The following is a 50,181-nucleotide window of genomic DNA, read 5'->3' as shown; positions in this document are numbered from 1 at the left end:
GTGGAACCACCCGATCCCATCCCGAACTCGGAAGTGAAACGCAGCTGCGCCGATGGTAGTGTGGCCTAAGCCATGCGAGAGTAGGTCATCGCCAGGGTTTTTACCCCGAAAACCCCGCTGCTCACGCAGCGGGGTTTTCTTTTATTGCAGACACCTGGTTTTTACAGGTATCTGTTTCTCGGAAGAGACCTCTGCCGAGCTGGCGCAACGCGCTGCTCCAACCGTCTCCCTGGTGAAATTAGCGCTGTGGCACCACCCGATCCCATCCCGAACTCGGAAGTGAAACGCAGCTGCGCCGATGGTAGTGTGGCCTAAGCCATGCGAGAGTAGGTCATCGCCAGGGTTTACACCCAAAACCCCGCTGCTCACGCAGCGGGGTTTTTTTTGTCCTTCTCCCGACGGATGGGAGCGCCTCATTTCATGTGCCACAGCAGATGAGCACGGTCATGCGTATGCGGCCAGTGCGGTGGGTGTCGTTGGGTAGTTCTGCGTTTTGGGAATGGTGGCGTCTCCGCTTGCATCTTCCGCGAGCGTGAGGGCCCCGTAGCGGCCGGCAGGCCCCTCGGCAAATGTCCCCCGGTCCACGGTCCACGGTCCCCGGTCCCCGGTCCCCGGTCCCCCGGCCGCCGCCTGACGGCGACGCCCTCCTCCTTGATGTTGCCCAGGCGCCTACCGGCCGCTACGAGGCTTCGCGTGCTGTGTGCGGACTGACCAGATCAATCCCGGCACTCGCTGTCGCGCTGATGCTGGGCGGCGCCAGTTGTCTGGATACGTTGGGTCGCGATGCCCTTGTGGGCAAAATCAACGAGGAGGGCGTCGCCGCAAGGCGGCGGCCGGGGGCGTCACCGGCAAGGGTATCGCGCCCCAAAGCCCGACCAACCCAGCCGCCGACCCAAAAAAAACGGCGCCTAGAAAGGCGCCGTTTTCATGAAGCAAAGATCACGTCACAGCAATCAACCGCTCAGCGTGCAGACTCCGCGGCCGGCGTCTCAGCGCCCTTGCCCTTCATCATCGCATCGCGTGCCGCCTTGAACGGATTGCCCTCGTACCAGTTCGGCCACCGGTCGCCGCCGGCCAGTTCCTTGCCAACCCCGTACAGCAGCTGCAGGTCCTCAACCGTGCCATCCAGCTTCCAGGTTGCGGGATCGAACTCGTCCTTCGGGCCGTGGTAACGGTGGCTGCCATAGTCTTCGGCGGCCTTGCGGCCCGCCTCGACACCGCCGTCGCGCAGATCCTCACCACCGTCCGCATAGAGCGCCGGCACACCCGCCTTGGCGAAGTTGAAGTGATCCGAACGGAAGTAGAAGCCGCTCTGCACCGCGGTCTCGCCGTGCAGGGTACGCCCCTGGTTCGCGGCCAGCGGCTTGAGGATGTCTTCCAGCTCGGAGCTGCCGAAGCCGGTCACGGTCATGTCCTTGGCACGGCCTGCCACCGACATCGCATCGATGTTGATCACACCGGCGATCTTGTCCAGCGGGAAGGTCGGGTGGCTGACGTAGTACTTCGAGCCCAGCAGGCCGGACTCTTCCAGCGTCACTGCCAGGAACACCACCGAACGCTCCGGTGCTGGCTGCTGGTGCACCATCGCATCGGCGACCTCCAGGATGCCGGCCACGCCGGTCGCGTTGTCGACCGCGCCGTTGTAGATGGTGTCGCCCTGCTCACCTTCGTGCTTGCCCAGGTGATCCCAGTGCGCCATGTAGAGCACGGCTTCATCGGCACGCTTGCTGCCCGGCAGGACGCCGACCACGTTGCGCGACTTCTTCTCGGCGATGGTGCTCTTCAGATCGAAGGACACCTTGGCCTTCAGCGGGACCGGCTTGAAGCCGCGCTTGCTGGCGTCCTTGTACGCTTTGTCCAGATCCAGGCCGGCCTCGGCGAACAGCTGGCGGGCGGCGTCGGCGCTCAGCCAGCCTTGTGCCGGGAGGCGCGCTTCCGGGTCATCCTTGGCCGGCAGGTCGTACTGCGGGCCGGCCCACGAGTTCTTGACCACGTCCCAACCGTAGGAGGCACCGGCGGTGTCATGCACGATCAGCGCGGCGGCGGCGCCCTTGCGTGCGGCCTCTTCGAACTTGTACGTCCAGCGCCCGTAATAGGTCATGCGCTTGCCGTCGAACAGCTTCTCGTCGTTGACGTGGAAGCCGGGATCGTTGACGAACATCACGACCGTCTTGCCCTTCCAGTCCTGGCCGGCATAGTCGTTCCACTTCTGCTCCGGCGCATCCACGCCGTAGCCGACGAACACCAGGTCGCTGGCCTCGACCTTGACGTCCGGCTGGCCGCTGCGGGTGCCGATCACCATGTCGGTGCCGAACGTCAGCTCGCGGGTCTTGCCGGCCTGGTCCAGCGTCAGCACGGTCGACTCATCGGCCGTGGTCTCGGTCATCGCCACGTCCTGGAACCAACTGTCGCCGTTGCCTGGCTGCAGGCCGATGCGCTGCATCTGGTCGCGGATGTAATTGACGGTCAGCTCTTCGCCCTTGCTGCCCGGGGAGCGGCCTTCGAACGCATCCGAAGCCAAGGTCTTGACCAGTTCGGCGAAGTCGCCGGCATTGATCTCGGGCGAGAACGCATGGCCCGGTGCGGTCGGTGCCGCGTCGGTGGCAGGCGCCGCGGTGGGCGCGGCGGATTCGCCCTTGCATGCGGTCAACGCAGCGGCAGCGGCAAGGCACAACAGAAGTTTGCGGGGCATCATCGGTTCCTGGAACGGGAAAGGCGGGTGCGCAGCGCACCAGTGGCCACCATATCAATCCTGTGGCGCGGTGTCGGTATCGAAGGGCACTGCCACGGCGCCGCTGACCGGGCCGATGCGGGCAGTGCGGTGCACATACAGGGTGACCTCGCGCTCGAACTGCAGGGATCCATTGACCGACGAGTTCGGCCCGATGATCACGCGCGGCTTGCGGCCGGGGGTCAGCGACAGGTTGAAGTTCGGCTTCTTGACCTCGATTCCGCCTTCGACCTGCGAACCCACGCCCACGGTGATGTCACCGTTGACGGTTTCGATGCCGCGCGCCACGCGCGTTTCGACCAGCCCGATGCTGCCGTTGACCGTTTCCAGCCCGCCGTCGATCTGGGTGCCGCGATCCAGGAAGATGCCGCCGTTGACGGTGTCCACGCCGCCACTGGCAACCACTTCGCGCCCGACCCGCACGCTGCCATTGACCGTGGAAATGCCGCCGGTACGCGCGCGATCGGCCACGCGGATGCCGCCGTTGACGGTTTCGATGCGACCGGTGACCGCGCCTTCGGCGACCTTGATGCCGCCGTTGACCGTCTCCAGATTGCCGTAGCTCTGGCCGGCCTCGGCGGAGATGCTGCCGTTGACCTTGCTGATGTTGTCGCTTGCGAAGGCCGGCGCACAGGGCAGCGTCAGGGCCAGCAGCAGCGGAAGCAGGGAGCGTTTCATGGGAACCTCGATGGTGGAGCGCGGCTGGCAGGCCGCCTGCAGGAATGTCACCATGCATCGTTGCAATCCGCATCTGCCTGAAGTCACTGGAAAGCCCTTGCGCCACAACGCCTTTTCCTCACGCCGGGATAACAATCCGACCGACGGACGCGGTCGCACGCAGTGGCTGACCCCAGCGTTGCGTGCGCTGCTGCTGGCCGTGGCCGTTCTCGGCGCCAGCCCGCTGGCTGCACAATCCTCCAAGGAAGCCGAACGCAAGCTGCAGAAGCTGCGCAGCGAGCTCAAGGGCGTGGCCCAGGAGCGGCGGAATCTGGAAGGGCAGCGCGGGCAGGCGTCGCGCCAGCTGCGCGACGCCGATGAGAAGGTCGCCCGCACAGGGCGCGTGCTGGCCCAGACCGAAACCGCATTGCAGCGCGAGACCCGCGCCATGAACGAACTGCAGGCCAAGCGCGATGCGCTGCAGGCCGGCCTGCAGCAGCAGCGGGCGGAACTGGCCTCGCTGTTGCGCGCGGCGTACCGCATCGGCAACAACGCGCCGTTGAAGCTGCTGCTGTCGCAGGACCGTGTCGCCGATGCGAACCGCAGCCTGGCCTATCACCGGTATCTGCAGCGCGAGCGCGCGCAGCGTATCCAGTCCCTGACGGCTGATCTCACCGAACTGCAGCGCGTGGAGACGGAAATCGTCGAACGGCGCAAGGCACTGGAAGGCACCCGCCAACAGCAGAAACAGCAGGTCGCCACGCTGGCCGACGATCGTCGCGAGCGGGCGGCCACGGTCGCCTCGCTGGACGAACGGTACAAAGACCGCAGCGAACGCGAAAAAGCCTTGGGCCAGGATGCCAAGGCGCTGGAAACCCTGCTGGCCAATCTGCGCGCCGCCGCCGCCCGTGCCGAAGCCGAGCGTCGTGCTGCCGCGCGCCGCGCCGCCGCGGAGAAGGCGGCCGCCGAGAAGGCGGACCGGGCCGCCGCCGCGAATGGTACCCGGCCAGCGCCGCGTGCGACCAAGACGCCCCCTGCGGTTGCCTCCGCGCCTGCGCCCAAGGTGGGCGGTCTGGGCTGGCCGTTGTCGGGCAATCTGCTCGCCCGCTACGGTGGCAAGCTGCCCGATGGACGCACCAGCAGTGGTGTGCTGATCGGTGCACCCGCTGGCAGCACCATCACCGCCGTGGCAGATGGCACGGTGGTGTTTTCCGATTGGATGACCGGCTACGGCATGATCCTGATCGTCGATCACGGCAACGGCTACATGAGCCTCTATGCGCACAACGACACGCTGCTGCGTGATGCCGGCGCCACGGTGAAGAAGGGCGAGGCCGTGGCCAAGGTCGGCAATTCCGGTGGCCAAGGCGTGACCGCGCTGTACTTCGAACTGCGCCGCAATGGACAGCCGGTGGACCCGGGCAGCTGGCTGCAGCGGCGATAAACCGCGCCCAACACGGGCGCGCCGCCAGGCACGGGGTTCAACGGGAATTTATCGTCGCTTCGCGCATAATCGGGCGACGCACCCCCGTGCGTGGTCAACCGTCCCCCGCTCATCCTGGAGTGCTTCATGCGCGTAGCCCGTTCCGCCACCTTGCTGCTGGCCCTGTTGCCCGCGGTGTCCTGGGCGCAGCAGACCGCCGAAGCGCCGGCACGCGGGGCCGATGCGGCCACCACGGAAGAAGCGGTGACCTCACGGGTTCCGTTGGAAGAGATCCGCCGCTACGTCGCGGTCTACAACGCGGTGCGCGCCGCCTACGTGGATCCGGTCGACGACAAGAAGCTGATGCAGTCCGCCATCCGTGGCCTGCTGCTGGACCTGGATCCGCACAGCACCTACTTCGACAAGGAAGACGCCGAAGCCTTCGATGAGCAGGCCAACGGCGCCTACGACGGCATCGGCGTGGAGCTGCAGCAGCAGCCCGACAACAGCAGCCTGAAAGTCATTTCGCCGATCGACGAGACCCCGGCCGCACGCGCGGGCATTCTTGCCGGCGATCTGATCATCGCCATCGACGGCAAGCCGATCAGCGCGATCGAAGCCACCGAACCGCTGCGCGGCGTGGCCGGGACCAAGGTCGTGCTGACCCTGGTGCGCGAAGGCAAGCCCAAGCCGTTCGATGTCACCGTCACCCGCGAGACCATCCGCGTCACCAGCGTGCGCAGCAGGATGCTGGAACCCGGCTATGGCTACATCCGCCTGAGCACCTTCCAGGCCGACACCGGTGCCGATTTCCAGAAGCACGTTGCCCAGCTGCAGCAGCAGGCCGGTGGCAAGCTCAAGGGCCTGGTGCTTGATCTGCGCAGCAACCCGGGTGGCCTGCTCACCGCCGCTGTGCAGGTGGCCGACGATCTGCTCGAGAAGGGCAACATCGTCAGCACCCGCGGCCGCATCTCGATCAGCGATGCCCGTTTCGATGCGACCCCGGGCGATCTGCTCAAGGGTGCGCCGGTCGTGGTGCTGGCCGACGCCGGTTCGGCCAGTGCCTCCGAAGTACTGGCCGGCGCGCTGCGCGACAACGGCCGCGCCCGCGTGGTCGGCAGCCGCACCTTCGGCAAGGGCTCGGTGCAGACCGTGCTGCCGCTGGACAATGGGGACTCGGTGAAACTCACTACCGCGCGGTATTTCACGCCGAGCGGCAAGTCGATCCAGGCCACCGGCATCATCCCCGACGTGCTGCTGCAGCCGGAAAAGCGCGCCGGCGATGACGACCTGCCAGCCAGCCTGACCGACTACAGCGAAGCCACGTTGCCCGGTCACCTGCGCGGTGATGAAGAAGGCACCGAAGGCTACAAGGCCGGTGACGTGCTGCCCGGTGATGGCCCGATCAATGACGCGCTGGCCGAATTGAAGCAGCCGGGTTCGGTGCTGGCCAGGCAGAAGGCGGACGCGGCGAAGAAGCCGGCGGCCAAGCCGGCAGCGGCCGCGGTCAAGCCGGCCGACGCGAAGTCATCAGATGCGAAGCCGTCAGAAACGAAGCCGGCGGAAGCACCTGCGACTGCGCCGGCTCCTCCCGCGCCTGCCAAGCCGGATGCACCGGCGTCGACAGCGCCGGTCAAGCCCTGAACGGTAGTGCCGGCCGCTGGCCGGCTCAGCAGAAATCCAMCCGTACGTGGCGCCGGCCAGCGGCCGGCACTACCACAGCGCGATGGGTGTTCACTTAGAACCCATGCCGCTTGCGCAGCCGTCGCGCGATGGCCGCACGCACATACACGCCGTAGCCCAGGCCGAACACGAAGCCGGCGATATGTGCCCACCAGGCCACCATGCCGAAGGTCGGGCCGATATAGGCGAACACCACCTGCAGGGCCGCCCAGACGCCGATCAGCAGATAGGCGGGGGCGCGGACGAATTCCAGGAACAGGCCCAGCGGGATCACCACGCCCAGCCGCGCGCCCGGGAACAGGGCCAGGTAGGCGCCGATCAAGGCCGACACCGCGCCGCTGGCCCCGATGATGATCTGGTCCGGGCTGCCCATCGTGTAGATGGCGGTCAGATTCGAGATCGCCCCGCCGACCAGGAACAGCAGCATCAGCCGCCACGGCCCCAGCACGCGTTCGGCCGGCAGCCCGAAGATCAGCAGGAACACCAGGTTGCCCAGCAGGTGCGACCAGTCCGCGTGCAGGAACAGCGCAGTGAACAGCCGCAGCACGCTGCCATCCTGCAGCGTCGCCCACCAGTCCAGCGGGTGGGTCAGGCCGGTCGAGAGGGCGCCCCAGTCCATCCACAGGCTGCGGCGGGCATCGTCCGGCCGCGAGATCGACCACAGGAAGGCCACCCACAGCGCGGCGAACAGCAGGGGGGTGGCCCAGCGGTAGGCGGCTTTCTTGCGGGAGGGGGTCGACACGAACATGCGGGCACTAGCCTAGCGCGGAGGCTGAGCTGACGGGGATATGTCGCGTTCAGCATGAATAGCCACAAGGGCGACTTACGTTATTGTTTCATTAACCGCTCTCGGTATACTCGCATACGGCGTCGTATGTCGGGAGGGGAATCCGGCGCGTTGTCCTGACCCATCAAGGGGAGGGGCGGCGCAGGCGCGCGTTGCCAACATCACCGCTTTCCGGAGAGAACCAACAATGCATACCGCTTCCACTCTTGCCCGCGTCACCGCCCTGGCCGTCGGCATCGCCGGTGTCCTGGCCGTGGGCCACGTCAACGCTGCCGCCTTCCAGTTGAAGGAAAACAGCGCCAAGGGACTCGGCCGCGCCTTCGCCGGTTCCGGCAGCGCCGCCGGCGACGCCTCGATCATGGCCGTCAACCCGGCCGGCATGCGCCAGCTCGAAGGCATGCAGATCCAGGGCGACCTGAGCGCCATCAGCTTCTCGGCCAAGTACAAGGGCACCGGCCGCAATGGCGCAGGTCAGCCGCAGACGGGCGGTAACGGCGGCGACGCCGGCATGATCGCCCCGGTTCCGGCCGCGTACTTCCACATGCCGATCGGCGAGCAGGCCCACTTCGGCGTCTCGCTGACCGCCCCGTTCGGCTTCAAGACCGATTACGACAATGGCTGGGTCGGCCGTTACAGTGGTCTGAAGACCGATATGAAGGCCATCGACCTGGGCTTTGCCGCGTCCTACGACGTCAACCCGTACGTGTCCTTCGGCGCGTCCGTGTTCGTCGAGCACCTGACCATCGAGCTGAGCCAGGCTGTCGACTTCGGCGCCCTCTTCGCCGGTCGCGTGCCGGGCTACGCGCCGGGCAGCGCCGATGGCAAGTCGACCGTGAAGGGTGACAACAACGCTGTGGGCTGGACCGTCGGCGGCTTGTTCAGCCCGGACGAGAACACCCACATCGGCATCAGCTACCGCTCCAAGGTCGAGCACAAGATCACCGGCGGCGATGCCAACTTTGATCTGCCCAGCGATGGTGGCCGGACGGCGTCGATCCTGGCAGCGACCCAGCCGGGCGTGTTCGTCAACACCAGCGGCAAGGCCACGCTGACCCTGCCGGCCTCGGCCACCCTGAGCGTCACCCACAACATCAATGACCGCTGGACCGTCATGGGTGATGTGACCCGCACCGCGTGGTCGACCGCGTTCGACACGGTCACCATCGACTTCGCTTCCAACCAGCCGAACTCGGACCTGAACTTTGGTTACCGCGACACGACCTTCGTCTCGCTGGGTACCGATTACAAGCTGAGCGACACCGTGACCCTGCGTGGCGGTGTGGCGCTTGACCAGACCCCGACCACCGACGCGCACCGCGACGTCCGCGTGCCGGATACCAGCCGCAAGTGGCTGTCGCTGGGCGTGGGCTGGACCCCGTCGGCGAACACCGAATACAACTTCGGTTACACCCACCTGTTCACCAGCGAGCCGAACATCCTGGTCAAGCCGACCCAGGGCAACCAGGGCAACTCGCTCAACGGCAAGTACAAGGTCCGTGGCGACGTGCTGGCCGCTTCGTTCAACTACAAGTTCTGATCAACGCAGCGCTGATCGGTTGAACGCAGCAGCAGAAAACCCCGCGAAAGCGGGGTTTTTTGTTGCCTGCAGACAAGGCGAAAGCGGTCAGCGCAACTGCCGCGGCGTGGCGTTGAGGCGCTTGCGCATCAGCCGGCGCAGGGCGGTGGGATCGCGGTAGCCCACGCGCTCGGCCACGGTCTCCACCGAGTAGCGGCTGTTCTCCAGCAGGGTGCGCGCCTGGTTCAACTGCACACTGCGGATCAGGTGCAGCGGCCCCTGCCCGGTTGCCTTGCCCACCTGCCGCGACAGCGTGCGCGTGGACATGCCGGCGTACTTGGCGAGCGCACCGACGCTGACCGTGGCCGGCAGCGTGGCTTCGATGTGGGCGGTGAGTGAGGCGATCAGCGCATTGCCCTGCGCCATCATCGCCGGGACCATGAACGGCGATTGCAGTTGCCGGCGATCCAGCAGCAGCGCCCGTGCCACCGCATCGGGAAGCGCCGGGCCAAAGCGCTGCCGGAGCAGGTACAGCATCAGGTCGGTGTGCCCGAGCGCGGCACCGGCCGTGATCAGCGGCGCGTCGTCGATCACCATGCGGTCTGGATCGACCTGGCACTCCGGAGCTTGCCGCTGCAACGCGCCGGCCAGCCACCAGGTGGTGGTCACGCTGCGCCCGGTCAGCAGCCCGGCATCGTGCAGCAGGAAGACGGAGGCACAGGAGGCCGCGACACGCCCGCCCGCCGCCACGTGCGCGCGCAGCGCCCGCACCACACCCGGGATGTCGGGCTCGCCCAGCCGCTGTGCGATGGCGTCGGGATCCTCCACGCCCAGCCCTGGCACGATCCAGCACGCCTGCGCATCGGCCAGGCGTGGCATCGGCGCGGCACGCAGCTGCAGGTGCGTGCCCAGGCGGACGGGGCCGCGTGCCGGGCTGCAGACCTGCCAGCGCGGCACCGGCAGCCCCAGGCGCGGTGCGAGGGTGGCGGCCGTAGTGAGGATGTCCAAGGTGAGCGCGACGCTGGAGGCGAACGCGCCCGGCAGGACGATGACAGTGAAATCGTGCATTGGCTGATTGTGCACGAAAGATGTCGGATCGGCCGATGTTGCCCGGGGCGGCGTTCGGCTCCAATGGAGTTCCTTTGCGCAACCGGTCGATCCCCATGCCCAACATCACCCTTACCCTTCCCGCCGACGCGTTCGATGCCGCTACCCGGCAGCGCCTGCTACAGGCGGTGCATGACGCCGCCGTCCGCGCCAGCGGCTTGGGCGCCGAGCCAGCCCAGCAGCGCCTGTGCTGGGTGATGCTGCAGGAGATCGCGGCCGGCCACTGGCTGTGTGGTGGTCAGGACATCGGTGCGCACGGCATTCCCTGCCAGGTCGAGGTGCGGATTCCGCAGGGCGTGCTGGATGCGCAGCAACGCGCCGACTACGCACTCCAACTGCACGACGCCATCGCCGGTTGCGTGGCACCAGGCGATCCACGCGTGCTGCTGAGTTCGATCGTGATGACCGATATCGCCGATGGCCACTGGGCGGCCAACGGCCGATTGTGGCACTTGAACGACTTCGTACAGGCGGCCGGTTACGCGCATCTGCAATCGCAGCTCGCATCGGCATGATCACGCGCGCCGCCCGGCCGAAACGATGAACACTGGAATGACATCCAGCACGACGTACAATCCCCGCCCGGACTGCGCCCTGCCGTCCCGTGATTACTGACAAGGATCTGTATATGTCGTCTCTGCTGTTGCGCTCCACGCTCGCCATGGGTCTGGCCGGTCTCTCGCTGCCTGCCATTGCCGCGCCGGAGTTCGCCGCCTGTTTCACTTTGACCCCGGGTCTGTCCTGGTCGAATGCCGATGAAACGCTGACCATCGAAAAAGTGACCTTCGCTGGCCAGAACGCCATCAAGATGCACAGTGCCGGTGGTGGCATCGGGATGGCCACGTTCCATGACATCAGCGGCCGCCAGCTGCTGGGCCAGGAGCGTTACAGCATGTCCAGCGACGGCCCCACGCGGACCGATACCTTCAAGCCGGCGCCGACGTTCCCGCAGAGCGCCAAGCCGGGCGATCGTTTCGAGCTCACTGGCGCGGGCGAGCGCACGAACCATGTCGACGAAACCGTTGAACCGGTCGACTACGACGGTTTCTCCGACTACACCTTCGTCGGTTTCGAAGACATTGAAGCGGACGTCGACAACCAGCCGCGCACGTTCAAGGACACCTGCCACGTCACCGCGACCTTCGAAGACAGCCGCATCGAGGCGTGGTATGCCGCCGGCTTCGGCCGCATCAAGTTCGAGCGTTACATGGGTAGCGAGCTGCTGATGCAGGACCAGATCGAGTCCATCGAAAGCCCGTGACCTACAAAAAACCCCGCGTTCGCGGGGTTTTTTGTTTACCGCAGGACGCCCGGAATCAGTCGCCCAGAGTCAGCAGCGAGGCATTGCCGCCGGCCGCCGTGGTGTTCACGGTGACGGTCTTCTCGGTGGCAAAGCGCAGCAGGTAGTGCGGGCCGCCGGCCTTGGGGCCGGTGCCGGACAGGCCCTGGCCGCCGAACGGCTGCACGCCGACCACCGCACCGATCTGGTTGCGGTTGACGTACACGTTGCCCACGTTGATGCGCGAGGAAATGCGGTCGACGGTTTCATCGATGCGCGAATGCACGCCCAGGGTCAGGCCGTAGCCGGTCGCGTTGATCTGGTCGATCACCGCATCGAGCTGGTCGCCCTTCCAGCGGATCACGTGCAGCACCGGCCCGAAGATCTCCTTGTGCAGCTGGTCCAGGTTCTTCAGCTCGTACGCACGCGGGGCGAAGAAGGTGCCGTGCGCGGCGTCGTCGCTGAGCGTGGCAGCGGCGATCAGGCGCGCGTCCTTCTCCATGCGTACGGCATGATCCTTGAGGATCTGCAGCGCGTCGGCGTCGATCACCGGGCCGACGTCGGTCGACAGCAGGCCAGGGTCACCGACCTTCAGTTCGGCCATCGCGCCGGACAACATGGTCATCACCTTGTCGGCGATGTCGTCCTGCACGAACAGCACGCGTGCGGCCGAGCAGCGCTGGCCAGCGGAGGTGAAGGCCGACCCGATCGCATCCTTGACCAGCTGTTCCGGCAGCGCCGAGGAGTCGGCGATGAAGGCGTTCTGGCCGCCGGTCTCGGCGATCAGCACACCGATCGCAGCGTCGCGGGCGGCCATCGCGCGGTTGATCGCACGGGCGGTGTCGGTGGAGCCGGTGAAGGCCACGCCGGCCACGCGCGGGTCGGCGGTCAATGCGGCACCGACGGTCGCGCCGTCGCCCGGCAGGAACTGCAGCACGCCTTCGGGCACGCCGGCGTCGAGCAGCAGCTTCACCGCGTAGTAGCCGATCAGGTTGGTCTGCTCGGCCGGCTTGGCGATCACGCTGTTGCCGGCGGCGAGCGCGGCGCTGACCTGGCCCAGGAAGATCGCCAGCGGGAAGTTCCACGGGCTGATGCAGACGAACACGCCGCGGCCGTGCAGCTGCAGTTCGTTGGATTCACCGGTCGGGCTCGGCAGCTTTTCGGCGTGGCCGAACTGCTCGCGCGCCTGCTTGGCGTAGTAGCGCAGGAAGTCGACCGCTTCGCGCACTTCGGCGATGCCGTCGGGCAGGCTCTTGCCGGCTTCCTTGACGCACAGCGCCATGAACTCGGGCATGCGCGCTTCCAGCTGGTCGGCGGCGTGTTCCAGGATCGCCGCGCGGCTGGCGGCCGGGGTGCGGTTCCAGGCCGGCTGCGCGGCCACGGCATTGGCCAGCGCCTTCTCGACGGTGGCGCTGTCGGCCGGCTGCCACTGGCCCACCACCTGGCGCGTGTCGGCCGGGTTGGTCACGTTCAACAGTGCGCCGGTCGGGTTGGCACCCGGCACCAGCGGCGCGGCGTGCCACCCGCTCTTACCCGGCGCGGGCACGGCGGCGTTGAGCTGCTCGGCCAGGGCACGCAGATCGTTGTCGTTGGCGAGATTGACGCCCATGGAGTTCTTCCTGTCATGGTTCTGGCTGCGCAGCAGATCGACCGGCAGCGGGATTTTCGGATGCGGAATGGACGCGAACGAGGAGACCACCTCGACCGGATCGCGGATCAGGTCGTCGATGGCCACGTTCTCGTCGGTGATGCGGTTGACGAAGCTGGAATTGGCGCCGTTTTCAAGCAGGCGACGCACCAGGTACGGCAGCAGGTCTTCATGCGAACCGACCGGCGCATACACGCGGCACGGCACGTTCAGACGGTCGGCCGGCACCACTTCGGCATACAGGTCATCGCCCATGCCGTGCAGCTTCTGGTGCTCGTACTGGCCGCCCTTGGCGATCGCCTGCACGGCCGCGATGGTGTGCGCGTTGTGCGTAGCGAACATCGGGTAGATAGCATCGCTGTGCGTGAACAGACGCTTGGCGCAGGCCAGGTAGGAGACGTCGGTATTCTGCTTGCGGGTGAACACCGGGTAGGCCGGCAGACCGTCGATCTGCGCGCGCTTGATCTCCGCATCCCAGTACGCGCCCTTGACCAGGCGCACCTGCAGGCGGCGACCGATGCGACGGGCCAGGTCGGCCAGGTAGTCGATCGTGTAAGGGGTGCGCTTCTGGTAGGACTGCACGACCACACCGAAGCCTTCCCAACCGGCCAGCGAGGCATCGCTGACCACGGTCTCGATGATGTCCAGCGACAGTTCCAGGCGGTCGGTTTCTTCGGCGTCGACGGTGCAGCCGATGCCGTAGGACTTGGCCAGCTGCGCCAGTTCCAGCACGCCCGGCACCAGGTCGGCCATGACGCGTGCGCGCTTGGCATGCTCGTAGCGCGGGTACAGCGCGGAGAGCTTGATCGAGATGCCCGGTGCCGAATTGACGTCGCCATCGGGACGGCCGCCGCGGGCCTTGTGGTCACCGCCGATCGAGTGGATCGCGCGACGGTAGTCTTCCAGGTAACGCTTGGCATCCTTCATGGTCAGCGCGCCTTCGCCGAGCATGTCGAACGAATAGCGGTAGCTGGCGTTGTCGCCCTTGTGCGAGCGCGACAGCGCTTCGTCGATGGTGCGGCCCATGACGAACTGGTGGCCCATGATCTTCATCGCCTGGCGCACGGCCAGGCGGATCACCGGCTCACCCACGCGGCCGATCAGGCGCTTGAACGCGCCCGGCACATCGGCGCGGGTGGCATCGTTGATCTGGACCAGGCGGCCGGTCAGCATCAGGCCCCAGGTGGAAGCGTTGACCAGCACCGAGTCGCTGCCGCCCATGTGCTTTTTCCAGTCGGCCTCGCCGAGCTTGTCTCGGATCAGCTTGTCGGCGGTCTCCTGGTCGGGAATGCGCAGCAGGGCTTCGGCCACGCACATCAGCAGCACGCCTTCCTCGCTGCCCAGATCGTACTGGCGCATGAAGGCTTCGATCGCGCCCTGGTCCTGGGCGCGCACGCGCACGCGCTTGACCAGGTCGGCAGCGGTGGCCTGCACCTTGGCCTGCTCGGCGGCCGGCAGGCGTGCCTGCTCGAGCAGCTCGCGCACATGGGTGGCCTCGTCCTTCAACCAGGCATCGGTGATCGCCTGGCGGAACGCGTCGGGAACGGCCGGCAGCTCGGGGGACAGCAGCGGCGGGCGGGCGGCGCCGGACGATGCCGGGGCAGGGGGAAGGACAGAGGATGCAGTCATGCCGGTCGGCTCGTGGAGAACTTGACCATTTTAATCGTTTTTTTGGCGAGTCAAGTGGTTTTCGTGGTCGCGCCCATGCGGCGCATAGCCTTTCATACAGGGGGATTCGGCGGATTCGACCCGCCTGCCATTTATTGTGCTGTTTTCGTCAAAACCGCCGCCGCAGGCAATGCTGTATTGCAACATTCCTGAAACTGTGAATGGACCCTTGCTACTCGCTGGAGAGCGGGGCTACCATCGAGACGTTTCCCGCGGCAGGAAAAAACGCGGTTGCGACATGATCGAGGTGCTCATCGCTCCGGACGGATCAGGGACGCAACTGCGGCTGCGCCCCCCACGGGCGCTCGATGCCCGGCAGTTCGTCCTGTTGTTTGTGGTGTTGGCGGGGGTGATGTGGCTGGCGGCCGGCCTGGGCTGGTTCACCGGCAATGTATTCGCCCCCGTGTTTGCTCTGCTGTACAGCGTGTTGCTGGCAGTGGCGCTGCGCACGGTGTGGCGCAGTGGAGAACGGCAGGAAGAGATCCGGGTGGTGCCGGCGTGTGTGGAAGTGATTCCCGCACCCGGGCATTCGCCGGTGTTCAGCGCCCACCCGCACTGGGTGAGGCTGATCGCCGACGAACGCAGAGTCCGGCTGGCATCCAGCGGTCGGCAGGTGGACGTGGGGAGTTTCCTCGCACCGGCCGAACGCCAGGTACTGGCTCAGAAACTAGAAGGCTTGCTCGCGGCCAATGACGGCCGCAACCGACGACGCTAAGGGTCTAGGCAATGAAGCAATGCAGAAAGTGGGGCAGGACGTTCGGGAAGTCAGTGTTGAGCGGGGTCGCGCTGCTGGCGCCGGCCATGGCGTGGGCCCAGGCGGCCGACCCCAAACCGTGGCAATTGAACATGGGCAAGGGGGTGACCCAGAGCTCGCGGTTGGCGTGGGAGTCCAACCTGTTCTCGCTGTGGGTCTGTACGGTGATCGGCGTGCTGGTGTTCGGCGCGCTGTTCTACGCGATCTTCAAATTCCGCAAATCCAAGGGCGCGGTGGCCGCCACCTTCAGCCACAACACCAAGGCCGAGGTCATCTGGACAGTGATCCCGGTGATCATCCTGGTGGTGATGGCCTGGCCGGCCACGGCCAATCTGATCAAGTTCTACGACACCCGCGATTCGGAAATGACCGTCAAGGTCACCGGGTATCAGTGGATGTGGAAGTACGACTATCTCGGCGAGAACGTCAGCTTCACCAGCCGCCTGGACCGTGAGTCCGACCGCGTGCGCCAGAGTGGCGTGGTGCCGACCCGCGACAGCCATCCGCATTACCTGCTGGATGTCGACAACCGTCTGGTGCTGCCGGTCGATACCAAGGTGCGCTTCGTGATCACCTCCGACGACGTCATCCACGCATGGTGGGTGCCGGCGCTGGGCTGGAAGCAGGATGCGATTCCCGGCTTCATCAACGAGGCCTGGACCAACATCGAACAGGTCGGCGTGTACCGCGGCCAGTGCGCCGAGCTGTGTGGCAAGGACCATGGCTTCATGCCGATCGTCGTCGAGGCGGTTTCCAAGGAGGATTACCAGAAATGGCTGGCCTCCAAGAAGCCTGCGCCGGCCCCTGCGCCGCAGGCCGCTCCGGCGCCCGCGCCGGCTGCCCCGGCCGAGGCCACCCCGGCACCGGCACCGGCCAGTGAGCCTGCCGTGGCAGCAAAAGACAGCAACGCCTGAAATCGAGCCGCGTCCGCCAGCCGGCGGATGCGGGTACCACCGGATACAGTGAGGTGTAGTTGCGATGGCGCATTCCGCAGTTGACCACGACGGGCATCACGGGCATCAGCAGGGGTTCTTCGAGCGTTGGTTCTTCTCGACCAACCACAAGGACATCGGCACGCTCTACCTGATTTTCAGCTTCATCATGTTCATCATCGGTGCGGCGATGAGCGTGATCATCCGTGCTGAGCTGGCGCAACCGGGCCTGCAGTTCGTCAAGCCCGAGTTCTTCAACCAGATGACCACCGTGCATGCGCTGGTGATGATCTTCGGTGGCGTGATGCCGGCCTTCGTCGGCTTGGCCAACTGGATGATCCCGCTGCAGATCGGCGCGCCGGACATGGCGCTGCCGCGCATGAACAACTGGTCGTTCTGGCTGCTGCCGGTGGCCTTCAGCCTGCTGCTGCTGACCCTGTTCCTGCCCGGCGGCGCACCGGCCGGTGGCTGGACGCTGTACCCGCCGCTGTCGCTGCAGGGCGGCTACAACGTGGCCTTCAGCGTGTTCGCCATCCACGTGGCCGGCATCAGCTCGATCATGGGCGCGATCAACATCATCGCCACCGTGCTCAACATGCGCGCGCCCGGCATCGATCTGCTGAAGATGCCGATCTTCTGCTGGGCCTGGCTGATCACCGCCTTCCTGCTGATCGCGGTGATGCCGGTGCTGGCCGGCGCGGTGACGATGCTGCTCACCGACAAGTTCTTCGGCACCAGCTTCTTCAACGCCGCCGGTGGCGGTGACCCGGTGATGTACCAGCACATCTTCTGGTTCTTCGGGCACCCGGAGGTCTACATCATGATCCTGCCGGCGTTCGGCGTGGTCAGCGAGATCATCCCCACTTTCAGCCGCAAGCCGCTGTTCGGCTACCAGGCCATGGTCTACGCGATCGCCGCGATCGCCTTCCTGTCCTTCATCGTCTGGGCCCACCACATGTTCACCGTGGGCATGCCGCTGGGCGGCGAGATCTACTTCATGTTCGCCACGATGCTCATCTCCATCCCGACCGGGGTGAAGGTGTTCAACTGGGTCAGCACCATGTGGCGCGGCTCGCTCACCTTCGAAGCGCCGATGCTGTGGGCGGTGGCCTTCGTGATCCTGTTCACCATCGGCGGGTTCTCCGGCCTGATGCTGGCGATCGTGGTGGCCGATTTCCAATACCACGACACTTACTTCGTGGTCGCACATTTCCACTACGTACTGGTCACCGGTGCGGTGTTCGGGTTGATCGCCGCGGTGTACTACTGGTGGCCGAAGTGGACCGGGCGCATGTACAGCGAAACCTGGGCCAAGGTGCATTTCTGGTGGTCGATCGTGTTCGTGAATCTGCTGTTCTTCCCGCAGCACTTCCTCGGCTTGGCCGGTATGCCGCGGCGTATTCCCGATTACAGCGTGGCCTTCGCGGACTGGAACCTGATCAGCTCGATCGGTGCGTTCGGCATGTTCGTCACGCCCTTCATGATGGCCGCGATCCTGTGGCACTCGCTGCGTCACGGCGCGAAGGCTGCCGACCGCTGCTGGGAAGGCGCACGGGGCCTGGAGTGGACGATTCCCTCGCCCGCACCGGCGCATACCTTCACCACGCCGCCGACCATCCGTCCGGGTGATCTGGCCCATGACGACATCACCCATTGAGGCCGCTCATGACCAGTACCACCCGCACGCCGGATGAGCAGGCCCTGCAACGTCGCCGCGCGCATCGCACCGCGTGGGCGGTCGGGATCGTCGCGCTGATGGTCTATGGCGGCTTCATCCTCAGCGGGGTGATCGGGCGATGAGCGATCCGCGCCCGGCAACCGCGCGTCATGCGGGCCTGCCCCGCCTGATCGGGGTGGCGCTGGCGGTGTTCGTGCTGACCTTCTCGCTGGTGCCGCTGTACCGCATCGCCTGCGAGAAGGTGTTCGGTGTGCGCCTGGAGCGTGGCCCCGGCGCGGCGGCAGGCACTGCAGCCGCCACCGGCAAGCGCACGGTGCGGGTGGAGTTCGATGGTGGCGTGAATTCCAAGTTGCCGTGGGCGTTCCATCCCGAACAGCTGACGATGGACGTGGTGCCCGGCGAGCTCAACGAGGCGCTGTATTACGCGCGCAATGACAGCGATCGCGCGCTGGTGGGCAGCGCCGTGCCGTCGGTGGCACCGGCCAAGGCGTCGGGCTACTTCAGCAAGACCGAGTGCTTCTGCTTCACCGCGCAGACCCTGCAGGCCGGTGAGAAGCGCGACATGCCGGTGCGCTTCATCGTCGATCCCGACCTGCCGGCCAACATCACCACGATCACCCTGTCCTACACCTTCTACAAGAACGACGCCTTGTCCGCGCAGCTGGCTCCGGCCAGCTTGCCGACCGGCGCGCGTGCAGCTCCCTGATCCGGACCGGACCCAAGACCATGGCCCAGCAAAGCCCCGATGCGAACGTGTACTTCGTGCCCACGCACAGCAAATGGCCGTTCATCGGTTCCATTGCGATGATGGTGACCATGGTCGGCGTGGCCAGCTGGCTCAACGATTCCGGCTGGGGCAAGTGGACCTTCTACACCGGCATCGCGATGCTGGTGCTGACCCTGTTCTGGTGGTTCAGCGATGTGGTGCGCGAATCGCAGGCCGGCAGCTACAACCGCCAGGTGGACGGCTCGTTCCGGATGGGGATGGTGTGGTTCATCTTCTCCGAAGTGATGTTCTTCGGCGCGTTCTTCGGGGCGCTGTTCTACACCCGCAACCTGGGCTTGCCGTGGCTGGGCGGCGCGGGCGATGGCGTGATGACCAATGAGTTGCTGTGGGACGGCTATTCGGCGGCGTGGCCGACCAATGGCCCCGGCGCGATCGGCGGGCACTTCCAGACCATCCCGGCCTGGGGTCTGCCGCTGATCAATACGCTGATCCTGCTCACCTCCGGCGTCACCCTCACCATCGCGCACCACGCGCTCAAGGCCGGTCACCGCCGCCAGCTGCTGGTCTGGCTGGGCATCACCGTGCTGCTCGGCGTGGGCTTCCTCACCCTGCAGGCGGAGGAGTACATCCACGCCTACAAGGAACTCAACCTCACCCTGGGTTCGGGCATCTACGGCTCCACCTTCTTCATGCTCACCGGTTTCCACGGCGTGCACGTGCTGCTGGGCACGATCATGCTGGCGGTGATGTGGCTGCGCTCGTCGAAGGGGCATTTCACCCGCGATAACCACTTCGGCTTCGAAGCCGCCGCGTGGTACTGGCACTTCGTCGACGTGGTGTGGCTGATGCTGTTCCTGTTCGTCTACGTGCTGTAGCGTCGGTGCGACCTCCTGCCGCATCGACGCCGGTGCGGCCTCAGCCGCCGATGCCGTGGGGCTTGATCCAACCGCTGTAGATGCCGATGACCACCAGCACGATCAGCGCCACCGATACCGCGATGCGGCGGGTGAGGGCATTGACGGTGCGCTTGGTCTGGCCGCGATCGACCAGCAGGTAATACAGCCCGGCGCCCAGATTCCAGACGATGACGATCAGAAACGCGATTACCAGCAGGGTCTTCAACGAATCATTCATGCGCGGCTCGATGGCGTGGCGGGTGCGCCTATATCACCGCGTTTTGCCGGCGTTGTCATGATGCGCAAGCACACACGCCTGATCGGCTGGATCGCCGCGGTGCTGGTCATCCTCGCGTTCTGCCAGCTGGGCCGCTGGCAACTGCAGCGCATGCACGCCAAAGAAGCGTTGCTGGCCCAGCAGCTGCCCGCCCGCGCGCAGTCGCTCACGCTGCACCGGGCCCAGGCCGCCCCGCCGTTGCTGCGCTGGGTGGAGGATCACGGTCGCTTCCTGCCCGGCACGATCCTGCTCGACAACCAGACCCGCGAAGGCCGCGCCGGCCTCAAGGTGTATCAGCCGTTCCAGAGCGAGGACGGCGCACGCGTGCTGGTCGATCTGGGCTGGCTGCCGATGCCGCCGGATCGTGTCATCCCACCGATCACACCGCTTGCCGGCCATACGGCCATCAGCGGCCTGCTGGCGCCGTCACCGGCCACCGGGCTGGCCCTGGGGCCGGCGCTGTCGCCCGCGCCACAGCCGGGCGTGTGGCTGGCCAGCCGGATGCCCCCCGAGGACATGGCGCGCGCGCTGTCGCTGCCGCCGGGCAGCCTGGGCGCGCGCGTGCTGCGGTTGGATCCGGCGCTGCCAGGCGACTACGCGCGCGATCTGGAGCTGCTGCCCAATACCCTGCCGCCCAGTCGCCATCTGGGCTACGCCGTGCAATGGTTCGGCCTGGCGTTGACCGTGCTGGTGGTCGCGCTGGTCCTGGAATTCCGTCGCCATCGCCGCCGGCGTGGCACTCCCCGGCGCTGACCGGCTCAACATGAGAAAATGCCGCCCATGAATGCCACTTCCCCGGCCCGGCTGCCGTCCCGTTCACGCGGCCGCTGGACCCTGATCGCGTTGTTCGGCGTGTTCTTCGGCGCCATGGCGCTGGCGGGCGTGCTGCGCTTCTCCGGCTGGCAGCCGACCTCGCACCGCAATACCGGGCAGCTGCTGCAGCCGCCGGCCGATCTGCGCGCGCTGCCGCCGACCCTGGCCGATGGTCAGCCGTACCCCTGGAACCCCAACGATCGCACCTGGCGGATCCTGGTGGCCCCGTCTGCCAGCTGTACCAGCGAGTGCGTCACTTTGTCGCAGGGATTGGGCAAGGTGTGGCAGCTGTTCGGCCATAACGCCGATAATGTCGAGATCCTGTGGCTGGGCACGCCGCCGGCCGAGGTCCAGGGCATGCCCGCACTGCGCGCGCTGCGCGCCCAACCGGACCTGCGTGCCGCTTTGCCCGCCGTGGATGACGCCGCCGGCACGCCTGTGTATGTGATCGATCCCAACGGATTCGTGATCATGCGGTACGCGCCGGGATTCGATATGGCCGGTCTGCGCAAAGACCTGGCCACGCTGCTGAAACTGAAGTGAGTTCCGTTTAGATGAGCCTCTCCGCACGCCCGGTGCTGCACCGCAATTTCCACCGTCTGGCGTGGTTTGCGCTGATCATGACCGCCAGTACGATCATGTTCGGTTCGTTCGTGCGTCTGTCCGATGCGGGCCTGAGCTGCCCGGACTGGCCGACCTGCTATGGCCGTGTCACCTGGCCGCAGCACGCCGAGGAAGTGATCGGCCACGAGGCCGCCAAGATCCGCCCGCTGGAAACGCACAAGGCGTGGCGCGAGCAGGTGCACCGTTTCCTGGCCGGTGCACTCGGCATCGAGATCCTCACCCTGGCGCTGCTGGCCACGCGTCGTCGTCGCTGGGGCAGTACGGCGGTGATCACCGCCTGTGTGCTGGTGGCGACGGGCATACCGCTGTACATGATGGGCATGCACGTCCCCGCGAGCATCATCGCCTTGATCGGCGAAGCGATCCTGCTGATCGCCGCGCTGCGCTGGACCAACATCGACCTGGCCCGTGCCGCGTTGCTGACGCTGGCGGTGGTGATCTTCCAGGCGCTGCTCGGCATGTGGACAGTCACCTGGCTGCTCAAGCCGATCGTGGTCATGGGCCATCTGCTCGGCGGCATGCTCATGTTCGGCCTGCTGGTATGGATGGCGTGGCGCGCCACGCATATGCCGATCACCCTGGCCGAGGCGCCCAAGCTGAAGTGGCTGATCCGCGCCGGCGTGGCCGTGCTGGTCGCGCAGATCGCCCTCGGCGGCTGGGTCAGCGCCAACTACGCCGCACTCGCCTGCGGTGGCGGCAGCGCCTCGCTGGACAATTTCCCGCGCTGCGTCAGCCAGTGGTGGCCGCCGCATGATTTCAAGGAAGGCTTCACCCTGTGGCGTGGCATCGGCGTGGATTACGAAGGGGGCGTGCTCGACGGCGCCTCGCGTATCGCGATTCAGATGGCGCACCGCGTGATGGCGATCGTGGTCGCCGTGTACCTGCTGTGGCTGTCGGTGCGCCTGTTCCGCCTGCCGAGCATGCGCGGCTGGGCGAGTGCCCTGGGTCTGCTGGTGGTGCTGCAGATCACCCTGGGCATCCTCAACGTGAAGCTGGCGGTGCCGCTGGAAGTGGCCGTCGCGCACAGCGGGGGCGCGGTGGCGCTGCTGTTCGTGCTGGTGACATTGCTGGCGCGCCTGCGCGCGCCGGAGGCCGAGGGTGGCAAGGCCAGCGCTGCGTCCACTACCGTGCAGGCAGGCTGACGGCATGGCCAGTTACCGTCAGTACTGGGATCTGACCAAGCCCAAGGTCGTCGCGCTGATCGTGTTCACCGCGCTGGTGGGCATGTTCCTGGCCATCCCCGGCGTGCCGACCGCGCAGCAGGCGCTGGACGGCGCGCTCGGCTTCCTCGGCATCTGGCTGGCCGCCTCGGCCGCCGCGGCGATCAACCAGCTGCTGGACGCGCGCATCGATGCACAGATGGCGCGAACCTCATGGCGCCCGCTGGTGGTGGGCAAGGTCAAGCCGTGGCAGGTGCTGGTCTTCGCCGGCCTGCTGATCGTGCTGTCGATGACGATCCTGGTGGTCTGGGTCAACGTGATCACCGCCGTGCTGACCTTCGCCTCGCTGATCGGTTACGCGGTGATTTACACCGTGTACCTCAAGCGCGCGACCTCGCAGAACATCGTCATCGGCGGCCTCGCCGGTGCTACCCCGCCGATGCTCGGCTGGGCCGCGATCACCGGCATGCAGGGCCCGTGGGACTGGGCCTACGCGTCGCTGCTGGTGCTGATCATCTTCATCTGGACCCCGCCGCACTTCTGGGCGCTGGCGATCTTCCGCCGCGAGGATTACGCCAAGGCGGAAATCCCGATGCTGCCGGTCACCCACGGCGTGGCGTACACCCGCAAGTCGATCATGGTCTATTCGATCGCGCTGGCCATCGTCAGCATCCTGCCGGTCGTGGTCGACATGAGCGGCATGTTCTACCTGGGCGGTGCGATCGTGCTCAACGCGGTCTTCCTCTGGTACGCCTGGCGCATGCTGAATCCGCCGGATGAACTGTTCTCGATGAAGATGTTCGGCTACTCCATCGTCTACCTGATGGCGCTGTTCGCCTTCCTGATGGTGGACCACTGGATGCTGCCCTGGTTGAAGTAACCGCCTTGAATCTGTGATTACTGCCGCCATTGCTTCTCTACCGAACAGGGAGTGACGGTATGAAGCGATGGCGTTGGGTGGCGGGGCTGCTGATCGGGATGGCGTTGGGTGCGGCGAATGCGGCACCGGTACCGGTAGCACCAGTGGAGGACACTGCTGCACAGATCATGCGGCATGCGGGCGAAAGCCGTCTGGTGGTCCTCGGTGAACTGCATGGCACGCGCGAGATGCCGCAACTGGTGCAGGCGCTGGCGGAGGCCTACGCCGGACAGGGCACCCCGCTGCACTTGGGGCTGGAACTGCCGGCCACCGAGAACGCCCGGCTGGCCACCTACCTGTCCTCCAATGGCGATGCCGCAGCACGCCAGGCGGTGCGCGCGACCTCCTACTGGCGCACCGCAGGTAAACCGCACGACGGCCGCCGTAATGAAGATACGCTGGCGCTGATCGAGGCGGTGCGGGTCCTGCGTGCGCAGGGCCACGATGTACAAGTAGTTGGCTTCGATCAGGTGCTGCCGGCGGCCCAGGCCGGTACCGGCGCGCGCGATGCGGCGATGGCCGATGCACTGCGTGTACACCACGCAACGTTGCCCTCCGCTGGGCGTCTGTTGGTACTGACCGGGAACGTGCATGCCATGCGCACTCAGCCCGAAGGGCTGCCGTGGCCGCCGATGACTGCGTTGCTGCTCGATCTCCAGCCCTACGCGGTCCGGGTTGATGCGCGGAGTGGGCAGGCGTGGGGCTGCACACAGCATCGGCAATGCGGCGCGCGATCGCTGTCGGCATATACCGGGCCTTCGCCGCTGCAGAAAACGGGCTCAGACCGGTCATACGATCTGCAGATCTGGCTACCGCGCTTCAGCGTGGCGCGGTGGGTGGAGTAGCCGTTTTCGGATGGGAATGTTCCGCGATGTCGCGTAAGGCGAGCATCTACGTTGAAAAGCCGGATCAACAGCTCATTTCCTTGAGCCGCCCGTCACGTATAAACCGGGCGCGGACCTGCTTCTCATGGGCGGAAGGTGTGGCCGTCGTCCTGCTGAGTGATGATCGTCATGAACGCACTTTCCCCTCTCACCCTGGTTGTGGTGCTGTCATCTGTCGCGTTGCCTCACACCGGACCCGATACCGTGGATGCGGTCGGCCGGTGGCTGCATGCGCGCACGCTGCAGGCCGCATCCAGCGAGCCTGTACCAGCGGCGGGATGCGTGCCTGCAGCTGGTGTCCTCAAGATGGTTGAACTGGCGGAGCTGGATGCACCGGAGGCAGTGAAACAGCAGCTGCGCAGGCAGATTGAACGCAGCCGGGCCGGTCCAGTCCGGGTGCCTGACGGAACCATCCCGTCGCCAGCGGGGCTCTTCGCCAGCTTACCCAAGACGAAGCAATCGGACGCAGTGCTCCGTCAACGCTTGCCCAGTCCGCCGACCAATCTTCTGGGGACGGTGCTCGGTGTCGCGGAGGTGATCGGCATGGAGCCCAGTGGTGCGTTGGAGGGTGTGAAGTCCACCGGCTTGACGCGGTTCTATCGGTTGAGCGACGTGGGCATCGTCGCGTTCAATGAGGAAAACTTCCGGGTGCCAGGTACTCTCATCGAGGTCATTGCCGAAGCCCAGAACACCGCCGTCAACGGCTCGCCTGCGCAGCTCGAGATGAATGTTGATGGTCAGGGACGTGGTCGCGTGGTGTTGTCTTGGGCCGCTGGAGACAAGGCATACACACTCACCGCAACCGGCGACAGTGACGTGGAACGCAAGGCACGCGTGCTGCAGGATATCGCTGCGGCAATCAATGATTGATCTTGATCAGCCGGGGGCTGAGGTCCGACCAATGGCGGCAGTCGAGCGAGCTCAACTGCCTCCGTCACCCTTCATCGCCACCACCGGATCACGCGCATACCGCTGCGCGATCATCGCGCAGACGATCAGCTGGATCTGGTGGTAGATCATGATCGGCAGCACGATCGCACCGAGGCTGCCACCGGCGAACAGCACCTTGGCGATGGGCACGCCGGTGGCCAGACTTTTCTTCGAGCCGCAGAACAGGATGGTGATCTCGTCTTCGCGGTTGAAGCCCAGCCGGCGCGCGATGAAGCGGATCAGCGGCATTGCGATGCCGAGCAGCACCGCCGCCACCACCGCCACGCTGAGCAGCGACAACAGCGGCGTCTTGCTCCACAGCCCTTCGCTGACCGCTTCGCCGAAGGCGGAGTAGACCACCAGCAGGATCGTGCCCTGGTCGGTATAGCGCAGCAGCGCGCGCTGCTTCTCGACCCACCGGGCGATCCACGGGCGCAGCAGATGGCCGGCCACGAACGGCACCAGCAACTGCAGCATGATGCTGACGATGGCCTGGCCGGGGTGGTGCATGCCGCCTTCGGTGCCGGCCAGCAGGGCCAGCAGCAGCGGGGTCAGGAAGACGCCGAGGATGCTCGACAGCGAGGCGCTGCACACCGCCGCCGGGACATTGCCACGGGCGATCGAGGTGAACGCGATCGAGGACTGCACGGTGGACGGCAACGCACACAGGAACAGCACGCCGATGTACAGCTCGGGCGTGAGCAGCCAGCCATCCAGCGGTTTGAACATCAGGCCCAGCAGCGGGAACATCACGAACGTGCAGGCCAGGATGGTCAGGTGCAGGCGCCAGTGCAGCAGGCCGGCGACGATCGATTCACGCGGCAGGCGCGCGCCGTGCAGGAAGAACAGCGCGGCGATGGCGACGTCAGTGACATCGTCGAGCACCATCGCGGCGGCGCCGTGCATCGGCAGGAAGGACGCCAGCAGCACGGTGCAGAGCAGGGCGAGGGTGAAGTTGTCCGGTCGCAGGCGCGACCACCAGCGGGTCATGGTGGGCAGACTCCTGTAGGGCAGGGAAGCAGGCGGGGAAAGAAGAGCAGGGTCAACGCGCGGCGTCCTGCTCCAGCAGGACACGGGTCGGCGCTTCCAGCGAGGTCATGCCGGCCGCGCGGCCGAGCGTCAGTGCCTCATCCACCGAGGCACCGTTACGCGCCTCCAGCAGTGCCAGCAGCGCACCGGCGCGGTTGCCGGAGGCGCAGTGCAGCAGCACCGGGCCCTGGCTCTGGGCCAGCGCGGTACGCAGCGCCTGCGCGTTGGCGTCGGTCAGGCCGGCGGCACCGGCAATCGGAATGCGCACGTAGCGCAGGCCGAGGCGTTCGGCCGCGGCGGTTTCATCGAAGCCGCGCGCTTCGTAGGGCTGGCGCAGGTCGATCAGGGTGGTGACCCCGGCCGCAGCGGCCTGCTGCAGTTGGGCGGCGCTGGGCTGGCCCGCGGTGTAGAGCTGCTGCCGTGGCTGTGCGAAGGGCAGCTCCGCCGCCCAGGCGGGGAGGCACAGCGCCAACAGTGCAGTAATGGCAGCAAGGCGGAACCGGCGGACGATCGATGCAGCGGGACTGACGATGTGGGATGCCACGGCGGCTCCGTTGGTCAGAAGCGGAGGGTGCTGCGCGCCTTGAGCAGTTCGCGCAGCTCGTACTTGTCAGTATCGTCCAGACCCTGCTGGCTCTGCTTTGCCTGAAGCTCATCCAGACGTTGCATCAGCAGCTGTTTCTCCAGCTGGGCCACCGCGTCATGCAGCTCCTGGGTCCACATCGCCTCGTCGCCTGGCAGGGTCTGCGCGGCCAGCTTGTGCAGCGATTCCTGTTCCTCGCGGCCTTCGAAGTGCTCCAGCAGCGCCCCGGTGCTGATGTCCGGGCGCTGCTCGACCAGGGTCAGCAGTTCGGTCAGCAGCTCGATGCCGGGCAGGCGCAGGCCGGTGAAGTGGTGGCCGTCCAGCGTCATCGCCAGCGAGGGCTGCTGCAGCAGGATCGCGATGGCCGCGCGCACCAGGCTGCGGCGCTGCGCCGGCGCGACCGCGCGCTGCGGGGCGCGCGAGGGCGGCGCGGATGCGCTGGGCTTGGCGCCCAGCCCGGTCAGCGTGGTCAGCTGCTGCTTCATCAGGTCGCCGAAGGCGCCATCGGGAATCTGGGCCAGCATCGGCTTGGCCCGTTCGGCCAGGCGTGCCTTGCCGTCGAGCGTGCCCATGTTGACCTCACGGGTGAGCTCGTCGAAGAAGAACTGCGACAGCGGCGTGGCCTGCTGCAGGCGGGCATCGAAGCCCTCGCGGCCTTCCTTGCGCACGATGGTGTCCGGGTCTTCGCCATCGGGCAGGAACAGGAAGAAGGCCTGGCGGCCGTCCTTCATGCGCGGCAGCACCGACTCCAGCGCACGCCAGCCGGCGCGCCGGCCGGCGGCATCGCCATCGAAGCAGAAGAACACGTCCGGCGCATTGCGGAACAGCAGCTCGGCGTGGTCCGGCGTGGTCGCCGTGCCCAGCGTGGCCACCGCCTGGGTGACGCCGAACTGGAACAGCGAGACCACGTCCATGTAGCCCTCGACCACGATCAGCCGCTCGATCTTCTGGTTGGCCTGGCGCACCTGCCACAGGCCGTACAGCTCGCGGCCCTTGTGGAACAGCGCGGTCTCGGGCGAGTTGAGGTACTTCGGGCCGGCGTCCCGGCCGTCGTCAGGTGCGCCCATGACCCGGCCGCCGTAGGCGATCACGCGGCCACGGCGGTCGAAGATCGGGAACATGACCCGGTCGCGGAATTTGTCGTAGACGTGGCCGCGGTCGTTCTTGGAAAACAGGCCGGCGCGGTCGAGCAGCTTCATCCGCCGCTCGTCCTTGCCCAAGGCATCCTTCAACGCGCTGTAGCCATCCGGTGCGTAACCGATGGCGAAGCGCTCGCGGTTCTCTTCATCGACACCGCGCTGGTCCAGGTAGGCGCGCGCCTTGTCGCTGCCTTTCAGTGCGGTCTGGAAGAAGCGCGTGGCCGCATCCAGCGCCGAGTACAGATCGCGGCTGTCGTCCTGCTGCTGGGCGGTGCGCGGCTGGGTATCGCGCGGCACTTCCATGCCCACGCGCTTGGCCAGCTCATCGACCGCGTCGAGAAACTCGAGGCGGTCGTAATTCATCAGGAAGCTGATCGCCGTGCCATGCGCGCCGCAGCCGAAGCAGTGATAGAACTGCTTGGTCGGTGAGACCGTGAACGAGGCCGAGCGCTCGTCATGGAACGGGCAGCGCGCTGCGTATTCCTTGCCCTGGCGCTTCAACGGCACGCGACTGCCCACCACCTCGACAATGTCGGAGCGGGCCAGCAGGTCGTCGATGAATGCGTCGGGGATACGGGCCATGGGCAGCAGGCGGGGCATGGCCGCTCACGGCCACGCACGGAAGCGGGGGTACCGCTAGTCTACTAGCTGCCGGCCGGTTCGCCCGGTTTCGGTGGCTCCACCCCAGCCTCGGCGAGGACGGCATGGGCGCGCAGGCGCTCATCAATCACCGAGGTCATCAGTGCACCGACGAAGAAGACCACCGTGGCGTAGTAGATCCACACCAGCGAGATCACCAGCGCGCCCATCGAGCCATACGCGCTGCCCGGTGCGACGGTGGCGATGTACAGGCCGATGCCATAGCGGCCCAGTGCGAACAGGGCCGAGGTGATCGCACCACCGATGAAGGCCTGGCGCCACGCCACGCGGCGGTCGGGCAGGTAGTGGTAGAGGAAGGCGAAGCCCACGGTGTACAGGGCCAGGCTGGTCAGATAGCCGATCGCCGGCAGCACCGAGGGCAGGTGCGCGAACACGACCTGCAGCATCGTGGTGGCGGTCATCGAGAGGATCAGCAGGAAGCCCAGCGCCAGCACCACGCCGAACGAAAACACGCGCTTGCGCAACCAGGCCACGATGCCGTCCAGGCGCTCGCCGCTGGTGTTGAAGATCAGGTTCAGGGCGTTCTGCAGCTGCGCGAACACCGCCGTGGCACCAATGAACAGCAGCAGGGTGCTCCACACGCCCGCCAGCGTGCCGATGTCCGGCTGGTTGTTGGCGTTGCTGAGCACGGTCTCCGCCACCGAGGCGGCGCTGGTGCCGGCCACATCATTGATCTGGCCCAGCAGCGCCTGCTGCGCCGGGGGGTACAGCGAGGCGGTCAGCCACAGCAGCAGCACCAGCAGCGGCGCCATCGAGAGCAGGGCGTAGAAGGCCAGCGCGGCGGCCTGGGTCATCACGTCTGCATCGATGAAGCGGCGCAGCAGCACGGCGGGGAAGCTCTGCTCCAGCCGCGCCAGGTGTTTGCGGACGGTGGACAGGGAAGGGCGCGTATGCGGCATGGACGGCGTCAGATCGGGAGCGAGGCCTCCGTTCTAGCAAATCGCCGGGTTGAGCCGGGTGAAGTGGTTCGATCAGGTCAAGATCTTGACGGATATCGCGTTATCCTTTTGCCCGGTTTTCCACCTTCACAGCAGAAAGGACGCTTCATGAAAGGAATGGTCTACACGACGATGGTGCTGTTGGCCGCTGCAGGGCCAGCGATGGCGTCCCCGGCCTGCGAAAAGGCCTTCAAGACGGTAGGGGATCCGCGCAACGGCGCGCTTTACATGGCCGATCTCACCTTGCCGGGGTTGAAGGTTCAGAGCGCGCTGGACCAGCTGCGCAAGATCGGCGGCGATGACAAGTTCGAGGTCGGCGGCCAGCTGGTGGACGGCGACAGCGGCGATCAGTACCTGATCCAGCGAGAAGGCCTGCGCACCCCGCTGGTGATGGTTGCGACGGCCGACCGCACCGGCCGCGTCACCCTGGCGACCAAGCTGGCCCGCGGCCAGACGATCGAGCCGCAGGCGGCCAAGCAGTCGATGTGCGAGATGCTCGGCAAGCTGAAGGCAGGCAGCCAGGGCGATGCGCTCGCTGCGGCGGGGCGTTCGCAGTATCCAATGCCGGCCGTAGAGACGGTTGCCGCGCCGGACCTGTCCAAGAAAATGGGCAAGGAAGTGAAAGACACCATGGCGCTGTACCGCAGTGCCGGCGCCTTCAAGGACATGTTGCTGGGGACCACCACCAACAAGGAAGACAAGGGCGATCGCTCGGCCACCTTCCTGCCGCTGTACGCGAAGTACGTGGGGCGGCGCTATCAGATCGACGGCCAGATCTATACGGTCAACACCAACACGTATTCGACCAAGCCCGGCGAGGTCGGCTCGATCAACTATCTGGTCACCCCGACCCGCGGCCTGCTGCGCGTCCGCCAGAACGACACGTTCAACAACAACAACTACACCATCCGCTGCGAATTCGCGTCGGACCAGGCCGCCAACTTCACCATGCTGCGCGAGCGCGACTGGGCCAAGCTGGAAGGCGAGATCAGTTCGATCGAGGAAAGCTCGATGACGCTGCGCAACTGTCGCCAGGCCTCGTAACAACGGACCTGTTGAAACGGAAAAGGCCCGCGAGATGCGGGCCTTTTCACTGCGGCGTGGCGGCGGGATTCAGCCAGCCAGCTGCTGCTTGACCAGCTTGGACACCAGGCCCATGTCGGCCTGACCGGCCAGGCGCGGCTTGAGGGCGCCCATCAGCTTGCCGATGTCGGCCGGGGTGGTCGCGCCGGTTTCGGCGATGGCGGCCTGGATGGCGGCCACGATCTCGGCCTCGCCCAGCTTGGCCGGCAGGTACTGGTCGATCACCACGATTTCCTCGCGCTCGATCACGGCCAGGTCTTCGCGGTTGGCGGCTTCGAACTGGGTGACCGAGTCCTTGCGCTGCTTGACCATCTTTTCCAGCACGGCGAGCACGGCGGCGTCGTCCAGCTCGATGCGCTCGTCGACTTCGCGCTGCTTGATCGCGGCGTTCATCAGGCGGATCACGCCCAGGCGGTGCTTCTCGCCGGCCTTCATGGCGGCCTTCATGTCATCGGTGAGCTGCTGCTTCAGGCTCATGGGAACACCTCGTGTCGGTGGAAAAGGAAAGCGGAGCGCCGAAGCGCTGGAACGCAAAAAGCCGGTAACGCTCGCGCGTTCCGGCTTCGGCTCCGTCACGACAGGCCAAGGCCTGCCGTATCGAAGTTGCGTCCGATCAGTACAGGCGCTGACGCTTGGTGACGTCGCGCGACGAACGGCGCAGCTGACGCTTCACAGCAGCGGCAGCCTTACGCTTACGCTCCTGGGTCGGCTTTTCATAGAACTCGCGCTTGCGGGTTTCGGCCAGCACGCCGGCCTTTTCGCAGGTGCGCTTGAAGCGACGGAGCGCAAACTCGAAGGGCTCGTTCTCGCGGACTTTAACGCTGGGCATGGAATCTCCGGGACACAGTAGAACCGGGTCACGCCCGGTGAGAGCCGCACATTATAGCGGCGAGAAAAGAAGTTGCAACCCACCCCGGCGAACTTCTTGGCCACGGGTGATGCGCAGACAGGCCAGCGTACGTCTGCCGGGGCCTGAAGAGGTCCATAATACCCATTATGCGAGTCCTTGGTATCGAATCTTCCTGCGATGAGACCGGCGTGGCGGTGTATGACACCTCCCTGTCCGGGATCGACGCCCTGCGCGCCCATGCGGTCTACAGCCAGATTGCCCTTCACGCCGAGTACGGCGGGGTGGTGCCCGAGCTGGCCAGCCGCGACCACGTGCGCAAGCTGCTGCCGCTGATCCGGCAGACCCTGGCCGAGGCCGGCATGACCGTGGCCGACATCGACGGGGTGGCCTATACCGCCGGCCCCGGCCTGGTCGGCGCGCTGCTGGTCGGGGCGGGCGTGGCCCGTTCGCTGGCTTGGGCGCTGGAGGTGCCGGCGGTCGGTGTACACCATATGGAAGGGCATCTGCTGGCCCCGCTGATGGAAGACGATCCGCCGCAGGCGCCCTTCGTGGCCCTGCTGGTGTCCGGTGGGCATACCCAGCTGGTCGCCGTGGACCGGATCGGCCAGTACCGCCTGCTCGGCGAGACCTTGGACGACGCCGCCGGCGAGGCCTTCGACAAGACCGCCAAGCTGATGGGCCTGCCGTACCCCGGTGGCCCACAGTTGGCCGCCCTGGCCGAGCGCGGCACGCCGGGCCGGTTCAAGTTCACCCGCCCGATGACCGACCGCCCCGGGCTGGATTTCAGCTTCTCCGGGTTGAAGACCCAGGTCCTGCTGGCCTGGCGCGACAGTGACCAGAGCGAGCAGACCCGCGCTGACATCGCACGTGGCTTTGAAGATGCCGTGGTCGACACCCTGGCGATCAAGTGCGAGCGCGCGCTGGATGCGGCGGGCACCGATGTGATCGTGGTGGCCGGCGGGGTGGGGGCCAACAAGCGCCTGCGTGCCAAGCTGCAGCAGATGGCCGCCCGCCGTGGTGGCCGCGCCTGCTTCCCGCGCCCGGCGCTGTGCACCGACAACGGCGCGATGATCGCCTTCGCTGGCGCGCTGCGTCTTGAAGCGGGCCAGCACACTCCGCCCCAGGTGCAGGTCACGCCGCGCTGGGATATGGCGACGCTGCCGGCGGTGTAGGGCGCGCCCACTCACCCCGGTTCCCGGCACATTCCGGACAGCCCCGTTACCATGGTCGCCATCTTCCACGTGGCATGGCTATGGACAAGGTATTCATTGAAGGGCTCGAAATCGATGCCCTGATCGGGATCTACGACTGGGAACGGCGGATCCGCCAGACCCTGCGTTTCGATCTCGAAATGGGCTTCGACAACCGCCGCCCGGCGGCCAGCGACGACATCGCCGATACCCTCAATTACAAAGCCGTCAGCAAGCGCATCGAGCAATTCGTGCGTGACTCGGACTACGGCCTGGTCGAAACCCTGGCCGAGCGCATCGCCGAGATCGTGCTGCGTGAATTCAACGTGCAGTGGCTGCGCCTGAAGCTCAGCAAGCCCGGCGCGGTACGCGGCGCGCGCGCGGTTGGCGTGATCATCGAGCGCAGCGCGCAGGACCTGGCAACGCCCTGATACCCCTGATAGGAGAGCGATACACGATGTTGGATGCGGTAGTGGCAACCCGATGGCTGGACAGTGTCCAGCGGACCCTGGAACCCTGGCCCTGGGCCTACACCCTGCTGGTGCTGGCGGCGCTGGCCCTGGCGGCCTGGCTGGCCAACTTCGTCACCAAGAAGATCCTGCTGCGCGGTCTGCGCAAGCTGGTCAACCGCCTGCCTGGCCACAGCGCGGGCAATGAAGGTGGCAACAACCTGCGGGTGATCTCGCGGCTGTCCAACGTGGTGCCGAGCATGGTGATCGCCGCCGGCATCCGGATCGTGCCCGATCTGCCGCCGGAGCTGGTGGAGTTCGTGATCGGGGCGTGCCGGGCCTGGGCGGTGCTGACCGTGGCGCTGGCCGTCTCGCATGCGCTGGACGCCGCCAACGATCTGTACGAGCGCCGCCCGGATGCGCGCAACAAGCCGATCAAGGGCTACCTGCAGGTCGTGAAGATCATCGTCTTCGTGATCGCCGGCCTGTCGATCGTGGCGACCCTGCTGGGGGTGAAGCTCGGCCCGCTGGTCACCGGCCTCGGCGCTGCCACCGCGGTACTCATGCTGATCTTCCAGGATACGATCCTGTCGCTGGTGGCCAGCGTGCAGATCAGCGGCGATGGCCGGGTGCGGCTGGGCGACTGGATCGAAATGCCCAGCCAGAACGCCGATGGCGATGTGATCGATATCGCGCTGCACACCATTACCGTGCAGAACTTCGACAAGACCATCACCACGATCCCGACCAAGAAGCTGGTGACCGAGTCGTTCAAGAACTGGCGCGGCATGCAGGAAGCGGGCGGGCGCCGGATCAAGCGCTCGTTGTATCTGGACCAGCACAGTGTCGGCTTCGTCGATGCGCCGATGCTGGCCGAGCTGGAGCAGTTCGCGGTGCTGGGCGATTACCTGCGCGGCAAGCAGGCCGAGCTGCAGCAGTACAACGCCGAACTCCAGGCCAAGGGCGTAGCGGCCGTCAATGCGCGCCGGGTCACCAACCTGGGCACCTTCCGCGCCTATGTGGAGCGCTATCTGCAGCACCATCCGGGCATCCATACGGAGATGACCCTGCTGGTACGGCAGCTGCAGCCCACCACACAGGGCCTGCCGCTGGAGATCTACTGCTTCACCCGCAGCACGGCGTGGGGTGAGTACGAGGGCGTGCAGTCGGACGTGTTCGATCACCTGCTGGCGATCCTCCCGGCCTTCGGGCTGCGGGTTTTCCAGGAATCCAGTGATGCCATGTTGATGGCGGGGCAGCAGCGCCTGGCCGCTGCGGAGTAAGCTCCTGTGCCTCCGTCGCCGCCCGCGCGGCGGCGGGGGTCTCCCTCCGGGGAAGAAAAATGAACGCAAAAGTCATTCACAACGGCTTCGGGAACGCTAGAATCCCGGGCTTGTAAACGTTTTCATAAGGACAGCCGGTGGCCGCCGATCGTATCGAAACCCTCATTGCCCAGATGACCGTCGTTGAAAAAGTCGGCCAGCTGGGTGTGTTCGCCGACATGGTCCGCCCGTTCGCGCCGGATGTGAATCCGGAAGCCAACGTCAGCAACGCCGACCAGGTGCTGCAGCAGGTGCGCGAGGGCAAGGTGGGCTCGCTGTTCAATGGCGTGGGCGTGGAAGCCGGCCGCCGCATCCAGCAGGTCGCGCTGGAAGAAAGCCGCCTGAAGATCCCGGTGATCCTGGCTGCGGACGTGATCCATGGCATGCGCACCGTGTTCCCGATCCCGCTGGGCGAGGCCGCCAGCTTCGAGCCGGATCTGGCTGAGCGCACCGCACGTGCCACCGCGGTGGAAGCCACCGCCGCCGGCCTGCACTGGACCTATGCGCCGGCCGTGGATATCGCCCGCGACCAGCGTTGGGGCCGGGGTGCCGAGGGTGCCGGTGAAGACGTGGTGCTGGGCTGTGCATTCGCCGCCGCCCGTGTGCGCGGCTTCCAGGGCCCGGACCTGCGCGCCGACGATGCGCTGCTGGCCACGCCGAAGCATTTCGCCGCTTACGGCGCGGTGATGGCAGGCATGGAATACAACATGGTGGACATCTCGCCGCAGACCCTGCGCGACGTCCACCTGCCGCCGTTCAAGGCCGCCTTCGAAGCCGGCGCCCTGACCGTGATGTCCTCGTTCAACGACATCAACGGCGTGCCGGCCAGCGCCAACGCCGAGCTGCTGACCGACATCCTGCGCGGGGAGTGGAACTTCCCGGGCGTGGTGATCTCCGATTACACCGCCGACATGGAACTGGTCGCGCACGGCTATGCCGCCGATGACCGCGACGCCACCGCCAAGGCCTTCACTGCCGGCTTGGACCTGAGCATGCAGAGCGGCTTCTACGCCGAGCACCTGCCGGGCCTGATCGAGAGCGGCGAAGTGCCGATGGCCACCCTGGACGAATCGGTGCGCCGCATCCTGCGCCTGAAGGACGCGATCGGTCTGTTTGACGACCCGTACCGCTCGCTCGATCTGGCACGCGAAGCGGACACCTCGCATATCGCTGCGCATGACGAACTCTCGCGCGATGCCGCGCGCCGCTCGATCGTGCTGCTCAAGAATGCCGAGTCGGTGCTGCCGCTGAAGAAGGCCGGGCAGAAGATCGCACTGATCGGGCCGTTCGTGCAGGACCGCGAGAACATCGAAGGCTGCTGGACCTTGTTCGGCGACAAGTCGCGCTACGTCACCCTGGAAGCCGGCGTCCGCGCGGCGATCAGCGATGAAGCGCTGCTGGAGATCGTGCCGGGCTGCGATCTGGAAGCGGCCGTGCAGGACGGTATCGAACAGGCGGTCGCTGCCGCGCTGCGTGCCGATGTGGTGGTACTCGCGCTGGGCGAACCGCAGCGGTACAGCGGTGAAGCCCAGTCGCGCGTGGAGATCACGCTGCCGCCCGCGCAGCAGGCATTGGCCGAGGCAGTGGCGATGACCGGCAAGCCGCTGGTGGTGCTGCTGCGCAATGGCCGCGCGCTGGCCCTGCAGGGCGCCGTGCGCAATGCGCATGCCGTGGCGATCACCTGGTACCTGGGCACCCAGACCGGGCACGCCGTGGCCGATGTGCTGTTCGGTGATTACAACCCGTCCGGTCGCCTGCCGGTCAGCTTCCCGCAGGTGTCCGGCCAGCAGCCGTACTTCTACAACCACGCGCGTACCGGTCGCCCGGAACTGCCGACCATGTCCGAGTTCAAGGCGCGCTGGCGCGAGATTCCGAACGAGCCGGCATACGCCTTCGGCCACGGTATCGGCTACACCACGTTCGCCTATGGCGTGCCGCAGCTGAGCAGCGCGCAGCTGGGCTGGGACGACACCCTGACCATCACCACCACGCTGACCAACACCGGCGCGGTGGCCGGTGAGGAAGTGGTGCAGCTGTACATCCACGATCGCGTGGCCAGCCGCGTGCGGCCGGTGCGCGAGCTGAAGGGTTTCGACAAGATTGCCCTGCAGCCGGGTGAGAGCACCGAGGTGCACTTCACGCTGGACCGCCATGCGCTGGGCTTCACCGGTCGCGATGGCGTGTTCCGCGCCGAGCCGGGCCAGTTCGAGCTGTGGGTGTGCGCATCGTCGGTCAGCGGCGAGCCGGTGATCTTCGAGCTGCTGGCCGCCTGAGCCGGCCTGGCGTCGTCCGGTAGTGCCGGCCGCTGGCCGGCACCACCGTGAGCCATCATCGGCGGCTGACGTTTCGGCAGTTACGCTGGCTCCCTCGTGAAACCGATGGAGCCACCCATGCGCCTGACCCGTACCCCGTTGCTGTTGGCCTTGGCCAGCCCGTTGTGGCTGGCCGCCTGCAGTCCGTCGGCGCCGCCGCCGGCCGAGACTGCCGCCGCCGATCCCGCCCAGGGGCCGGCCACGACCATTCCGGAAGGCCGCCCGACGCCCGGTGATACTGTGCCGTCGTCCGGCCTGTCGCCGGATGCGGTCACTGCCGGCAGCCCCGCGCCGACGAGCGCTGGCACCCGCGATGTCCGTCAGCGCATCGATCAGGTCCTCGGCGATTCTGCCCAGTACGAAACGGTCTTCAACGCCTTCCAGAAAGCCGTCAATGGCGGCGATCGCGCCGCGGTGGTCGAGGAGGTTCGCTTCCCCTTGAACATCGCCAACGGCGCCAGGATCACCGGCCCCGGCGAGTTCCAGCGCAACTACGAGCGCATCCTGACCCCGGCCGTGCGCAAGGCCATCGCGGCGCAGAAATTCGACGACGTCGTGGTCAACCAGCAGGGCGTGATGATCGGCGACGGTCAGGTCTGGCTCAACGGCAGCTGCCTGGATCAGGCGTGCAGCCGCACCGAGGTCAAGGTCGTGACGATCCAATAAGCCGGTGCAGCGCCGGAACGCGCGTGAGTTGTGCAGGCTGCCGGCGATGCGCCGGCAGCCTGCCAAGGCTCAGGCCTTCGGCGTGAGCTTGAGCAGCTTGCCGTTGCTGCCATCTTCCAGCAGCCAGATCGCGCCATCCGGACCCTGTTCGATCTCGCGGATGCGCTCACCCATGTCGAAGCGCTCGGCCTCGCGGGCGGTGTCGCCGTCGAAGGCCACGCGGACCAGCGCCTTGGACGACAGGCCGCCGATGAAGCCGCTGCCCTTCCACGCCGGGAACTGCGTACCGTTGTAGATGATGAAACCGGCCGGGGAGATCACCGGGGTCCAGGTCACCTTGGGGGCAGCGAACTCCGGACGGGTGTCGTGGTCGGGGATGTCGCGGCCGTCGTAGTGGCTGCCGTTGGAGACGATCGGGTAGCCGTAGTTGGCGCCGCGCTCGATCAGGTTCAACTCGTCACCGCCGGCCGGACCCATTTCGTGCACCCACAGCTTGCCGCGCGCATCGAAGGCGATGCCCAGCGCATTGCGATGGCCCAGCGACCACACCTGCGCGGCCACGCCGCCCTGCGAGGCAAACGGATTGTCGGCCGGTACGCTGCCGTCGTCGTTGAGACGGATCAGCTTGCCGAGATTGCCGCTCATCTCCTGGGCCGGGTCGAACTTCTGGCGCTCGCTGGAGGTGATCCACAGTTTGCCGTCCGGACCGAAGGCGAGGCGGTGGCCGTAATGGCCCTTGCCGCTGACCTTGGGGGTCTGGCGCCAGATCACCTTGAGGTCTTCCAGCGTCCCGCTGCCATCGGCCGCCAGTGCCAGGCGCGCACGCGCCACCGCAGCACCGCGGGTATCGCCATCGCCTTCCTCGGCGTAGCTGAGATAGATCAGCTGGTTCGTCGCGAAGTCAGGGTGCGGCAGCACATCGCCGAAACCGCCCTGGCCCCCGTAGGCCACCTCGGGCACGCCGGTGATGGTGGCGGTCTTGCCGGTCTGCACGTTGAAGTGCTTCAGCGCGCCTTTCCTCTCGGTGACCAGCAGGCTGCCGTCGGGCAGGAAGCTCATCGCCCACGGTTCGTCGAAGCGGGCGAACTCCGTGGCGGCGAATGGCCACTGGGCTTTCTTGAGGACCGGTGCGGTCGGGCTGGCCGTGTCTGCCGCGACACAGGCGGTGGTGAACAGGGCGGGGGTGAGACTGATGGCGAGGGTGAGCAACAGCTTGCGGGTCATGGAAGTCTCCGTCGGGGAGGCGATGGCCAGCCCCTGTTGTACACCATGGCCATCAACGCCGCGTGGACCAGAGGTCCTGCAGACATGACAACGGCGACCCGAAGGCCGCCGTTGTCGTTTGCGCCGTTGCTCTGCGGGCAAGCGCGATCAGGTGCCGCGCGGTACGCCCTTGTCCAAGTGCGCCTGGCGCAGCGCGGTGGATTCATCCCAGCCGCGGCGCACGGCAGTACGGGCCTGTTCCCAGCTCAGCTTGCTCTGGCCATGTTCCTGCGCCCAACGGGACTGCAGCTCGGCTTCCACTTCTTCATACGCGCGGATCATATCGTCGGCACGGGTGCGATGACCGAGTTGATACGCGGGCTCGTAATCATCGAAGAACTGGTTGTTGTCGTAGTACGGTTCGCTTGGAAAGCGCTCACGCCAATAGTCCGATACGGCCTGGCGCGGGACACCGTCTTCCGGCACCCGGCCGGGAATCTGATAGTCAGTGCTCATATGTTGGCTCCGGTTGGGTGAGGCTTCACCGTACCCAAAGCCGGGTTAACGTCATGGGCCCGCGAGGTGAATGACACATCAAGCGCCATTCACCTGCGCATCTGCTCAGCCGGGGTGATCGCGGCGCGGGAACATGTAGATCACCGCACCGACGGCGAACGCGATGCCCGCCGCAGCAATGTTCTGCCAGCTCGCACTGGCGAACAGGGCCAGGCACAACACCAGCGCCAGGATCGGAATCAACGGGCCACCCGGCAGCTTCAGTGCACCCGGGCGATCACGGAAACGACGCGCCAGCACCAGCACCGCGGCGGCCGTGCCGATGTAGGCGAACAGGCGCGTGGTCATCGACAACAGCGCCAGCTGCACGAACGAACCGGACAACGCCAGCGCCAGCGCGATCAGGCCCTGCGCGATGATCGCCGCCGCCGGTGTGCGCAGGCGCGGGTGCACCTGGGCCAGGATCTTCGGCCCGTAGCCATCGCGTGCCAAGGCGAACAGGAAGCGCGGGCCCATCATCATCGTGTTGCTGTTGGTGCCGAGGATGGAGATCGTCGCGCCCACCGTCAGGATCAAGGCGAGCGTGAGTCCACCGAAGCTGGCGGCGGCATCGGCCAGCGGCGTCGGCGAGCTGGCCAACCCGGCCAGCGTGCCCTGCGCGATGAACTGCACCGCGCCGTAGATCACGGTGACGGTGATGATCATGGTGATCAACGCGAACGGAATATCGCGGCGCGGGTTCTTGTACTCGCCGGCGGCGGCCGGAATGTTCTCGAAGCCGGCGTAGGCATACAGCAGCAGCAGCGCGGCTTCGCCCATGCGCTGCAGATCGTGCGGGTCCGGGCGCACGCCGGAGAAGGCCAGATCGGTATCGACGTAGAACACGCCGATCGCCACGAACAGCAGCAGCGGCAGCAGCTTGCCGATCACCAGAATCACCCCCGTGCGTGCCGCCGAGCGCACGCCGGCCACGTTCACCGCAGTGAGGAAACCGAGCGAGACGACGATGATCGCGACGCGGCCGATGTCATGCCCGGCCCACGGCCAGAAGCGTGCCACCGCATCGGCCAGTGCATTGCTGAGCGCGGCGGCGGAGCTGATGCGGGTCAGCCAGATCATCCAGCCGATCTCGAACCCGGCAAACCGACCGAACGCCTCACGCGCATACAGATAGCTGCCACCGGGCTCGTCGAAGTAGCTGGCGGCCTGCGCATAGCAGAGCACCAGCAGCGCGACCACGATGCCGGCGGCGACCACGCCCCACAGGCTGAAGGGGCCGAGCAGGGCAACGGTGGCGGCCGGCAGCAGATAGATGCCACTGCCGATCACATCGTTGATCGAGAGCCCGACGATCTGCCAGCGGCTGACCGCGCGTTCGAGCTGCGGATCCGGCGGTGCGGTACTCACTGCACGGTCCCCGCCAGTACGGGCAGTTGCCACTCGGCCTGAAGGCGCTGGTACTCCGCACGCGGCAGCAGCACGAAGCGCGGCCGCGCGCTGGCATTCAACCAGGCCAGCAGCGTGGTCATCCGTGCGGGCTCCATCGCGGTGCAGCCGGCGGTGGCCTCACCGGGCGCGCGCCACAGGTGGGCGAAGATGCAGCTGCCACGGCCGGGCGTGGCCTTGGGGTTGTGCTCGATGACGAAGCCTTCGCGATAGCGCACGTCGCCCTTGTTGTGCAGGTCCAGCCGCATCGGCTCGGTTGAGCCTTCCACGGCCTCGGCGCCGACCACCTCCGCATCGACGATGCGGTTGTAGTACGGCGAATCCGGTACATCCATGCAGTAGCTGGTATCGCGCATCGGCTGGTAGGGCAGGCCGCTGGTGACGCCGGGCGCATAGCCGAAGGCCGGCCCGATCGCAAAGATACCGGCCGGGCTGCGCCCGTCGCCTTCCTGCTTCTGCGGCGTGCCGGCCTGGGCCGGATGCAGTCCCTCGCCCCACGCGCTGCCGCTGCGGCCCACGGCCACATCGAAGGCGGCGCCATGTGGCTGCCAGCCCGTGTCGGTGCGCTCGAAAGCCTGCAGCCTGCCCTGGGTGGCCTCCCAGCCTTCGGTGGTGACCACGACCAGCTGCGTGCTGCCCTCCAGCGTGGCGGCGAAAACGGGCGCGCTGACGACCAGCAACACGGCGGCGGTGACGGAACGGAACAGCGACATCATCGTGGCGGACTCCAGGGATCAGCTGTCGATCAGGTGTTCGATCCGTTCCAGGTTCACCCCGAGCTGGCGGTGGCGGTCCGGGTTGGCGTGGCACAGCAGGACGAAGACAACATCCAGCAGGGACTGCAATGAGGAACGGTACAGCAGTTGCGCCACGTGCGGCGCCGGGTCGTGGGCGCACAGCACCAGGCTGGCATCGGCATGCGCGCGCAGCGGGTTGGCGCTGTGGCGGGTGATCGAGACTACCTTGCCGCCCATGTCCTGGAACTGGCGCGACAGCTGGAACAACTGCGGCAGCTTGCCGAACTCGGAGAACACCAGCATCGCATCCCCGGGCCGCGCGGCCGAGAGGTTGGCCATCATCAGGATCGGATCGGCGTGGTGCACGGTGAGCATGCCGAGCAGCGACAGCCGCATGGCGAACTCACGCGCGTACAGGCCGTCATCGCCCAACCCGTAGACGAACACCTTGGGTGCCCCGTCGATCAGCTGCACGATGGCTTCGATGTCGGCCTGTGGATTGGCCAGCCAAGTTTCTTCTTCGGCGGCGGCTTTGCTTGCGCGCAGCCGCTCGGCGATCTGGGTGAAGCCGTCGGCCGCCTCCGGCGCGGGTGGCCGGCTGTGCGGGTCATTGCCGGCGCGCGCGACGGCCTCGCCGATGGAGTACTTGAGATCGGGGTAGCCCTTGAAGCCGAGCTTCTGGCTGAACTTGACCACGCTGGACTGGCTGATCCCCAATGCACTGGCCAACTGCTGGGAGGAGTAATCGCGCAGGAGGTGGGCGTTGTCGAGAATGAAGTCGGCGATGCGACGTTCGATCGCCGACATGTGGTCACGCTCGGAGCGGATTTTCACCAGGGGCGGCATGGGCACGGGTCAGGACCACCGCCGCGGCGTGATCATGTCCAGCCCACGCACCTCGGTGATGCCCAGCCCGGGCGCATCGCTGATGGTGATCTCCGATTCGTTGAAGTTGACCCCGCCGGTGACCGGGTTGAACTGGCCCAGTGACGGCCCGTCCAGATCCACCTTGGTGATGATGTCGCTCTTGGCGACGGCCAGGTGCACGGCGGCGGCCACCGAGATGCTCGATTCGATCATGCAGCCGATCATGCACGGCACGCCGTAGATCGCGGCGATGTCGGCGATGCGGATCGCGTTGGACAACCCGCCGGTCTTCATCAGCTTGATGTTGATGATGTCGGCGGCGCGCTGCTGGATCAGGTCGAATACCTGGCCGGGGTTGAACACGCTTTCATCGGCCATGACCGGCGTGTTGACGCGATCGGTGACGTATTTCAGGCCACTGATGTCGGCGGCCTTGACCGGCTGCTCCAGCAGCTCCAGCACCACGCCGGCTTCTTCCAGCGCATGCATCGCGTGCACGGCCTGCTTGGCGGTCCAGCCCTGGTTGGCATCCAGCCGCAGCAGGGCGCGGCCCTGCACCGCGGCGTGGATCGCCTTGACCCGTTCGATGTCCAGGCCGATGTCCTTGCCGACCTTGATCTTCAGCGACTCGAACCCGCGTTCGATCGCCGAGAGCGAGTCGGCCACCATCTTGTCGATGTAGTCCACGCTGATGGTGATGTCGGTGGTGATCACCGGGTCGCCACCACCGAGCATGCGGTACAGCGGCGCGTTGTGCAGCTGCGCCCACAGATCGTAGATCGCGATCTCCACCGCCGCCTTGGCGCTGGTGTTGCGTTCCATCGAGGTCTGGATCAGCCCGCAGAGCCGGTTGAGGTTGGCCACGTCCTCGCCGATCAGGCGCGGCTTGATGAAGCTGTCGATGGCCTCGATGATCGAGCCGTGGGTATCGCCGGTGATCACCGCCGTGGCCGGCGCCTCACCGTAGCCGGTGTGGCCGCTGTCGGTGCGGACCAGCACCACTACGTCTTCGACGGTGTCCACGGTGCGCAGCGCGGTCTTGAACGGGGTCTTCAGCGGCACGCGCAGCATGCCGAGTTCGATGTCGGTGATCTTCATTCAGGGGGTCTGTGGCCGAAGGCGCTGGATGTTGGTGATGCGGTCGATGTAGCTCACGGTATCGCTGGCCATCATCGGCTCCAGCGGAGTGACCGACACGCCGTTGAGATGGGCCTGCACGCGCTTGCCGTCCGCGCCGATCCAGCCGCCGCCGGCGGTGTCATGGATCAGCCAGGTGCGGCCGTCGATGTGGCCGATCGCCATCATCACGTGGCCGGGGATGTAGACCAGATCGCCGACCTGCAGCTCTTTTACGGCGGCGTCGCGCGTGGGCTTGCCGTCCTTCGCGGTGAAGGCGATGCGGTCCAGCGCGGGGCTGATCGCCTGCGCGCTGGTGTTGCGTGGCATCAGCACGCCCACGCTGCGGTAGATCTCCGAGACGAAGCCGCTGCAGTCGCGGGTGTCGTAATCGTGGCCCCAGCCGTAGCGTTCGCCGAGGAACTTGAAGGCCTGGGTCAGCAGTGTGCGCGGGGTCAGCGGCAGGTAGTCATCCGCAGTGTCCTGCGAACGCGGCAGCAGCGCCGGGATCAGTGCCAGGCGACCGTCGGCTTCGCGTACCGGCAGCCGCACCACATGCGCGGCATGTGCCTGCTGGCCATTGACGGTCTTCTCCAGCGGCCAGTCGGCGATCACCGGCAGGCGCACGCCCATGTCCAGTTGAAGCCGCGACACGCGCGGTTCCTCGGGCGTGTAGGCGGTGAACGCCGTGGCGCCGGTGACCACGCGGTAAGGACCGTGCTGACCGTAGCCGAGCACGGTCTCCGCATCGCCGATACCCACGAAGCGCCTTTCGATCCACGCCGAATACCGTTCGCTGGTGATGAACAGCCAGCGCCCGTCGGCGCTTTCATGCAGCACCGCCACCGCATCGCCGGGGAACAGCGCCGACTCCTGGAAGCGGTCGATATCGGTGTCGCCCTGGCTGCTGAACACCCGCAGCGCGGTCGGGAACGCCCGCAGCGCGGCACGATGGGTCACCAGGCCGTACTGGAGGGCGCGCTGCGCCGGTATCGCGTCCAGCGCGAGATTGGCCAGCGTCTCACTGCGCTGCCCGTCGCTGATGGGCTTGCCATCCTGGCCATACAGCGTGCGCTGTGGCCACGTGGACAGGGACTGGATGCTGCCCAGCACTTGAGCGCGGGGCAGCTGCGCCGGCAGCGCGCGGAGATCGTGGATCGAGGCGTCTTCGGCACGCATGCGGGCGTTCTGCGCGGCGATAGCTGCGCGATCAAGGATCACGCGGTCCGGATCGGGCAGGCGATCGGCCCAGAAGCCGGGCGCGAGATAGGCCTCGCGCAGGGCGATGACCCCGCCGAAATCGGCGGCGGGCGCAGCACGCGGCGCCTCGGCCCATGCCGGCGCCAGCGTCGTCGCAAGGACCGCCGCCAGTAAAGTGCGCGAAAGCCAGCGGGACCGCACGGGGCGGTGGGGGGAAGCCAGGATCATCACGCGGTCACCCTCCTCGGAAGCATCAGGAATATTTATTCCTTTTTTCGACGAAAGCAAGAATAAATTATTGACCGGCTATCAGGCCCGTGTTACACAGCGATTACCCCACCCGCACCTTGGGAAGTGTCGCCGTGGATCCTGTGATGCGCAAACCGCGATTGCCTCTGCCTGCTGTCTGGTGCCTGTGCGCTGGTCTGCTGGCAACGCCGTGGGGGCTGGCCGCTGCGCCGGCCGCGCTGCCGACGGTGATAGCCGGGATCGACCGCGGTGCGTTCGCGCAGGCCGAGGCCGACATCGCGGCGGCGTTGCAGGATCCGCGCCTGCCGGCAGCCGATCGTCAGGCCTATGCCTTCGAGCGCGAGCGCATGCGTCGCATGCGACTGGACTTCACCCTGGACGCGTCGGCTGCCAAAGCGCAGCTGCGCAAGCAGATCCCCGACCTTCGCGAGGACGAGTTCGCGCGCTGGGAGGCGGCCGGCCTGATCGAACACCTGGATATCGATGGCCAGCGCCGCTACTTCAAACGCGCGCCGTCCAATCTGTTCCGGATCAGCGCCGAGGCACGCGCGCGGCGGGCACCCGATGCCCCGGTGCCGAAGGATGGCCCTTACGAGCACCTGCACCCGCACCACGAGGAGATCGTCGCTGCGGCCCGCGCTACGGGCGCGACCAGCCTGGTGCCGCGCCGCATCGAGGTGACCCAGTCGCTGGTGGTCAAGCCCGATGCCGTGCCTGCCGGCGAAATCATCCGCGCGTGGATTCCGTACCCGCGCGCCATCCCCGGGCAGCAGCAAGACATCACCTGGATCGCGGGTTCACCGGCCGGCGCGCAGGTGGCGCCTGAAGCCACCCTGCAGCGGACCGCCTACCTGGAGCGCAAGGCGGTGGCCGGCACGCCCACGGAGTTCCAGATCCGCTACGCAGTGACTGTGTACGCCCGGCATATCGAGGTCGATCCGGCCAGGGTCCAGCCCACGCCGCAGGATCCTGCGCTGAAGCCGTACCTCGCCGAGCAGGCGCCGCACATCGTGTTCACCCCGGCGCTGCGCGCGTTCTCGACGAAGGTAGTCGGGACGGAGACCGATCCGTACCGGATCGTGCAGAAGCTGTTCGACGCGGTGGACGCCATTCCGTGGGCCGGTGCGCGCGAGTACGCGACGATCGCCAACATCAGCGATTACGCCCTGCACGCCGGCCATGCCGATTGTGGGCAGCAGACGCTGCTGCTGATCGCCCTGTTGCGCCTGAACGGGATTCCCGCGCGCTGGCAGTCCGGCATGGTCTATTCGGACGATGCGGTCGGCTACAACAACCTGCACGACTGGGGCGCGGTGTATCTGGCCCCATATGGCTGGGTGCCGATGGATGTCACCACCGGCCGGCTGGACAGCCCGCAGCCGGCGTTGCGCGATTTCTATCTGGGCGGGCTGGATGCCTATCGCATCGCCTTCAACGACGACTACGGCCAGCCGCTGGTGCCAGCCAAGCAGCACGTCCGCTCGGACACGGTGGATTCCCAGCGCGGTGAGGCCGAGTGGTCCGGCGGCAACCTGTACTTCGATCAATGGAATTACGACGTCCAGTCGCACGTGGTGCCACTGGAGGCAACGCGGTAAACAGCGGTATCCACGATTCCACATCTGCAGGAGAGAGCAGGGAATGAATGCAAAGCGATTGAAGCGTGCGGCGTTGTACGCCGCGCTGGGGGTGTGTCTGGGCAGCCTGGTGCCGATAGGCGCCTCGGCACAGAACGTCAGTGGTGCCGTGGCCGGCCGTGCGACGGCCGGTGACCAGGTGACGGTGGTCAGCAACGGCACCGGCCTGACCCGCACGGTCACCGCCAGTGCCGATGGCAGCTACCGCCTGGGTCAGTTGCCGGTCGGCGATTACCAGCTGCAGCTCAGCCGTGATGGCCAGAAGCTGGGTGAGCCGTTCGCGGTGAGCGTGGCAGTCGGCGGCACCACCACCGTCAATCTGGCCAGCAGCGGTGACGTGGTCAACCTCGATGCGCTGCAGGTGATCGGTGCCCGCGTGGTCAACCGCGTGGACGTGTATTCCACCGAGACCTCGTTCAACGTCAACCGCCAGGAGCTGTCGCGTCTGCCGGTGGCGCAGGATCTATCGGCAGTGGCATTGCTGGCACCCGGTGTGGTGGGCGGCAATTCCTCGTTCGGTGGCCTGTCCTTCGCCGGTTCCTCGGTGGCAGAGAACGCGGTCTTCATCAACGGCTTGAACGTCACCGACATGTACACCCGTCGTGGCTTCTCCAGCGCGCCGTTCGGCTTCTTCAACGAATTCCAGGTCAAGACCGGTGGCTACTCGGTGGAATTCGGGCGTTCCACCGGCGGCGTGATCAATGCGGTGACGCGCTCGGGCACCAACGAGTTCCAAGGCGGCGTGGAAGTCACTGCCGAACCGAGCGCGCTGCGCTCCAGCCCACGTGACCACTTCCATCGCGACGGCACGCCGCATTCCTATGCCAGCCGCGACGACAGCTCGTTCCTGAAGACCAACGTCTGGGGTTCCGGCCCGATCATCAAGGACAAGCTGTTCCTGTTCGCGATGTATGAAGACCGCGACGACACCGGCCACAACACCTCCTCCGACGCACTGAGCTGGTTCAAGAACAAGAGCGACAACGGCTTCTGGGGCGCCAAGCTGGATTGGAACATCAACGACAACCACAGCCTGGCGCTGCTGGCGTTCTCCGATGAGGGTGAGATCACCAACGGCGCGTACAACTACGATTGGGATGATGATCAGATCGGTGCGTGGGGCGGCGATTCAGTCACCGAGACCGGTGGCAAGAACTGGTCGGCAACCTACACCGGTCACTTCGGCGAGAACTTCACCGCGCGTGCCATGGTGGGCGAAAACAACCAGCGCGCCTTCACCAACTCCTCGCTGGATGAAGCGTGCAGCCCGGTGTTCACCGACGCCAGCTATGCGTCACGTCTGGGCAAGCTCAACGGCCTGCGCCCGGGCTGCCACCCCACCGGCGCCGCCGTTGCCGAGCGCGATGACACGCGCGAAGTCGCGCGGTTGGACTTCGAATGGCAGCTGGGCACGCACCTGCTGCGCTTCGGTGTGGACCGCGAGCTGATGACGACCAAGCAGTCCACGCGTTACCCGGGCCCGACCCAGCTCAGCTACACCGCCTACGTCGCCCGGCCGGGCGATGAAGTGTGGGATGGCGCCAACGCCTATGTGCCGGCCGGTGTGACCGAGATGCTGCGCGCACGCAATCGCGTGTCCGGCGGCACCTTCGAGACGGAAGCCAACGCGTTCTATCTGGAAGACATCTGGAACATCACCCCGAACCTGATGTTGAACCTCGGCGTGCGCTGGGACCGCTTCGAGAACCGCACTGCCGACGGCGATGCCTTCATCAAGATGGACGACCTGATCGCGCCGCGCTTCGGCTTCTCGTGGGACATGAAGGGCGACGGCAGCACCAAGCTGTTCGGCAACGCCGGCCGCTATTACCTGCCGGTGACCAACAACATCAACGTCAACTTCGCCGGTGGCCTCACCGACGAGTACTCCTACTACGTGCTCAACGGCTGGCAGCAGCAGGCCAATCCGGTCACCGGTGCGCCGTACATGGCCCCGGTCATCGGCCAGCAGATCGGCCCGGTCGATACCCGCATGAACACCGGTGCGGCCGACCTGCGCCAGAGCGTGGACAAGGATCTGAAGGCGGTCTACCAGGACGAGTACATCCTCGGCTTCCAGACCATGATCAACCAGGCTTGGTCGTGGGGCGTCAACGCCACCTACCGCAAGATGGACCGCGCGCTGGATGACATGCGCATCAACCACACCCCGTGCGGGCCGACCGGCACCACCCTGTGGCCGATCGCCAATCCGGGCGAGAGCCTGACGATCTGGGGCGACTCCAGCATCGGCTGCGCCACCGAGGGCTGGATCACCATTGATACCTCCAAGGATGGCTACCGCAAGGGCGGCAGCCTGGAGGTGGTGGGCTATTCCAAGCCCAAGCGCACCTACAAGGCGCTGGAATTCCAGATCGACCGCGCGTGGGATGAGAAGTGGCTGTTCAACGCGTCTTACCTGTGGTCGCGCAGCGATGGCAACTTCGAAGGTCCGGTCAATTCGGATACCAACTACGGCGACACCGGCATGGTCCAGCACTGGGATCATCCATCCAACAACCAGCGCTATGGCCCGCTGTTCAACGACTTCCGCCATCAGTTCAAGTTCCGCGCCGCCTACGCGCTGAACGAGCAGTGGTCGTTCGGCACCACGCTGCAGGTGCTGTCCGGTGGCCCGATCACCGCCTTCGGCGTGATGTGGCCCAACGACACCGTGGCCGGCGGCAGCACCTCCAGTGAAGGCAGCGGCGGCGGTACCGGCTGGCTGTGCGTGGCCAACTGCTCGGGCGCGTACAACCAGCGCCAGTTCGAGTACAGCCCACGCGGCGCCTTCGGTCGCCTGCCGTGGACCTGGACCATGGGCGCCAACGTCACCTGGCGGCTGCCGGTGGAGGGCATCGACCTGAGCGCACGCCTGTCGGTCTACAACCTGTTCAACAACCAGACCGTCATCAACGTGCACCAGCGTTATGAAGCCCAGCCGGGCCAGGTGCGTGAGAACACCTTCAACACCGGCACCCGCTGGCAGGCACCGCGTTACACGCAGCTGATGGTGACCTGGAACTTCTGATCCGTCCCGTGCGTGGCAGGTGCCGACAGTGCGTCGGCACCTGCCTTCACCGCCATACGGTAGGTGCCGACCGTTGGTCGGTACGTGCCTCAAACACCCACTGGTAGGTACCGACCGTTGGTCGGTACAGCTTTCAACCGGCGGCCAAAGAAGCAGGCCCTCCGGTCATGACGAGGGAACCCATGCCGTCACGCGCTTCAACACACAGTCGATCCCGCCTTCTCACGCTTGGCCTGGCCTGCACCCTGGCCATCGCCCCCAGCGCACGGGCAGCCGAGCCCACCGACACCTTCAATCGCCTGCTCGATCAGACCGTCGCCCACGAACAGCTGCCGGGCATCGCCATGGCCGTCGTCGACGATGGTAACCCCGTCTTCATCGGCACCCGTGGCGAGCGCCGCGCCGGGCAGGGCGAGGCCATCGATGCGGATACCCTGTTCAAGATCGCCTCCAACAGCAAGGCGATGACCGCCGCGCTGCTCGCCCGTCTGGTCGACCGCGGTCTCCTGCGCTGGGACGACCCGGTCATCAAGTACCTGCCGCAGTTCCGCATGCACGACCCGTGGGTCACGCAGCAGATGCAGGTGCGTGATCTGCTGATCCACAACAGCGGACTGGGCCTTGGCGCGGGCGATCTGATGCTGTGGCCCGAGCCGAACAGCTTCACCCGCCAGGACATCATCGCCGGGCTGGCCCATCTCAAGCCGGTCACCAGCTTCCGCAGCGGCTATGCCTACGACAACCTGATGTATGTGGTCGCTGGCGAAGTCGCCGCCGCAGCCGGTGGCAAACCGTACGATCAACTGCTGCGCGAGGAAGTCTTCTCGCCGCTGGGCATGGATCGCTGCCAGGTCGGCGCGTGGTC

45 protein-coding genes and 2 rRNA genes (1 of these 47 only partly in view) are annotated in these 50,181 nt (G+C 66.4%); 28 read left to right on the top strand and 19 right to left on the bottom strand.

Translation table 11 applies throughout. The features are described from left to right. Both rrf (AC1DIQ_RS15525) and rrf (AC1DIQ_RS15520) read left to right on the top strand, forming a co-directional pair. Window positions 1-97: ribosomal RNA gene (gene rrf / locus AC1DIQ_RS15525) — 5S ribosomal RNA — on the top strand; the annotation flags it as partial. A 131-nt stretch (window positions 98-228) separates the two neighbouring features. Then, window positions 229-343: ribosomal RNA gene (rrf, locus tag AC1DIQ_RS15520) — 5S ribosomal RNA — on the top strand. 618 nt (window positions 344-961) lie between these two features. On the opposite strand, the gene AC1DIQ_RS15515 is transcribed toward rrf (AC1DIQ_RS15520), so the two are convergent. Both AC1DIQ_RS15515 and AC1DIQ_RS15510 read right to left on the bottom strand, forming a co-directional pair. Next, window positions 962-2,692, bottom strand: a complete 1,731-nt coding sequence (locus AC1DIQ_RS15515) for a M28 family metallopeptidase (RefSeq protein WP_121042234.1) — start codon at window positions 2,690-2,692, stop codon at window positions 962-964. Window positions 2,693-2,746: 54 nt separating this feature from the next. Next, the gene (locus tag AC1DIQ_RS15510; RefSeq protein ID WP_478050347.1) at window positions 2,747-3,409 is read right to left on the bottom strand and encodes a hypothetical protein; all 663 of its coding nucleotides are present in this window, start codon (window positions 3,407-3,409) and stop codon (window positions 2,747-2,749) included. A gap of 97 nt (window positions 3,410-3,506) precedes the next feature. Between AC1DIQ_RS15510 and AC1DIQ_RS15505 the strand changes: the two genes are divergently transcribed. Continuing rightward, entirely contained in the window at window positions 3,507-4,832 is a 1,326-nt protein-coding gene (locus AC1DIQ_RS15505; protein ID WP_478050354.1) for a murein hydrolase activator EnvC family protein, read from the top strand. Between the two features lie 126 nt (window positions 4,833-4,958). Next, the gene (locus tag AC1DIQ_RS15500) at window positions 4,959-6,455 is read left to right on the top strand and encodes a S41 family peptidase (protein WP_478050346.1); all 1,497 of its coding nucleotides are present in this window, start codon (window positions 4,959-4,961) and stop codon (window positions 6,453-6,455) included. Window positions 6,456-6,549: 94 nt separating this feature from the next. On the opposite strand, the gene AC1DIQ_RS15495 is transcribed toward AC1DIQ_RS15500, so the two are convergent. Further along, window positions 6,550-7,242 carry a rhomboid family intramembrane serine protease gene (locus tag AC1DIQ_RS15495; RefSeq protein WP_019186003.1) on the bottom strand — a complete coding sequence of 231 codons (693 nt, stop codon included), beginning with the start codon at window positions 7,240-7,242 and terminating at the stop codon, window positions 6,550-6,552. 226 nt (window positions 7,243-7,468) lie between these two features. Between AC1DIQ_RS15495 and AC1DIQ_RS15490 the strand changes: the two genes are divergently transcribed. Then, window positions 7,469-8,818, top strand: coding sequence for an outer membrane protein transport protein (locus AC1DIQ_RS15490; RefSeq protein WP_478050345.1), 1,350 nt, complete (start codon window positions 7,469-7,471; stop codon window positions 8,816-8,818). 87 nt (window positions 8,819-8,905) lie between these two features. Here the strand turns inward: AC1DIQ_RS15490 and AC1DIQ_RS15485 are convergent, their stop codons facing one another. Beyond that, entirely contained in the window at window positions 8,906-9,865 is a 960-nt protein-coding gene (locus tag AC1DIQ_RS15485) for a GlxA family transcriptional regulator (RefSeq protein WP_478050344.1), read from the bottom strand. A gap of 95 nt (window positions 9,866-9,960) precedes the next feature. Between AC1DIQ_RS15485 and AC1DIQ_RS15480 the strand changes: the two genes are divergently transcribed. Together AC1DIQ_RS15480 and AC1DIQ_RS15475 are read left to right on the top strand one after the other, a co-directional pair. Further along, complete coding sequence (locus tag AC1DIQ_RS15480) at window positions 9,961-10,419, top strand: tautomerase family protein (RefSeq protein WP_478050343.1); 459 nt, start codon at window positions 9,961-9,963, stop codon at window positions 10,417-10,419. 113 nt (window positions 10,420-10,532) lie between these two features. Continuing rightward, window positions 10,533-11,165 carry a hypothetical protein gene (locus tag AC1DIQ_RS15475; RefSeq protein ID WP_121042244.1) on the top strand — a complete coding sequence of 211 codons (633 nt, stop codon included), beginning with the start codon at window positions 10,533-10,535 and terminating at the stop codon, window positions 11,163-11,165. A gap of 55 nt (window positions 11,166-11,220) precedes the next feature. Here the strand turns inward: AC1DIQ_RS15475 and putA are convergent, their stop codons facing one another. Then, on the bottom strand, window positions 11,221-14,460 hold the full coding sequence (gene putA / locus AC1DIQ_RS15470) for a bifunctional proline dehydrogenase/L-glutamate gamma-semialdehyde dehydrogenase PutA (protein ID WP_121042246.1): 3,240 nt from the start codon (window positions 14,458-14,460) through the stop codon (window positions 11,221-11,223). A 277-nt stretch (window positions 14,461-14,737) separates the two neighbouring features. Here putA and AC1DIQ_RS15465 point away from each other — a divergent pair, with 277 nt between their 5' ends. The 6 genes from AC1DIQ_RS15465 to AC1DIQ_RS15440 all read left to right on the top strand — a co-directional run bounded on the left by AC1DIQ_RS15465 (window position 14,738) and on the right by AC1DIQ_RS15440 (window position 19,465). After that, entirely contained in the window at window positions 14,738-15,214 is a 477-nt protein-coding gene (locus AC1DIQ_RS15465) for a DUF2244 domain-containing protein (RefSeq protein WP_121042248.1), read from the top strand. A gap of 11 nt (window positions 15,215-15,225) precedes the next feature. Further along, entirely contained in the window at window positions 15,226-16,167 is a 942-nt protein-coding gene (coxB, locus tag AC1DIQ_RS15460) for a cytochrome c oxidase subunit II (RefSeq protein ID WP_478050342.1), read from the top strand. Between the two features lie 64 nt (window positions 16,168-16,231). Next, window positions 16,232-17,842 (top strand): cytochrome c oxidase subunit I, encoded by a 1,611-nt coding sequence (ctaD, locus tag AC1DIQ_RS15455; RefSeq protein ID WP_478050341.1) that lies wholly within the window; start codon window positions 16,232-16,234, stop codon window positions 17,840-17,842. Between the two features lie 8 nt (window positions 17,843-17,850). Next, window positions 17,851-17,985 (top strand): hypothetical protein, encoded by a 135-nt coding sequence (locus AC1DIQ_RS15450; RefSeq protein ID WP_259462181.1) that lies wholly within the window; start codon window positions 17,851-17,853, stop codon window positions 17,983-17,985. Then, window positions 17,982-18,569 carry a cytochrome c oxidase assembly protein gene (locus AC1DIQ_RS15445; protein WP_152153729.1) on the top strand — a complete coding sequence of 196 codons (588 nt, stop codon included), beginning with the start codon at window positions 17,982-17,984 and terminating at the stop codon, window positions 18,567-18,569. Before AC1DIQ_RS15450 ends, AC1DIQ_RS15445 begins: the two co-directional genes overlap by 4 nt. Before the next feature lie 20 nt (window positions 18,570-18,589). Next, a complete protein-coding gene (locus tag AC1DIQ_RS15440; protein ID WP_478050340.1) occupies window positions 18,590-19,465 on the top strand; it encodes a cytochrome c oxidase subunit 3 in 876 nt (291 codons plus the stop codon). 40 nt (window positions 19,466-19,505) lie between these two features. On the opposite strand, the gene AC1DIQ_RS15435 is transcribed toward AC1DIQ_RS15440, so the two are convergent. Next, window positions 19,506-19,724 (bottom strand): twin transmembrane helix small protein, encoded by a 219-nt coding sequence (locus AC1DIQ_RS15435; RefSeq protein WP_019185993.1) that lies wholly within the window; start codon window positions 19,722-19,724, stop codon window positions 19,506-19,508. Between the two features lie 57 nt (window positions 19,725-19,781). Here AC1DIQ_RS15435 and AC1DIQ_RS15430 point away from each other — a divergent pair, with 57 nt between their 5' ends. The 6 genes from AC1DIQ_RS15430 (at window position 19,782) to AC1DIQ_RS15405 (ending at window position 25,033) form a co-directional block, all read left to right on the top strand. After that, entirely contained in the window at window positions 19,782-20,516 is a 735-nt protein-coding gene (locus AC1DIQ_RS15430) for an SURF1 family protein (RefSeq protein WP_478050339.1), read from the top strand. A gap of 27 nt (window positions 20,517-20,543) precedes the next feature. Next, on the top strand, window positions 20,544-21,119 hold the full coding sequence (locus AC1DIQ_RS15425; RefSeq protein WP_102788907.1) for a hypothetical protein: 576 nt from the start codon (window positions 20,544-20,546) through the stop codon (window positions 21,117-21,119). Between the two features lie 11 nt (window positions 21,120-21,130). Next, the gene (locus AC1DIQ_RS15420; RefSeq protein ID WP_478050338.1) at window positions 21,131-22,342 is read left to right on the top strand and encodes a COX15/CtaA family protein; all 1,212 of its coding nucleotides are present in this window, start codon (window positions 21,131-21,133) and stop codon (window positions 22,340-22,342) included. Between the two features lie 4 nt (window positions 22,343-22,346). Next, on the top strand, window positions 22,347-23,240 hold the full coding sequence (gene cyoE, locus AC1DIQ_RS15415; protein WP_478050337.1) for a heme o synthase: 894 nt from the start codon (window positions 22,347-22,349) through the stop codon (window positions 23,238-23,240). A gap of 59 nt (window positions 23,241-23,299) precedes the next feature. Continuing rightward, the gene (locus AC1DIQ_RS15410) at window positions 23,300-24,124 is read left to right on the top strand and encodes a TraB/GumN family protein (protein WP_478050336.1); all 825 of its coding nucleotides are present in this window, start codon (window positions 23,300-23,302) and stop codon (window positions 24,122-24,124) included. A gap of 168 nt (window positions 24,125-24,292) precedes the next feature. Further along, on the top strand, window positions 24,293-25,033 hold the full coding sequence (locus tag AC1DIQ_RS15405) for a hypothetical protein (protein ID WP_478050335.1): 741 nt from the start codon (window positions 24,293-24,295) through the stop codon (window positions 25,031-25,033). 51 nt (window positions 25,034-25,084) lie between these two features. On the opposite strand, the gene AC1DIQ_RS15400 is transcribed toward AC1DIQ_RS15405, so the two are convergent. From AC1DIQ_RS15400 to AC1DIQ_RS15385, 4 genes are all read right to left on the bottom strand, one after another. Then, window positions 25,085-26,083, bottom strand: a complete 999-nt coding sequence (locus tag AC1DIQ_RS15400; protein ID WP_478050334.1) for a bile acid:sodium symporter family protein — start codon at window positions 26,081-26,083, stop codon at window positions 25,085-25,087. Between the two features lie 52 nt (window positions 26,084-26,135). Further along, window positions 26,136-26,633 (bottom strand): protein tyrosine phosphatase family protein, encoded by a 498-nt coding sequence (locus tag AC1DIQ_RS15395; RefSeq protein ID WP_478050353.1) that lies wholly within the window; start codon window positions 26,631-26,633, stop codon window positions 26,136-26,138. A gap of 47 nt (window positions 26,634-26,680) precedes the next feature. Further along, a complete protein-coding gene (dnaG, locus tag AC1DIQ_RS15390; RefSeq protein ID WP_478050352.1) occupies window positions 26,681-28,426 on the bottom strand; it encodes a DNA primase in 1,746 nt (581 codons plus the stop codon). A 62-nt stretch (window positions 28,427-28,488) separates the two neighbouring features. Continuing rightward, complete coding sequence (locus AC1DIQ_RS15385) at window positions 28,489-29,403, bottom strand: YihY/virulence factor BrkB family protein (RefSeq protein WP_121042273.1); 915 nt, start codon at window positions 29,401-29,403, stop codon at window positions 28,489-28,491. 147 nt (window positions 29,404-29,550) lie between these two features. On the opposite strand from AC1DIQ_RS15385, the gene AC1DIQ_RS15380 reads away from it, so the two are divergent. Continuing rightward, window positions 29,551-30,486: a hypothetical protein gene (locus AC1DIQ_RS15380; RefSeq protein ID WP_226956686.1), complete on the top strand. Its 936-nt coding sequence runs from the start codon at window positions 29,551-29,553 to the stop codon at window positions 30,484-30,486. Window positions 30,487-30,555: 69 nt separating this feature from the next. Here AC1DIQ_RS15380 and AC1DIQ_RS15375 read toward each other — a convergent pair whose 3' ends face one another. Both AC1DIQ_RS15375 and rpsU read right to left on the bottom strand, forming a co-directional pair. Next, the gene (locus tag AC1DIQ_RS15375; protein WP_176990535.1) at window positions 30,556-31,002 is read right to left on the bottom strand and encodes a GatB/YqeY domain-containing protein; all 447 of its coding nucleotides are present in this window, start codon (window positions 31,000-31,002) and stop codon (window positions 30,556-30,558) included. Window positions 31,003-31,138: 136 nt separating this feature from the next. After that, complete coding sequence (gene rpsU / locus AC1DIQ_RS15370) at window positions 31,139-31,354, bottom strand: 30S ribosomal protein S21 (RefSeq protein ID WP_002808376.1); 216 nt, start codon at window positions 31,352-31,354, stop codon at window positions 31,139-31,141. 167 nt (window positions 31,355-31,521) lie between these two features. Between rpsU and tsaD the strand changes: the two genes are divergently transcribed. The 5 genes from tsaD (at window position 31,522) to AC1DIQ_RS15345 (ending at window position 37,314) form a co-directional block, all read left to right on the top strand. Next, on the top strand, window positions 31,522-32,547 hold the full coding sequence (tsaD, locus tag AC1DIQ_RS15365) for a tRNA (adenosine(37)-N6)-threonylcarbamoyltransferase complex transferase subunit TsaD (RefSeq protein ID WP_070471538.1): 1,026 nt from the start codon (window positions 31,522-31,524) through the stop codon (window positions 32,545-32,547). An 80-nt stretch (window positions 32,548-32,627) separates the two neighbouring features. After that, window positions 32,628-32,996, top strand: a complete 369-nt coding sequence (gene folB / locus AC1DIQ_RS15360) for a dihydroneopterin aldolase (RefSeq protein ID WP_088434566.1) — start codon at window positions 32,628-32,630, stop codon at window positions 32,994-32,996. A 26-nt stretch (window positions 32,997-33,022) separates the two neighbouring features. Further along, entirely contained in the window at window positions 33,023-34,297 is a 1,275-nt protein-coding gene (locus AC1DIQ_RS15355; protein ID WP_121042281.1) for a mechanosensitive ion channel family protein, read from the top strand. 137 nt (window positions 34,298-34,434) lie between these two features. Next, window positions 34,435-36,609: a glycoside hydrolase family 3 N-terminal domain-containing protein gene (locus AC1DIQ_RS15350; RefSeq protein WP_282262184.1), complete on the top strand. Its 2,175-nt coding sequence runs from the start codon at window positions 34,435-34,437 to the stop codon at window positions 36,607-36,609. Window positions 36,610-36,726: 117 nt separating this feature from the next. After that, window positions 36,727-37,314: a hypothetical protein gene (locus AC1DIQ_RS15345; protein ID WP_478050333.1), complete on the top strand. Its 588-nt coding sequence runs from the start codon at window positions 36,727-36,729 to the stop codon at window positions 37,312-37,314. 69 nt (window positions 37,315-37,383) lie between these two features. Here AC1DIQ_RS15345 and AC1DIQ_RS15340 read toward each other — a convergent pair whose 3' ends face one another. The 7 genes from AC1DIQ_RS15340 to AC1DIQ_RS15310 form a co-directional block, all read right to left on the bottom strand. Next, window positions 37,384-38,538, bottom strand: a complete 1,155-nt coding sequence (locus AC1DIQ_RS15340) for a PQQ-dependent sugar dehydrogenase (RefSeq protein WP_478050332.1) — start codon at window positions 38,536-38,538, stop codon at window positions 37,384-37,386. Between the two features lie 147 nt (window positions 38,539-38,685). Beyond that, entirely contained in the window at window positions 38,686-39,033 is a 348-nt protein-coding gene (locus AC1DIQ_RS15335; protein WP_121042287.1) for a hypothetical protein, read from the bottom strand. Window positions 39,034-39,138: 105 nt separating this feature from the next. Continuing rightward, the gene (locus tag AC1DIQ_RS15330; RefSeq protein WP_121042289.1) at window positions 39,139-40,440 is read right to left on the bottom strand and encodes an APC family permease; all 1,302 of its coding nucleotides are present in this window, start codon (window positions 40,438-40,440) and stop codon (window positions 39,139-39,141) included. Then, window positions 40,437-41,195 (bottom strand): L,D-transpeptidase family protein, encoded by a 759-nt coding sequence (locus AC1DIQ_RS15325; RefSeq protein ID WP_478050331.1) that lies wholly within the window; start codon window positions 41,193-41,195, stop codon window positions 40,437-40,439. Before AC1DIQ_RS15325 ends, AC1DIQ_RS15330 begins: the two co-directional genes overlap by 4 nt. An 18-nt stretch (window positions 41,196-41,213) precedes the next feature. Next, a complete protein-coding gene (locus tag AC1DIQ_RS15320) occupies window positions 41,214-42,062 on the bottom strand; it encodes a MurR/RpiR family transcriptional regulator (protein WP_121042293.1) in 849 nt (282 codons plus the stop codon). Window positions 42,063-42,071: 9 nt separating this feature from the next. Beyond that, window positions 42,072-43,181 carry a dipeptide epimerase gene (locus AC1DIQ_RS15315; RefSeq protein ID WP_121042295.1) on the bottom strand — a complete coding sequence of 370 codons (1,110 nt, stop codon included), beginning with the start codon at window positions 43,179-43,181 and terminating at the stop codon, window positions 42,072-42,074. Continuing rightward, window positions 43,182-44,627 (bottom strand): C40 family peptidase, encoded by a 1,446-nt coding sequence (locus AC1DIQ_RS15310; protein ID WP_121042297.1) that lies wholly within the window; start codon window positions 44,625-44,627, stop codon window positions 43,182-43,184. It abuts the gene before it with no gap. A 134-nt stretch (window positions 44,628-44,761) separates the two neighbouring features. Between AC1DIQ_RS15310 and AC1DIQ_RS15305 the strand changes: the two genes are divergently transcribed. The 3 genes from AC1DIQ_RS15305 to AC1DIQ_RS15295 form a co-directional block, all read left to right on the top strand. Beyond that, on the top strand, window positions 44,762-46,246 hold the full coding sequence (locus tag AC1DIQ_RS15305; RefSeq protein WP_121042299.1) for a transglutaminase-like domain-containing protein: 1,485 nt from the start codon (window positions 44,762-44,764) through the stop codon (window positions 46,244-46,246). A gap of 43 nt (window positions 46,247-46,289) precedes the next feature. Beyond that, a complete protein-coding gene (locus AC1DIQ_RS15300) occupies window positions 46,290-49,316 on the top strand; it encodes a TonB-dependent receptor (protein WP_121042301.1) in 3,027 nt (1,008 codons plus the stop codon). Between the two features lie 182 nt (window positions 49,317-49,498). After that, window positions 49,499-50,181 carry the 5' end (the start) of a serine hydrolase domain-containing protein gene (locus AC1DIQ_RS15295; protein WP_282264178.1) on the top strand. Its footprint extends 895 nt past the window's final position, so the window shows 683 of its 1,578 coding nt (coding positions 1-683); it begins with the start codon at window positions 49,499-49,501; its stop codon lies off the right edge, out of view.

Source organism: Stenotrophomonas sp. 05L413, from assembly GCF_056397945.1.
The sequence above is the reverse complement of the archived record's forward strand: the minus strand, read 5'-3'. Positions and strand labels throughout refer to the sequence as shown.

What these genes read in the sequence shown, in the direction of transcription:
- AC1DIQ_RS15515 (WP_121042234.1), bottom strand. Translation starts at nt 2,692, where the DNA reads ATGCCCCGCAAACTTCTGTTGTGCCTTGCCGCTGCCGCTGCGTTGACC.
- AC1DIQ_RS15510 (WP_478050347.1), bottom strand. Translation starts at nt 3,409, where the DNA reads ATGAAACGCTCCCTGCTTCCGCTGCTGCTGGCCCTGACGCTGCCCTGT.
- AC1DIQ_RS15500 (WP_478050346.1), top strand. Translation starts at nt 4,959, where the DNA reads ATGCGCGTAGCCCGTTCCGCCACCTTGCTGCTGGCCCTGTTGCCCGCG.
- AC1DIQ_RS15495 (WP_019186003.1), bottom strand. Translation starts at nt 7,242, where the DNA reads ATGTTCGTGTCGACCCCCTCCCGCAAGAAAGCCGCCTACCGCTGGGCC.
- AC1DIQ_RS15490 (WP_478050345.1), top strand. Translation starts at nt 7,469, where the DNA reads ATGCATACCGCTTCCACTCTTGCCCGCGTCACCGCCCTGGCCGTCGGC.
- AC1DIQ_RS15485 (WP_478050344.1), bottom strand. Translation starts at nt 9,865, where the DNA reads ATGCACGATTTCACTGTCATCGTCCTGCCGGGCGCGTTCGCCTCCAGC.
- AC1DIQ_RS15480 (WP_478050343.1), top strand. Translation starts at nt 9,961, where the DNA reads ATGCCCAACATCACCCTTACCCTTCCCGCCGACGCGTTCGATGCCGCT.
- AC1DIQ_RS15475 (WP_121042244.1), top strand. Translation starts at nt 10,533, where the DNA reads ATGTCGTCTCTGCTGTTGCGCTCCACGCTCGCCATGGGTCTGGCCGGT.
- putA (WP_121042246.1), bottom strand. Translation starts at nt 14,460, where the DNA reads ATGACTGCATCCTCTGTCCTTCCCCCTGCCCCGGCATCGTCCGGCGCC.
- AC1DIQ_RS15465 (WP_121042248.1), top strand. Translation starts at nt 14,738, where the DNA reads ATGATCGAGGTGCTCATCGCTCCGGACGGATCAGGGACGCAACTGCGG.
- coxB (WP_478050342.1), top strand. Translation starts at nt 15,226, where the DNA reads ATGAAGCAATGCAGAAAGTGGGGCAGGACGTTCGGGAAGTCAGTGTTG.
- ctaD (WP_478050341.1), top strand. Translation starts at nt 16,232, where the DNA reads ATGGCGCATTCCGCAGTTGACCACGACGGGCATCACGGGCATCAGCAG.
- AC1DIQ_RS15450 (WP_259462181.1), top strand. Translation starts at nt 17,851, where the DNA reads ATGACCAGTACCACCCGCACGCCGGATGAGCAGGCCCTGCAACGTCGC.
- AC1DIQ_RS15445 (WP_152153729.1), top strand. Translation starts at nt 17,982, where the DNA reads ATGAGCGATCCGCGCCCGGCAACCGCGCGTCATGCGGGCCTGCCCCGC.
- AC1DIQ_RS15440 (WP_478050340.1), top strand. Translation starts at nt 18,590, where the DNA reads ATGGCCCAGCAAAGCCCCGATGCGAACGTGTACTTCGTGCCCACGCAC.
- AC1DIQ_RS15435 (WP_019185993.1), bottom strand. Translation starts at nt 19,724, where the DNA reads ATGAATGATTCGTTGAAGACCCTGCTGGTAATCGCGTTTCTGATCGTC.
- AC1DIQ_RS15430 (WP_478050339.1), top strand. Translation starts at nt 19,782, where the DNA reads ATGATGCGCAAGCACACACGCCTGATCGGCTGGATCGCCGCGGTGCTG.
- AC1DIQ_RS15425 (WP_102788907.1), top strand. Translation starts at nt 20,544, where the DNA reads ATGAATGCCACTTCCCCGGCCCGGCTGCCGTCCCGTTCACGCGGCCGC.
- AC1DIQ_RS15420 (WP_478050338.1), top strand. Translation starts at nt 21,131, where the DNA reads ATGAGCCTCTCCGCACGCCCGGTGCTGCACCGCAATTTCCACCGTCTG.
- cyoE (WP_478050337.1), top strand. Translation starts at nt 22,347, where the DNA reads ATGGCCAGTTACCGTCAGTACTGGGATCTGACCAAGCCCAAGGTCGTC.
- AC1DIQ_RS15410 (WP_478050336.1), top strand. Translation starts at nt 23,300, where the DNA reads ATGAAGCGATGGCGTTGGGTGGCGGGGCTGCTGATCGGGATGGCGTTG.
- AC1DIQ_RS15405 (WP_478050335.1), top strand. Translation starts at nt 24,293, where the DNA reads ATGAACGCACTTTCCCCTCTCACCCTGGTTGTGGTGCTGTCATCTGTC.
- AC1DIQ_RS15400 (WP_478050334.1), bottom strand. Translation starts at nt 26,083, where the DNA reads ATGACCCGCTGGTGGTCGCGCCTGCGACCGGACAACTTCACCCTCGCC.
- dnaG (WP_478050352.1), bottom strand. Translation starts at nt 28,426, where the DNA reads ATGGCCCGTATCCCCGACGCATTCATCGACGACCTGCTGGCCCGCTCC.
- AC1DIQ_RS15385 (WP_121042273.1), bottom strand. Translation starts at nt 29,403, where the DNA reads ATGCCGCATACGCGCCCTTCCCTGTCCACCGTCCGCAAACACCTGGCG.
- AC1DIQ_RS15380 (WP_226956686.1), top strand. Translation starts at nt 29,551, where the DNA reads ATGAAAGGAATGGTCTACACGACGATGGTGCTGTTGGCCGCTGCAGGG.
- AC1DIQ_RS15375 (WP_176990535.1), bottom strand. Translation starts at nt 31,002, where the DNA reads ATGAGCCTGAAGCAGCAGCTCACCGATGACATGAAGGCCGCCATGAAG.
- rpsU (WP_002808376.1), bottom strand. Translation starts at nt 31,354, where the DNA reads ATGCCCAGCGTTAAAGTCCGCGAGAACGAGCCCTTCGAGTTTGCGCTC.
- tsaD (WP_070471538.1), top strand. Translation starts at nt 31,522, where the DNA reads ATGCGAGTCCTTGGTATCGAATCTTCCTGCGATGAGACCGGCGTGGCG.
- folB (WP_088434566.1), top strand. Translation starts at nt 32,628, where the DNA reads ATGGACAAGGTATTCATTGAAGGGCTCGAAATCGATGCCCTGATCGGG.
- AC1DIQ_RS15355 (WP_121042281.1), top strand. Translation starts at nt 33,023, where the DNA reads ATGTTGGATGCGGTAGTGGCAACCCGATGGCTGGACAGTGTCCAGCGG.
- AC1DIQ_RS15345 (WP_478050333.1), top strand. Translation starts at nt 36,727, where the DNA reads ATGCGCCTGACCCGTACCCCGTTGCTGTTGGCCTTGGCCAGCCCGTTG.
- AC1DIQ_RS15340 (WP_478050332.1), bottom strand. Translation starts at nt 38,538, where the DNA reads ATGACCCGCAAGCTGTTGCTCACCCTCGCCATCAGTCTCACCCCCGCC.
- AC1DIQ_RS15335 (WP_121042287.1), bottom strand. Translation starts at nt 39,033, where the DNA reads ATGAGCACTGACTATCAGATTCCCGGCCGGGTGCCGGAAGACGGTGTC.
- AC1DIQ_RS15325 (WP_478050331.1), bottom strand. Translation starts at nt 41,195, where the DNA reads ATGATGTCGCTGTTCCGTTCCGTCACCGCCGCCGTGTTGCTGGTCGTC.
- AC1DIQ_RS15320 (WP_121042293.1), bottom strand. Translation starts at nt 42,062, where the DNA reads ATGCCGCCCCTGGTGAAAATCCGCTCCGAGCGTGACCACATGTCGGCG.
- AC1DIQ_RS15315 (WP_121042295.1), bottom strand. Translation starts at nt 43,181, where the DNA reads ATGAAGATCACCGACATCGAACTCGGCATGCTGCGCGTGCCGCTGAAG.
- AC1DIQ_RS15310 (WP_121042297.1), bottom strand. Translation starts at nt 44,627, where the DNA reads ATGATCCTGGCTTCCCCCCACCGCCCCGTGCGGTCCCGCTGGCTTTCG.
- AC1DIQ_RS15300 (WP_121042301.1), top strand. Translation starts at nt 46,290, where the DNA reads ATGAATGCAAAGCGATTGAAGCGTGCGGCGTTGTACGCCGCGCTGGGG.